A 56,316-nucleotide genomic window follows, 5' to 3' on the forward strand; every position below is an offset into this window, starting at 1 on the left:
CCCACGACGGTCACCGGTGGCAGGCCAAGTGGTGGACGACCGGCGAGGAGCCCGGCACCACCGGTGAGTGGGGCGTCTGGCAGGACCTCGGCGCCTGCTGAACCGATCGGCACGAGTGAACCCATCGGCGCGCCCTGAGCCCATCGGCGCCTGCTGAACCGATCGGCCCGACCGGGCCGAGCGGCGCGTGCCCGGCAGCGTTCCTCCGCGCGCTGCCGGGCACGCCACCGGTGCCCGTTCACGTGAGGGACCGGGCTGGTGTGCCGGTGCGCACCGCGGGCCACAGGGCGAGCACCGCCGCGGCGAACAGCCCTGCGGCGAGCAGGGCCGGTGTGTTCAGGCCCCAGGCCGTGGCGAAGGCACCGCCGAGCAGCGCACCCAACGGGGCTCCGGAGATCGCGACGGTGCGGAAGGCGGAGCTGACGCGGCCGAGCAGCCGCGCGGGACTGCGCTGCTGCATCAGCGTCGCCTGGTTGATGTTCCACACCATGCCCATCAGGCCGAAGACGGCCAGGCCCGCGGTCAGCACGACGAGGCTGCGCACGGTGCCGATGGCGGCCAGGGCGGCGGTCTGGGCGATCCCCGCGACGCAGACGCTCCGCATCCGGCCCAGCCGGGCGGCCAGGCGGGAGGCCAGCGCTCCGCCCACGAGGGATCCGACCGCATAGGCGGTCATGGCCGTGACGTACTGGGTGTCGTCCGCGCCCAGCCAGCCGGTGGCGAGCAGGACCAGGGTCGCAATCACGGCACCCATGCCGACGTTGCACAGGGCTGTCGCCGTGCACAGGCCGCGCAGGGGGCGGTCCTGCCACAGGGCGCGCAGGCCTTCGGCGATGTCGGCACGCAGGGTGCGGCCGGGCGGGCGCGGGGACCCCTCGGGCGGCGGGGTGCGCAGCGAGGCGACGAGCGCGGCGGCGGCGAGGAAGGTCAGCGCGTCCACCGCGTACGGGGTGGCGGCGCCGGCGGCGAGCAGCAGTGGCACCAGGGGCAGGGCGAGCAGGCCGCCCGCGATGCGCTGGCCGGTCATCAGGCGGCCGTTCGCCGGGCCCAGGGCCTCGTGGGGGACCACCCGGGGCAGCAGGGCGGTGGAGGCGTTGTCGAAGAGCGTCTGAAGGGTGGTGAGCGCGAAGGCCAGCACGATCAGCAGCCCGATCCCACCGCGGCCGAGCGCCACGGCCAAGGCGAAGGCCGCCACCATCAGCCCTCTGCCCACGTCCACCGACCACATCGCGCGCCGCTGGTCGACCCGGTCGGCGAGTGCCCCGCCCCACAGGCCGAAGATGATCCACGGCAGGTAGCCGCAGGCCGTGACGGCCGCGACGAGCAGCGGCCGGTCGGTGAGCGAGGCGGCGAGCAGCGGCAGCGCGGACGTGCGCAACGCGTCTCCGAACCGGGACAGCACGGCCGCCGCCCACAACCTCCCGAACCCTCCGCGCCACGTGGGCGCCACCGTCCTCGCGGACGCCTCGGCAGCCGTCACGGCTTCCCCCTCCGGTAAGGTGCACGGGCCCGTGCCCGTGTCGCACCACTGGAACGAACCGTAGAAGCCGCCACTGACAATCGGCCCGTGGAGCACGGCCAGGGGACCACCGTGCGCCCCCGGCGAGCACCGCATGACCCCGAACGAACCCGCGCCCCGAACCGTCCCCCGAGGCGCCCCGGCCGAGCGCGGTCGCCGTGCGTGCCGCGCAACGCAGAAGGTCCGGTGGGGCGGCTGCCCCACCGGACCTCAGGTGCTAGATCTCGCCGCGGAGTTTGGCGAGGGCCTCCGCGAGGATGGCCTCGCCGTCGGCGTCACTGCGCCGCTCCCGCACATAGGCGAGATGTGTCTTGTACGGCTCGGTGCGCGGCGGGTCCGGCGGGTTCTCCCGGTCCTGCCCGGCCGGAAAGCCGCAGCGTGGACAGTCCCAGGTCTCCGGAACCTGCGCGTCGCTGGCGAAACTCGGCTGGGTCTCGTGCCCGTTCGAGCACCAGAAGGAGATGCGCAGCCGTGGCGCGGACTCGCCGCGCTCGGCCTCGCCCATCGGCCCCGCCCCGACCCGGCTTCCACGGATCGCGTTGCCACTTGCCACGGTCGTAACTCCCTGCGTAATGGTGCCGCGGAGCGAGTCGACGGTCCGCTCCACTGCGGGGCCTTAAGTCTACGTAAGGCCCAACGCGCGTCCAGTGAGAGGAGTTACCCCGTCCCGAACGCAAGCCCCATGATAGGCCGCCCTGCCGGCGCGTACCCGGCACGCAGGCGCGGGCGGGGCATGCGCGCGAGCCGCCCTTGCCGCGACTACATCAGGATGCCGAGCACCACGATGCAGGCGGTCCACAGCAGACCGATCACCACGGTGATGCGGTCGAGGTTGCGCTCGGCGACCGACGAACCACCGACGGACGACTGCATGCCACCACCGAACATGTCGGAGAGGCCGCCGCCCTTCCCCTTGTGCATCAGCACCAGCAGCATCAACAGCAGGCTGAAGATGATCAGGGCGATCGAGAACCCCAGAACCACGGCTGGACCAACTTCCTCGGATACGGATGGACGACACGGGGGCCGGATCCGGCAGTGCCGCTCGTGCCCACTGCCTGCTCGGCCCCCGCAAGAGTACGACGGATCGCTGTCAGCGCATACTCACCGCCGGCTGCTGCCTGCGATGGTACCGATCACGGACGGTTCCTACTGGTCACGGAAGCGGACGATCTTGACGAACTCCTCCGCGTCCAGCGACGCACCGCCGACCAGGGCGCCGTCCACATCAGGCTGGGACATGATCGCGGCGACGTTGCCCGACTTCACGGAGCCGCCGTACTGGATGCGGATCTGATCGGCCACGTCCTGTGAGTACAGCTCCGCCAGCCGGCCCCGGATCGCACCGCAGACCTCCTGGGCGTCCTCGGGGGTTGCCACCTCGCCGGTGCCGATCGCCCAGACCGGCTCGTAGGCGATCACGAGGGACTCGGCCTGCTCCGCGGGGAGGTCCTTGAGGGCGGCGTCGAGCTGGTTCAGCGTGAACGGCACCTGCTGGCCGGCCTTGCGCACGTCCAGCGCCTCGCCGATGCACAGGATCGGGACGAGGCCGTGCCGGAAGGCGGCCTTCACCTTGGCGTTGCAGGACTCGTCGGACTCTCCGTGGTACTGGCGGCGCTCGGAGTGACCGACGGTCACGTAGGAGCACTTCAGCTTGGCCAGCATCGCACCGGAGATCTCGCCGGTGTAGGCGCCGGAGTCGTGCGCGCAGAGGTCCTGGGCGCCGTACTTGATCTTGAGCTTGTCGCCGTCGACCAGCGTCTGCACCGAGCGCAGGTCGGTAAAGGGCGGCAGGACGGCGACCTCCACGGCCTCGTAGTCCTTGTCGGCCAGGGCGAAGGCGAGCTTCTGGACGTGTGCGATGGCCTCGAGGTGGTTGAGGTTCATCTTCCAGTTGCCCGCCATGAAGGGCGTGCGGGTGGTCTTGTTCGTCATGTGCGGTGTCAGTTCTCCAGTGCGGCGAGGCCGGGAAGCGTCTTGCCCTCAAGGTATTCGAGGGATGCGCCACCACCGGTCGAAATATGGCCGAATGCGTTCTCGTCGAAGCCCAGCGTGCGGACGGCCGCGGCGGAGTCCCCGCCGCCGACCACCGTGAAGGCCGGGGACTCGACGAGGGCCTGGGCGACCGCCTTGGTGCCCTCGGCGTAGTCGGGGTGCTCGAAGACGCCCATCGGGCCGTTCCAGAAGACGGTGGCGGCGTCGGCCAGCTTCGAGGCGTAGAGCTTGCCGGTCTCCGGGCCGATGTCCAGGCCCATCCGGTCGGAGGGGATGGCGTCGGCGGCGAAGGTACCGGGGTCCTCCTGGGCCTTGGCCTTCAGGTCGGGGAACCGGTCCGCGGCCAGGACGTCGACCGGCAGCACGAACTCCACACCGCGCTCCTCGGCGCGCCGCAGATACTCCTGGACGGCCGGAATCTGGTCCTCCTGGAGCAGCGAGGCGCCGATCTCGTAGCCCTTGGCCTTGAGGAAGGTGTATGCCATTCCGCCGCCGACGAGGATGCGGTCGGCCTTCTCCAGGAGGTGGTCGATCACCCCGAGCTTGTCGGAGACCTTGGCACCGCCCAGCACGACCGCGTACGGGCGCTTGACGTCATCGGTGAGCCTTCTCAGGACGCCGACCTCGGAGGCGATGAGGTGGCCGGCGTAGTGCGGCAGGCGCGCCGGCAGGTCGAAGACGGAGGCGTGCTTGCGGTGCACGGCGCCGAAGCCGTCGCCCACGTAGACGTCGGCGAGGGCCGCGAGCCGGTCGGCGAACTCCCCGCGCTCGGTGTCGTCCTTGCTGGTCTCTCCGGAGTTGAAGCGGAGGTTCTCGATCACCGCGACCTGGCCCGGCTGCAGGCCGTCCACCGCCTCGTGGGCGGCGGGACCGACGGTGTCCTGGGCGAACGCGACGGGCGCGCCCAGCAGTTCACCGAGCCGTTCGGCGGCGGGCAGCAGCGAGAACGCCGGGTCCGGCGCGCCCTTGGGGCGGCCGAGATGGGAGGCGACGACCACCTTGGCGCCGGCGTCGGCGAGCGCCTTGACGGTGGGCAGGACGGCCCGGATGCGACCGTCGTCGGTGATGGTGCCGTCGGCGAGCGGGACGTTGAGGTCGGCGCGGACGAGGACCCGCTTGCCGTCGACCCCCTCGGCGAGAAGTTCGTCGATCGTCTTCATGAGTGGACTCCTAGGAAGGCTCTGGGCTGGCGCTGCGCATCCGAAGCTGCACATGTGACAGGGCCCGGACGGCGCTGTAGCGGCGCGCGCCCGGACCCTGCCCTACACGTCGAGGTGCCTGCCGTACCGGATACGGGTCAGAGCTGGCCGCCGACGTAGACCGTGAGGTCCACGAGGCGGTTGGAGTAGCCCCACTCGTTGTCGTACCAGCCGATGACCTTGACCTGGGTGCCCTCGGCCATGGTGAGCAGCGAGTCGAAGGTGCAGGAGGCCGGGGAGGAGACGATGTCCGAGGAGACGATCGGGTCGGAGGTGTACTCCAGGAGGCCCTTGAGCTCGCCCTCGGCGGCCTTCTGGTACGCGGCGTTGACCTCGTCCTTGGTGACCTCGCGCTCCAGGGTGACGACCAGGTCGGTGACCGAACCGGTCGGGACCGGGACGCGCATCGCGAGGCCGTCCAGCTTGCCCTTGAGCTGCGGGAGGACCAGGGCGGTGGCCTTGGCGGCGCCGGTGGTCGTCGGGATGATGTTCTCGGCGGCGGCCCGGGCGCGGCGCAGGTCCTTGTGCGGGAAGTCCAGGATGCGCTGGTCGTTCGTGTACGCGTGCACCGTCGTCATCAGGCCCTTGACGATGCCGAAGTTCTCGTCGAGGACCTTGGCCAGCGGCGCCACGCAGTTGGTGGTGCAGGAGGCGTTGGAGATGACGTGGTGCTTCGCCGGGTCGTACTGGTCCTGGTTGACGCCCATGACGACGGTGAGGTCCTCGTCCTTGGCCGGAGCCGAGATGAGGACCTTCTTGGCGCCGCCCGCGAGGTGCTTGGCGGCGTCGTCACGCTTGGTGAAGATGCCGGTGGACTCGACGACGACGTCGACGCCCAGCTCGCCCCACGGGATGTCGGCGGGGTCGCGCTGGGACAGCACCTTGATCGTCTTGCCGTCGACGGTGATGGTGTCGGCGGTGTTCGACACGTCGGCCTTGAGACGGCCGAGGATGGTGTCGTACTTCAGCAGGTGAGCGGTGGTCGCGGTGTCACCCAGGTCGTTGACAGCCACGATCTCGATGTCTGCACCCTGCTCCAGCAGCGCGCGGAAGTAGTTACGACCGATGCGGCCAAAGCCGTTGATGCCTACGCGGATCGTCACGAACCGATCTCCTCGTTGGTACGCCGGTTTCGACGCCGGCGAGTTGTATGGGATGTCCCCGACCGCATACGACCCTACCTCCCCGGGGGCTCCGGAGTGACATCGAACAGGGCCCTCGTCCGGGCGTCAGGCGCCTTACCGGCCGGTAGGGCGGCGCGTCGGGGACACGGGGACGGGCCCCGGGTCCCGCAGGGCGGCCGTGGGGTTCCCCACCTTCTCGAACCGGCCTTCGGGGGTCCGCCGCAGCCGCTCGGACACGGTCCGTGAGCGCTCGGCGCAGTGCGGCGGCGTTCGCTCGTCCGCTTCGGCGCCGACGCGTTCGCGGCGGCGTCCGCACGGCGGCGCCAAGGGGGCGCTCAGCCCGCCAGGTTCTCCGCCATCTCCTCCGTGAGGCTGGACTCCGTGCCGGGGATGCCGATGTCCTGGGCGCGCTTGTCGGCCATGGCGAGCAGGCGGCGGATACGGCCCGCGACGGCGTCCTTGGTCAGCGGCGGGTCGGCGAGGGCGCCCAGTTCCTCCAGGGATGCCTGCTTGTGCTCCATGCGCAGGCGCCCGGCCGCCGCGAGGTGCTCGGGGACCTCGTCGCCGAGGATCTCCAGGGCGCGCTGGACGCGGGCGCCGGCGGCGACGGCGGCACGGGCGGAGCGGCGCAGGTTGGCGTCGTCGAAGTTGGCCAGGCGGTTGGCGGTGGCGCGCACCTCGCGGCGCATCCGGCGCTCCTCCCAGGCCAGCACGGACTCGTGGGCGCCCAGGCGGGTGAGCAGGGCGCCGATGGCGTCACCGTCGCGGACGACGACGCGGTCCACGCCGCGCACCTCGCGGGCCTTGGCGGCGATCTGCAGCCGCCGCGCCGCTCCGACCAGCGCGAGGGCCGCCTCGGGCCCCGGGCAGGTCACCTCCAGCGAGGAGGAACGGCCCGGCTCGGTGAGCGAGCCGTGCGCGAGGAACGCGCCGCGCCAGGCGGCCTCGGCGTCGCAGGTGGCCCCCGAGACCACCTGCGGCGGCAGGCCGCGGATGGGGCGGCCCCGGCCGTCCACCAGGCCGGTCTGGCGGGCTAGCTGGTCGCCGCCCGCGACCACCCGCACGACATAGCGCGAGCCGCGGCGCAGGCCGCCGGGCGCCATCACGATCAGCTCCGAGGTGTGCCCGAAGATCTCCAGGATGTCTCTCTTGAGCCGGCGCGCCGCCATCGCGGTGTCCAGTTCGGCCTCGATCACGATGCGCCCGCTGACCAGGTGCAGCCCGCCCGCGAACCGCAGGATCGACGAGACCTCCGCCTTCCTGCAGCAGGTCCGGGTGACGGGGAGCCGGGAGATCTCGTCCTTCACCGCTGCCGTCATCGCCATGGGCCGATCCTTCCATGCATCCGGAAAATACGGTCGTACGCGGCGGCCAGCAGCTCAGGATCATGCCTGGGGCTGCCGTCGGGCCGGGCCACGGGCGCCAGCTCGACCGCGGCCCCGAACCCGCGCGCCGCCTCGGTGAGGGAGTCGGCGTCGGGCACGGCGGCCTTGTCGGCCAGCACCACGTCCAGGGCGAGTTTAGGGGCGTGTCGTCCCAAAACCTCCAAATGACGCTGCGGGGAGAAGCCCTCTGTTTCTCCGGGTTGCGGAGCGAGGTTGAGGGAGAGCACCCGGCGCGCCTTCGTCCTGGCCAGCGCCTCCAGCAGATCCGGCACCAGAAGGTGCGGGATCACGGAGGTGAACCAGGAGCCCGGGCCGAGGACCACCCAGTCGGCGTCCAGGACGGCCGCGACGGCCTCGGGGACGGCGGGCGGGTCGTGCGGCTCCAGGTGGACCGTCTGCACCTCGCCGGGGGTGAGCGCGACCGTCGCCTGACCGCGGACCGTGCCGACCTCGTCGGGGCGGTCCGGGTCGTGGCCCCGCACCAGGGCGCGCAGCTCCAGCGGGACGGCCGACATCGGCAGCACCCGGCCGTGCGCGCCGAGCAGCTTGCCGACCAGGTCGAGGGCCTGGACGTGGTCCCCGAGCTGTTCCCAGAGGGCGACGATGAGGAGGTTGCCGACCGCGTGGCCGTGCATCTCGCCGCTGGACTGGAAGCGGTGCTGGATGACCCGGGCCCAGGTCTGGCCCCAGTCGTCGTCACCGCAGAGCGCGGCCAGCGCCTTGCGCAGGTCGCCCGGCGGCAGTACGCCCATCTCGTCGCGGAGCCGGCCGCTGGAGCCGCCGTCGTCGGCGACGGTGACGACGGCGGTGAGGTCGCCGGTGATCCTGCGCAGCGCGGCCAGCGACGCGGACAGCCCCATGCCGCCGCCGAGCGCGACGACCTTGGGCTGGGTGCCGCGCCGCCCGCGGATGCCGCGGCCGATCCGCACGACCGGTCGGCCCATTCCGCCCTGCGCGGGCAGCACGCTCTGGCGGAGCCTGCCGGGCCGTGGTGAGCGCTTGGTCATTCGCGGCCCATGTCCCGGTGCACGATGACGGTCTCCACGCCCTCGGCGGCGAGACGGGACGCGAGCCGCTCCGACATGGCGACGGAGCGGTGCTTGCCGCCCGTGCATCCCACCGCGATCGTCACGTAGCGCTTGCCCTCGCGGCGGTAGCCGGCGGCGATCAACTGGAGGAGTTCCGCGTAGCGGTCGAGGAACTCCTTGGCGCCGGGCTGGTTGAAGACGTACGCCGCGACCTCCTCGTTGAGGCCGGTGTAGGGGCGCAGCTCCGGGACCCAGTGCGGGTTCGGCAGGAAGCGCATGTCGACCACCAGGTCGGCGTCGACCGGCAGGCCGTACTTGAAGCCGAACGACATCACGGTGGCCCGCAGCTCCGGCTCCTCGTCGCCGGCGAACTGGGCGTCCATCTTGGCGCGCAGCTCGTGCACGTTCAGGCTGGAGGTGTCGATGACCAGGTCGGCGTCGCCGCGCAGCTCGCGCAGGAGCTCGCGCTCGGCGGCGATGCCGTCGGTGATCCGGCCGTCGCCCTGGAGCGGGTGCGGGCGGCGCACCGACTCGAACCGGCGCACCAGGGCGTCGTCCGAGGACTCCAGGAAGACGATGCGCCGGGTGACGTGCCTGGCCTCCAGGTCGGCGAGGGACTCGCGGAGGTTGTCGAAGAACCGGCGGCCGCGGACGTCGACCACGACCGCGATCCTGGCGACGTTGCCCTGCGAGCGGGCGCCGAGCTCCACCATGGTGGGGATCAGCGCGGGCGGCAGGTTGTCGACGACGAACCAGCCGAGGTCCTCCAGGCACTTCGCGGCGGTGGACCGCCCGGCGCCGGACATCCCTGAGATGATCACCAGCTCGGGGATCGCCGCCTCGCCGGGCGCCTCGGTGCCCGCCGGGGCGGCGGTGAGCTGGGCACCGTGCTCGTGCTGCGCGGTGCGGGAGCCGCGTTCGTCGCGGCCGTCGCGGGTGTGCGGGTCCTCGTCGGTGCCGGGGCCCTCGGGTGTGTGCTCCTGCGGCCGGGCGGGACGGGTCTCCCCGTGCTCGGCGTGTTCGTCGTGGTCGCTCATTCCTCTTGCCCCCGTCGGTCGTCCGTGGTGCCCGTGGAGACGGGCTCATCGTCTTCAATGATCTCTCCGGTCGCCGTGTTCACGGCGGGGGCGGCGGGAGCCGCCTGCGCGAAGGCCGCGACGATCACCTCGGCGGTCTTGCGGCCCACGCCCGGAACCTCGCAGATCTGGTCGATTGTCGCGGATCGCAGCCGCTTCACGGAGCCGAAATGCTTGATAAGGGCCTGTTTGCGCGTCTCGCCCAGGCCGGGCACCTCGTCGAGCGGCCCGGATTTGAAGCGTTTGGCCCGCCTGGTGCGCTGGTAGGTGATCGCGAAGCGGTGGGCCTCGTCGCGCACCCGCTGCAGCAGGTAGAGGCCCTCGCTGCTGCGCGGCAGCACCACCGGGTCGTCCTCGGCGGGCACCCACACCTCCTCAAGCCGCTTGGCCAGGCCGCAGACGGCGATGTCGTCGATACCCAGCCCGTCCAGTGCACGCTGGGCGGCGGCCACCTGCGGCCGACCGCCGTCGACCACGACGAGCTGCGGCGGGTAGGCGAACCGCTTGGGGCGGCCGTCCTCGTCGGTGAGGGCGCCGGGGCCGCCCTCGCAGAGGTCTCCGGTCCCGTTCGCCGACGGGACCGGTGCCGGGGCGGCGGCGGGGCTCTCCGCGGCGCCCTCGCCTGCCCACTCGCCCGTACGCTCCTTCTCCGCGAGGTAGCGCCTGAAGCGGCGGGTGATCACCTCGTGCATGGAGCGGACGTCGTCCTGCCCGGCGAAGCCCCTGATCTGGAAGCGGCGGTACTCGCTCTTGCGGGCGAGTCCGTCCTCGAAGACGACCATGGACGCCACGACGTCGTCACCCTGCAGGTGGGAGATGTCGTAGCACTCGATGCGCAGGGGGGCGCTGTCCAGGTCAAGGGCGGCGGCGATCTCCTCCAGCGCGCGTGAGCGGGTGGTGAGGTCGGAGGCGCGCTTGGTCTTGTGCAGGACGAGGGCCTGCTGGGCGTTGCGCTGCACCGTCTCCATCAGGGCGCGCTTGTCGCCGCGCTGCGGCACCCGCAGCGACACCTGCGCGCCGCGACGGCCCGCGAGCCACTCCTGCACCGGCTCCGCGGGCTCCGGCAGCGCGGGGACCAGCACCTCCTTGGGCACCGCGTCACCGCTCTCCTCGGCGTAGAGCTGCTGGACGGCGGACTCGACCAGGTCGCCGGTGGTGACCTCCTCGACCTTGTCGGTGACCCAGCCGCGCTGACCGCGCACCCGGCCGCCGCGTACGTGGAAGATCTGCACGGCGGCCTCCAGCTCGTCCTCGGCGAGGGCGATGAGGTCGGCGTCGGTGGCGTCGGCGAGGACGACCGCGTTCTTCTCCATGGCCTTGCGGAGGGCTTCTATGTCGTCACGCAGCCGGGCGGCGCGCTCGTACTCCATGGCCTCGGACGCCTCGGCCATCTGCCGCTCCAGGCGGCGCACGTAGGTGCCGGTGCGGCCGGCCATGAAGTCGCAGAACTCCTCGGCGAGTTCCCGGTGGCCCTGCGGGGAGATGCGCTCCACGCACGGTGCGGAGCACTTGTCGATGTAGCCGAGCAGGCAGGGGCGGCCGGTGCGGGCCGCGTTCTTGAAGACGCCGGCGGAGCAGGTACGCACGGGGAAGACGCGCAGCAGGAGGTCGACGGTGTCCCTGATGGCCCAGGCGTGGCCGTACGGGCCGAAGTAGCGCACGCCCTTGCGCTTGCGGCCGCGCATCACCTGGACGCGCGGGAACTGCTCGTTCATCGTCACCGCGAGGTACGGATAGCTCTTGTCGTCGCGGTACTTGACGTTGAACCTGGGGTCGAACTCCTTGATCCAGGAGTACTCGAGCTGCAGTGCCTCGACCTCGGTGCCGACGACGGTCCACTCCACGGAGGCGGCCGTGGTGACCATGGTGCGGGTGCGCGGGTGCAGGTTGGCCAGGTCCTGGAAGTAGCTCGCCAGGCGCTGGCGCAGGCTCTTCGCCTTGCCGACGTAGATCACCCGGCGGTGTTCGTCGCGGAATCTGTAGACCCCCGGCGAGTCGGGGATCTGTCCCGGCTTGGGGCGGTAGCTGGAGGGGTCTGCCATGTCTCACACCCTAACGGCGGCCACCGACAACACGACGCCGCTCCGGCCCGTGCCGCGCGCACGGCGGCGTCCCCATGCGGAGGGTGACGGGGCGACGGAGGGTTTTGGGACGCCGTGGCCAGGTTTCGAGGCATTGTCGGGTCCAGATCAACACGATTGAATGCGGGGTGACCGGGGGCCGTAACAGAGGGCGTACGGACGCGACACCTCCCGCGCCTCGACGGGCCGGGCCCCTTCCGCGCCTCGACGGGCCAGGGCCTTCCGGCCGGGGTCCGCCGGCGGGGTCCGGCCGGGCCGGGCGGCGCCACCAGCACAGAGAGGCCCCTGCATGCGGCACGGCACCCACTTCGCGGACACCGCCGCGACGGAGCTGGAGGCGGCCCTTGCCTCCGGCCCCTTCCACGTGGCCCTGCGGGCGGCGATCAGAGCCCGGGGCCTGTCGTTGCAGCGCGTGCAGCACCATCTCGCACGGCACGGCGTCAATGTGGGGGTGACGAGCCTGAGTTACTGGCAGCAGGGCGCCCGGCGCCCGCAGCGGGACGAGTCGCTGCGGGCGGTGCGGGCCCTTGAGGAGATCCTCCAGTTGCCCGACGAGTCCCTGATCCGGCTGCTGACCTCCCAGGACCCGGCTTCCGGCGCCCAGCGCGCCGCCGCGCGCTCCTACCGCTCACGGCTTGCCGCGTCCGGAGCGCTGGAACTGCTGCTCGCCGAGCTGGGGTCCCCCCGGGAGGGCGGGCTGCAGACCATGGGCCACCACGAACGGGTACGCATCGGCACGCGGCGTGAACTCCTGTGCTGCGACTCCCAGCTCGTGGTGCGCGCCCATGCGGGCGGCGGGGACCGCTATGTGGCCGTCCACCACGGCGACCCGGGCTGCGATCCGGGGCGCATGTCGGTGCACGCGGTGGAGAACTGCCGCACCGGCCGCGTGCTGTGGAGCCGCGAGACGGGTGTCCTGGCCGCCGAGTTGCTCTTCGACACCCGCCTGCGGCCGGGCGACACCCATGTGTTCCGCTACGCCTTCGAGGACGGCACCGCGGACGCCTGCCACGAGTACGTCCGGGGTTTCGGCCTGGCGGGCGGCCAGTACGTCCTCCAGGTGCGCTTCGCGCCACAGGCGCTGCCGGTGCGCTGCCACCGGTTCACCCAGCACTCCGCCGCCGCGGCCCGCAGCGGCCGCCAGGAGCTTCCCCTGAGCGGCGCCCACCACTGCGTGCACCTGGTGGAACCGCAGGTGCGGGCGGGTTTGCTGGGGATCGGGTGGGACTGGGAATAGGCGCGGGGGCCGGGGGGACGGAGAGCGGGCACCGGGAGGCGGCCCCTGAGCGGCTCCCCTTCCACCGCCGGTCACGCTTCACCGCCTGTCACGCTTCACCGCGGTCCTCTTCGCCGCCGGTCCTGCCCACCACCGGTCACGCTTCACCAGCCGGTCCTCTTCACCTTCACCGCTGCTCGCAGACGGCCTCGGCGACCTGGGCCATGAAGGCACGCGCCGCCGGGGACGAACCGGCCCTGGCATCGACGGCGACCGCCAGGGAACGGGGCGTCCGCGGCTCCAGCGGGCGCGTGACCACGGCACCGAGGTCCGAGGGAAGACCGAGCGTGGGCAGGATGCTGACCCCGAGGCCCGCCCTCACCATCTCCAGCACCGCGGACAGCTCCCTGGCCTCGAAGGCCACGTCGAAGTGGACGGCGACGGTGCGCGCGACGGCCATGAACACCTGTGCGCAGCCGCCCGTCGGGCAGACGAAGGGCTCGCCTGCGAGCTCCTGGTAGGTGACCGCCGGGCGGGCGGCCAGCCGGTGGGAGGCGGGCAGCACCGCGACCATCTCGTGGGTGTCGAGCAGGACCGTGTGCAGGTTCGGCGCCGGCAGCGTGACCACGCCGACGTCCACGGCGCCCTGGCCCAGCCAGTCACGGACCTCCTGATCACTGCCTTCGAGCAGTCGCACCTGCACCTGGGGGTTGTTCCTCGCGAACGCGCGCAGGGGGGACGAGACGAGCGCTCCGGTGGCGCTGGGCACACTGGCCAGCCGCAGCGTCCCCGTGACCCGGCCGGAGACGGCGGCGACCTCGGCGTGCAGCAGGTCGAAGTGCCGGACCGACTCGCGGGCGTGCGCGACGGCACGCGCGCCGGCTTCGGTGAGGGTGACGCCTTCGCGGTGCCGGACCAGGAGCGCGACGCCCAGTTCCGCCTCCAGCGTGGAGACGGACCGGCTGACCGACGGCTGCGACATCCCCATCCTTTTCGCCGCACTGGTGAACCCGCCGTGCTCGGCGACCGCCAGCAGCACTCTCAGTTGAAGCAAGGTCATCGCTGCCCTCTCGCATCCGATCGCCCACCGCGCGGCCATAACGGCAACCCGAGGACCCATACCGTGGAGGTTATTTTACGAACAGCATCCAAAACAGTAACGTCATGATCCCGGCGCTTCACCCCGCGGCAGACCCGTCCGGCTCGCAGCAGACCCGTCCGTGCTCGCGGGGGCCGTCCGCGGGGGCCCGTCCGGCTCACGGGAAGGCCCGTCCGGCGGCGCGGAGGCGCCGAGGTGCGCGCTCGGCCGCACAGCGCCGGGACCCGTACTGAGGAGAGTGAGCGATGGACAGCAGAAGAGTGCTGATAACCGGGGCCTCGAAAGGCATCGGGAGAGCCGTGGCCGAGCAGCTCGCCGCGGCCGGGCACCGGCCCGTCGGTCTGGCGCGCTCCCGTCCCGACGACTTCCCCGGCGAGTTCCACGCCGTGGACCTCGCGGACCGCACGGCCACCGCGGCCGTGCTCGACGGCGTGCTGAGCGGCGGCACCGTCGATGCGGTGGTCAACAACGTGGGACTCGTCCGGCTCGCCGAACTGGGCTCCATCGACCTCGACGACCTCGCCCCGGTCTACGACCTCAACGTGCGCGTCGCCGTGCAGACCGCCCAGGCCGCGCTCCCCGGCATGAAGGCGCAGGGCTGGGGACGGATCGTGAACGTCTCCAGCATGGTCACCCTCGGCACCCCGGGGCGGACCGCCTACGGCGCGTCCAAGGCCGCCCTGGACGCCTGCACCCGCATCTGGGCCGGTGAGCTGGGCACGACCGGGATCACCGTGAACTCGGTGGCCCCGGGCCCGACGGAGACGGAACTCTTCCGCGACAAGACCCCGGTCGGCTCCCCCGGCGAAGCCCGCTACCTCAGCGGCATCCCCCTGAAGCGCTTCGGCCGGCCCCGCGAACTCGCCGCGGGCATCTGCTTCCTGCTCTCGGAGGACGCCGGCTTCATCACCGGCCAGACGCTGCGCATCGACGGCGGCGGCAGCCTCGCGGCCGCATGAGCCGCTCTCCCCGAGCGGCCACTCGTCCCTCCGATCGCCCACTCGCCCCCTGAGCGCCCGCTCGACCCTTCGGTCGGCAGCTCGTCCCCCGGTCGGGCGGCTGAGCCGAACGGCACCGCCACCTCGCACGGCCCTGGTGACGGATGGCCCGGGCGGAGGGCAGCCCACCAGGTCCGGCGGCCGCGTAAACGCTTGCGCAAGCGTTTACGCGGCCGTCCGCCGTGCGGTACCTTCGGCGAACCGGGCGCCAGAAGATCCGGATGCCGCAGACGTCCGGAGACCGTGAGACCCCGGCCCGGGATCCCGTGGCCCAGGGCAGGGGCCGAATCCGGGTGCCGAAATCCGGGTGCCGGATGGCGGATGCCGGTGGCGGGTGCCGGTGGTGGAAGGGGTGGAGCGCGGTGGCGACGATGGCCGACGTGGCACGCCTGGCGAACGTCTCCGTGGCGACGGTGTCCCATGTGCTGAACGGGACCAGAGCGGTGCGCCCGACCACCCGCAGGGCCGTGCAGGACGCCATCGAGGAGCTGGGATACACCCACAACGCCCTGGCCCGCTCCCTGGTCACCGCACGGACCCGGTCCATCGGCCTGGCGGTATCCACCATCGGCAACCCGTACTTCACGGAGATCCTCCAAGGCGTGGAGTCGAGCGCCCTGGAGCACGGTTACGGTCTGCTCATCGCCGACCCGCACGACGACCCCGTGCACGAGCGCACGGTCGCGCAACTGCTCCACGAGCGCCGGGTGGACGGTCTGATCGTGGCGCCGTCACCGCGGCCGTCCGCGCTCGTCGCGTACGTGGCGCGCCATGGTGTGCCGACCGTCTTCCTGGACCGACTCGTCGACCTCCCGGACGGCTCCGGTGACCGCTTCGACCAGGTGTGTGCGCGGGGCGCTGAGCCCATGGCGCGGCTCACCTGCCATCTTGCTGACCTCGGCCACCGCAGGATCGGCCTGGTCGCGGGCCTGTCGGGGTTGAGCACCAGTGCCGAGCGGATCGCCGGCTACCGCACCGGCCTGGACCGTGCGGGACTGGACGCTGATCCGGAACTGCTCGCGAGCGGCCATTCGGAGGCGGCGGGCGCCGAGCGTGCGACGCATGCGCTTCTGTCCGCGTCGGCGCCACCCAGTGCACTCGTCACCGCGAACAACGCCATGACCATCGGTGCGCTGCGGGCCCTGCGCGCCCGTCGGCTGCGGGTCCCCGATGACATCGCCCTGGCCTGCTTCGACGACTTCTCCTGGGCCGAGCTGTTCACTCCCCGGCTCACCGCCGTCTCCCAGCCCGGCCGGGAGATCGGCGCGCGGGCGGTCCGGCTGCTGCTGGACCGGCTCGACGGCCCAAAGCGGCGGCCGCGCACCGTCCGGCTGCCCTGCACCATCGTGCACCGCACCTCCTGCGGTTGCCCGGAGGATGCCTCGCCCGCGGCCCTGTCCGCTGAGTGCGCGGGCACGGCGGCTCATCCCCCGGTGTCCGCGACGCCCCCGCCCGGCCACGCGACCACGCAACCCTGGTGACCCACGTGACCAACGCGATCCCCGTTTCCCACGTAACCCCCATAGCCCATATGACCCACGCGACCCGCGCGACCCCGTGAAAGGACCGTATCGTGATCGTCGTTGCAGGTGAGGCCCTGATCGACCTGGTACAGGACGCGGCGGGTCCGCTCGCTCCGCTGGCGCCCCGGCTCGGCGGTGGCCCCTACAACACAGCGGTGGCGCTGGGGCGCCTCGGCTCTCCCGCCGCATTCTGCTCACGGGTGTCGTCCGACGTCTTCGGTCAGGCTCTGCTCGACGGGCTGCGGACGGCCGGCGTGGACGTGTCGTACGTACAGCGGGGCGCGGAGCCCACGACGCTCGCCGTGGCCTCGGTCGGCGAGGACGGGTCGGCCGGGTACTCCTTCTACGTGGAGGGGACGGCGGACCGGCTCTTCTCGGCGCCCGAATCGCTCCCGGTGGGCACCCGTGCGGTGTCCTTCGGCACCTGTTCGCTGGTCCTTGAGCCGGGTGCCAGCGCCTATGAACGGCTGCTGCGCGCAGCGGCGGAGCAGGGCGTCTTCACCGCGCTGGATCCGAACATCCGCGCCGTCCTGATTCCCGACGCGGACGCCTACCGTGCCCGCTTCCGCTCCTGGCTGCCCTGCACGGGCCTGCTGAAGCTGTCGCAGGAGGACGCCGACTGGCTGGGGGGCACCCCGAAGGAGTGGCTGGCGGCCGGGCCGGCGGCGGTGGTGGTGACGCACGGCGCCGACGGCCTGACGGTGCTGACCCGCGGCGGGGAGTTCGCGGTGCCGGGAGAGCGGGTGGAGGTCGTCGACACGATCGGCGCCGGCGACACGGTGAACGCGGCGCTGCTGCACCGGCTGGCCGCGCTCGACGCCCTCTCGGTCGACGCGGCGGCCGCGCTGGACGAGACCGCCTGGCGGGACGTCCTGACCTACGCGGCCCGCGCGGCCGCCCTCACCTGCTCCCGTCCCGGCGCCCAGCCGCCCTACGCCCGCGAGCTGGAGGAGTACGCCGGACGCCGGTGAGCGGCGCCGTCCGGCTCCTCGGGCCCCGGTGCCTCGCGGCCCCGGACCGGAAGCTCCCTCTCCGCGCGGCGCGAACCCGCGGGGCACGGCTCACTCGATCCGGTGCGGCCCGGGGACCCCGCGCCCCGGTCCACGCCTCCCCCGTCCTCCGCAGCCACCGGCCACCGGCCACCGGCCACCGGCCACCGGCCACCGGCCACCGGCCACCGGCCACCGGCCACCGGCCACCGGCCAGGATGCCTGACGCCTCGGACGCGTGTGGGGCCCGCCTCACGCGGATCGCTTGGCCGTCGCCCGCTTCCGTGTGCCGCTCCTCTTGACGGTCGTCTTCTTCACCCGCGCCGTCGCATCGCTGATCTGTTCCGGATCGAGGATGTCCCGGAGGAACTTGCCGGTGTGGCTGGCGGGGATGCCCGCGACCTCCTCCGGAGTGCCCTCGGCGATGACCAGTCCGCCGCCGCTGCCGCCTTCGGGGCCCATGTCGACGACCCAGTCGGCGGTCTTGATGACGTCGAGGTTGTGCTCGATGACGATGACGGTGTTGCCCTTTTCCACCAGCCCCGAAAGGACGGTGATCAGCTTGCTGATGTCCTCGAAGTGCAGGCCGGTCGTCGGTTCGTCGAGCACGTAGACCGTGCGGCCGGTGGAGCGCTTCTGCAGTTCGCTGGCGAGCTTCACCCGCTGCGCCTCACCGCCGGAGAGCGTCGGCGCGGGCTGGCCGAGGCGCACATAGCCGAGGCCGACGTCGTTGAGCGTGCTGAGGTGGCGGGAGATAGCGGGCACCGCCTCGAAGAATGCGAGCGCCTCCTCGATCGGCATGTCGAGCACCTCGGAGATCGACTTGCCCTTGTAGTGCACCTCCAGCGTCTCCCGGTTGTAGCGCGCACCGTGGCAGACCTCGCAGGGCACGTACACGTCGGGGAGGAAGTTCATCTCGATCTTGATGGTGCCGTCACCGGAGCAGTTCTCGCAGCGGCCGCCCTTCACGTTGAACGAGAACCGGCCCGGCTGGTAGCCGCGCACCTTCGCCTCGGTGGTCTCCGCGAAGAGCCGCCGTACGTGGTCGAAGACGCCCGTGTACGTCGCCGGGTTGGAGCGGGGAGTGCGGCCGATGGGCGACTGGTCGACGTGCACCACCTTGTCGACCAGGTCGTCGCCGTCGACGCGGGTGTGCCGGCCCGGCACGTTGCGCGCGCCGTTCAGCTCGCGGGCCAGGTGGGTGTAGAGGATGTCGTTGACCAGCGTGGACTTTCCGGAGCCGGACACTCCGGTGACCGCGGTGAGCACGCCGAGCGGAAAGGCGACGTCGATGTCCTGGAGGTTGTTCTCCCGGGCGCCGCGCACGACGAGCCGGCGCCCCGGGTCGACGGGCCTGCGGGTGGCGGGCATCGCGATCGACCGCTGCCCGGAGAGGTAGGCACCGGTGATCGACTCCCGGTTGCCCAGCAGCTCCTTCAGGGGACCGCTGTGCACGACCTTGCCGCCGTGCTCGCCGGCGCCCGGGCCGATGTCGACGACCCAGTCAGCCACCTTGATGGTGTCCTCGTCGTGCTCGACGACGATGAGGGTGTTGCCCATGTCGCGGAGCCGGACCAGCGTCTCGATCAGGCGGTGGTTGTCGCGCTGGTGCAGTCCGATCGACGGCTCGTCCAGCACGTAGAGCACGCCCACCAGGCCGGAGCCGATCTGGGTGGCCAGCCGGATGCGCTGTGCCTCACCGCCGGAGAGCGTGCCCGCCGCGCGGTTCAGGGAGAGGTAGTCGAGGCCGACGTCGACGAGGAAGCGCAGCCGCTCGTTGACCTCCTTGAGGACACGCTCCGCGATCTTCTTGTCACGGGCGCTGAGGGTCAGCTCACCGAGGAACTCGGCGCAGTCGCTGATCGACATCGCGGAGACGTCCGCGATGGACTTCCCCATGACCGTGACGGCCAGGACGATGGGCTTGAGGCGGGTCCCCGCGCAGGTGGGGCAGGGCACCTCGCGCATGTAGCCCTCGAAGCGCTCGCGGCTGGCGTCGCTCTCCGCCTCGCTGTGCCGCCGCTTCACGAAGGGCACGGCGCCCTCGAACGGGGTGGTGTAGACGCGCTCGCGGCCGTAGCGGTTGCGGTAGCGGACCTCTATCTGCGTCTTGTGGCCGTACAGGAGGGCCTTCTTCGCCCGCTGCGGGAGGCCGGCGAAGGGGATGTCGGTACGGAAGCCGAGTGCGTCGGCGAGGGCCCCCACGAGGCGGCCGAAGTAATCCTTGGTGTGGCCGTGCGACCACGGGTGGATGGCGCCCTCGTCCAGGGACTTCTCCTCGTCCGGGACGATCAGCTCGGCGTCGACCTCCATGCGCGTGCCGATGCCGGTGCAGTCGGGGCAGGCACCGAACGGGGAGTTGAAGGAGAAGGAGCGGGGTTCCAGCTCCTCGAAGGAGAGGTCGTCGTACGGGCAGTAGAGGTGCTCCGAGTACATCCGCTCGCGCTCGGGGTCGTCCTCGGGGAGGTCGACGAAGTCGAGCACCACCATGCCGCCGGAGAGGCCGAGCGCGGTCTCCACCGAGTCCGTCAGCCGGCGCTTGGCGCCGTCCTTGACGGTGAGGCGGTCGACGACCACCTCGATGGTGTGCTTCTCCTGCTTCTTCAGCTTGGGCGGTTCGGTGAGCTGGATGGTCTTACCGTCGACCCTGGCTCGGCTGTACCCCTTGGTCTGCAGGTCGGAGAAGAGGTCGACGAATTCGCCCTTGCGCTCGCGCACCAGGGGGGACAGCACCTGGAAGCGGCTGCCCTCGGGCAGTTCGAGCACCTTGTCGACGATCGCCTGCGGCGACTGCCGGGCGATCGGGCGACCGCACTCCGGGCAGTGCGGCTTGCCGATGCGCGCGAACAGCAGGCGGAGGTAGTCGTAGACCTCGGTGATGGTGCCGACCGTGGAGCGCGGGTTGCGCGAGGTCGACTTCTGGTCGATGGAGACCGCGGGTGACAGGCCCTCGATGAAGTCGACGTCCGGCTTGTCCATCTGGCCGAGGAACTGCCGGGCGTAGGAGGACAGTGACTCGACGTAGCGCCGCTGGCCCTCGGCGAAGATCGTGTCGAACGCGAGCGAGGACTTGCCGGAGCCCGACAGACCCGTGAAGACGATGAGCGAGTCACGCGGGAGGTCGAGCGAGACGTTCTTGAGATTGTGCTCGCGCGCGCCACGGACGATGAGACGGTCGGCCACGCCGGTCCGCACCTTTCTTGAGAGGACGACAAGGGGCGGTGCCCCCGTCTCCTGAAGACTATGGGGGGCCGCAGTCGGCGAGGGGCGGGGTTGCCTGGTCGGTGGGAGCACCTCGTCTCCCGGAGCGCCACACTGATGCGGTCCCGGACTACCAAGCATGCCCGATGCCTCGCCCGAGCCTATAGCACGTGCATTCGATTTGACGGGGTGGGCGGCCCGCTTCACCCGAACGTGTGGCGGGGCTATCGTCGACGCCATGATCGATCATGTGCGCGACCTCGCGTCTGTACGTGACGCGACGGACCGGCTGCTCAGCGCAGTCTCCCTGCTCGGCCCCGCTGCCGTGGCCGAGCCGTCCCTGCTGCCCGCCTGGAGCCGGGGGCACATCCTCGCCCACCTGGCCCGCAACGCCGACGCCCTGGTGAACGTACTCGCCGGGCGCCCCATGTACGCGAGCGGCACGGAGCGTGAGACCGACCTGGAGCGGGACGCGCCGCGCGCCCTCGACATCCAGGTCGCCGACATCAGGGCGAGCACGGGCCGCTTCCTGGAGGCGGCCGCGGCGCCCGCGGACTGGACGCGCACGGTGGTACTGCGCAACGGCGTCACCGACGCCGCGGCCCGCGTGCCCTTCCGCCGACTGGTCGAGGTGGAGTTGCACCACACGGACCTCGGCATCGGCTACACGCTGGAGGCGCTGCCCGGGGAGTTCGCCGACCGGGCGATCGGCTACCTGGCCGAGCGGTTCACCGGCCACCAGGACGTGCCCGCGACCACCCTGGCCACCGACGACGGCCGGACCTGGCGGACCGGTGGCGGGACGGCGGCCGGCCCGGTCCGTGTCAGCGGCTCTCCCGCGGGCCTGCTCGGCTGGCTCAGCGGCCGCCGCGACGGCTCGGGCCTGAAGGTCTCGGGCGGGCCCCTTCCCGTGCTGCCCGCGCTGTAGGCCGCCGCGCGCCGGTGGCGGTCCGGTGGCTGCGCCGGGCGGCCGGGCGGGCGCCCGCCGCGCTTTTGCGGGGGGCACCGCGGCTGCGGCGTACCGGTACGCCCGCCCTGTCTCCCCGGGTGGCGCCGCCTGCGTAGGCTGCGTGCCATGACATACACCGGAGAGGTGCGGGTCGGCGGGCCCGCGGATGTGCATGAGCTGCAGGAACTGATGATCTCCAAGGTGGCCGTCGGCCCCCTGGACAACAACGCCTACCTGCTGCGCTGCCGGGCCACGGACGAACAACTGCTGATCGACGCGGCCGACGACGCCTCGACGCTGCTGACGCTGATCGGTGACGACGGCATCGCCTCCGTCGTCACCACCCACCGCCATGGCGACCACTGGCAGGCGCTCGACGAGGTCGTCAGGGCCACGGGTGCGCGGACCTTCGCGGGGCGGTACGACGCCGACGGCATTCCGGTGCCGACGGATGTGCTCGTCGAGGACGGGGACACCGTGCGGGTCGGCAGGGTCGCCCTCACCGCCCGCCACCTCGTGGGCCACACGCCGGGCTCGATCGCGCTCGTCTACGACGACCCGCACGGCCACCCGCACGTCTTCACGGGCGACTGCCTCTTCCCCGGCGGCGTCGGCAACACCCGCAAGGACGCCGAGGCCTTCGCGCGCCTGATCGGCGACGTCGAGGCCAAGATCTTCGACCGGCTGCCCGACGAGACCTGGGTCTATCCCGGTCACGGCAACGACACCACGCTCGGAGCCGAGCGCCCGCACCTGCCCGAGTGGCGCGAGCGGGGCTGGTGAGAGCCGGCGGCAGGACACCCGCGGCCGCCGGGACACACAGCCGCGCAGCCACGCCGCGCGCAACCCGCGCGCGGCGGGCCGCGCCGTCAGGCGCCACGACCGCGGAACGCTCAGCAGAAAGCCCATGCGCAGATCGTGGCACCCACCACTGACAATCGTCCCCTCCCGCCCCTACACCCGGGCCGCGGCCGGCGCGAGCAGGGCCGCGACGCGCTCCACCGCGAACGCGTAGCCCTGGACGCCGCAGCCCGCGATCACTCCGTCGGCCCGGCGCGAGACGTAGGAGTGGTGCCGGAACTCCTCGCGCCGGTGGATGTTGGAGATGTGGACCTCGATCACGGGCAGGTCGTCGCAGGCGTGCAGTGCGTCGAGGATCGCCACGGAGGTGTGGGAGTAGGCGCCGGGGTTGATCACGATGCCCGCGTGGCGCTCGCGGGCCTCCTGGATCCAGTCGACGAGCTCGCCCTCGTGGTTGGACTGCCGGGCGTCCACCGTCCCGCCGTGCGCCGCCGCGGTCCTGGTGCACAGGGCCTCCACGTCGGCCAGCGTCTCGAAGCCGTAGATCTCGGGCTGGCGCTTGCCCAGGAGGTTCAGGTTGGGGCCGTTGAGAACCATGATCGGGGCGGTGGCGAGGGTGCGGGGCACGGGAACCTCCGGGCTTTTCGGCAGCTTTCCCGAGACGGTCTATCACGGTGCGTGCGGCCGGCCGGCACGAGCGCCGCACCGCCCGCTTCCCACGGCGGTGCACAGCTCCCCGGGCGCGCGGGCCCCGTGAGTAGGCCGCGTACGCTGCGTGCGCCGGGTGCGCTGCGTGCGCCGGGTGCGCCGCCCCAGATGCGCAGGGCGCACCGTCTCCCGGATCAGCGAGCCAGTGCACCGCAGGCCCACTAGGACTTCCGGCGCTGGCGGGGGCCCCCGCCCTCCGAGTCCTCCACGTTCTCCGCGTCCTCCACGCTCTCTGCTCCCTCCGCTCCCTCCGCGCCCTCGCGGCGCTCCTCAGGGTGCTCCGTGTCGCGGGCCTGTCGCGAGGAGGCCATCAGGCTGGTGATCGTCGTGATGACCAGCACCCCGCAGATGACGCCCAGCGAGACGGGGACGGAGATCTCGGGGACGGGGACACCGGACTCGTGCAGGGCGTGCAGGACCAGCTTGACGCCGATGAAGCCGAGGACGACCGACAGCCCGTAGCTCAGGTGCACCAGCCGTCTGAGCAGCCCGCCCAGCAGGAAGTAAAGCTGCCTCAGCCCCATCAGCGCGAAGGCGTTGGCGGTGAAGACGATGTACGGGTCCTGGGTGAGGCCGAAGATCGCGGGGATCGAGTCGAGCGCGAAGAGCACATCGGTGGTGCCGATGGCCAGCATGACGACCAGCATCGGCGTCATGACGCGTGCACCGTTCCTGCGGATGAAGAGTTTGGTGCCGTGGTAGCGGTCGGCCACGCCGAAGCGCCGCTCCAGGGACCTCAGCAGCCGGTTCTCCTCGAACTCCTCCTCGTGCCCGCCCTTGCGGGCGTCCTGGACCAGCTTCCATGCGGTCCAGATGAGGAAGGCGCCGAAGATGTAGAACACCCAGGCGAAGCTGGCGATGATCGCGGCGCCCGCGGCGATGAAGCCGGCCCTGAGCACCAGCGCCATCAGCACGCCCAGAAGCAGCACCCGCTGCTGGTAGCGGGACGGCACCGAGAACTTCGCCATGATCAGGACGAAGACGAAGAGGTTGTCGACGCTGAGCGACTTCTCGGTGATGTACCCGGCGACGAACTCGCCGGCGGGCCGACCGCCCGCGAACACCATCAGCCCGACCGCGAACAGCCCCGCGAGGACCACCCAGACGGCGGTCCACGTGCCGGCCTCCCGGATGGACACCTCGTGCGGGGTGCGGCCGATGAAGAAGTCCGCTGCGATCAGGACAGCCAGGCCCGCGATCGTCAGGACCCACAGCGTCAGGGAAACGTCCACTGCGCCTCCGGCGTCGGCACGTCAAGAATCTCGGCGTTGTCGCTGCCGGAGGTATCCCACGCTCAGAGCCCCCGCCAGTAAAGGAATGCTACAGGTATTGCCAAGTAATAGTAAAGCGACAGGTCATGAACCACCCGGGGGACCTGACAGGCACCGACTCACGGACGTTCAGCGGTTCCAGGGATGGCGTGCCGCCGCCACCTGCGCCAGCACCTGCTGGAGCACCTGGCTGCCCGGCGGCACGCGTGGTGGCTCGTAGATCCACGCATGGCCTACCCAGGGGTCGGCGAGGTGGTCGTCGGGTACCGGCGTGAGCCGCAGCAGAGAGCGCCACAGTGGTTCGAGCAACGGCCCGTACTCCGCCGCGTCCTCACGGGCGCCGACCACCAGCAGGTGGACACCGACCGCGGGGCCCTCGTCGGCCAGGTAGCGCAACTGGTTCACGGCACGGTCGTCGAAACCGTGCGGGAAGTCGTGGACGACCAGCAGGTGTTCGGCGGTGTCCACATCGGCCGGCAGGGCCTCCGGGGCACCGCCGCGGGCCGCCATCTGGACGAGGTCCACGCGCCTGGTCAGCCGGGCGAGCATGGCCGACACGCCGGCGGCCCCCGAGGCCGGGGGTTCGCTCAGCACTCCGGAGCGCAGCAGGGGACCGAGCGGGCCCGAGGCGGTGCCGGCGGGGTCGACGATGTGCACGGCGAACGCGCCCGCCGGATGGACGGCGAGCAGCCGGGCCGCCAGGGCGGCGGCGGTCTCGGTGGCGAGCCTGCGCAGTTCCTCGGGGCTGACGAGGATCGCGGACTCCAGACCGGTCGGGCCGCAGTCGATCCACAGTCCACGCTCCAGCGGCAGCCGCACCAGCATGGGGATGCGCAGCCCGGCGCTCTCCGGCAGGTGCAGATCGCCGAGGCGCAGTGCCATCGGCGCCTCGGCGGGGACCTGGTAGCCCTGCCAGACGGGGTTGTCCCAGCGGGCGTAGGCGGCCGGCAGGGCGGGTTCGACCACCTCCGCCTCGGCGACGAGCTGCGCGAGGTCGCGGTCCAGCGCCTGCCGGGCCTGGTCGACCAGCCGCCCGTGGCGCTCGTCCGCGGCCGTACGCGCGCCCTCGCCCGCGCCGCCGAGGCGGTGGCGCGGGTCGGAGAGCGCCTTGTCGAGCTCCTGCTCCCGGCGTGCGTCGGCGAAGTCGACGGCGCTGCGGTAGGCCGCCGTACTGCGGGCCAGGTCCTCGAACATCCCCCAGACCTGGTTGTACAGCCGCTCGTCCATGGTCCAACCCGTGGCATCACCCGCGACGGGAGGCACGGGAGAGTCCGGCGGGGCGGACGGAGGTGGCGGAGTGGCGCTTCCCCGCGCGGGGTGGGTGTAGTCGACGGGGCCCACGCCGGGCGCTTGCCTGGCATCGCGCGCCCCCGGCCCGCCCTCTGCTGCCTCCTGGGAGGCGGCGACCGGTGGGCCGGCGGACCGGCCGGGTGGTGACGCCGCCTCCCCGGGCGCGACGGCGCCGGTCGCGATGGCCGGCCCGGCTCCCTGGGTGACCGTCCGCGGCCCGGACCCGTACGGCGGACGGGGCGGGGCGGCGACCGAGCGGGCCCGGCCCTCGGCCACGGCGTCCTGGACGGCCGCCGCGATACCGGCCGCCCCCGCGAGCCCCTGGTCGGCGAGGAGGGCGGTCAGGCCCCCTGCGTACCCCTGGCCCACGGCGCGTACCTTCCAGGTGTCCTGCCTGCGGTAGAGCTCCAGGGCGACGACCGCGGACTCGGTGTCCAGGCCGGTGAGGGTGTAGCTGGCGATCTCGGTGCCGTCGAGTCCGGTCACCGCGACGAAGGGGGACGCCACCGCGCCGAACCTCGCCGGACCTCCGGCCCCGCCGGGCAGCGCGAGCAGGACGCTGACCCGGTGCACGGCGTCCTCCATGGCGTCCAGGTCCACCGCGAGGCGGTGGGCGGCGGCCGCCTGCTGGGGCACCTCCAAGCCCGGCAGGGCCGGCGAGCCGGGGTGCACCAGTTGGTCGGGACCGAGCAGCCTGCCCCGGTCGTCGCCGAGCGTGGCGGCGGCCACGACCGGGCTGCCGGCGGACACCCGGATTTCCAGACGGGTCCGGGAAAGGGGCAGGTTCTGCCCCCTGACCAGCTCGGCCGTCATCGCTGTCGCCCCCTTGTCCGGGGCGCGCCCGCGGCGCACCCCGCCCCCTCGGCCCCGTCCGGCGTGGGCCGTCCTGGCTGCTCCGGCCGTGCCCGGCCGGTCTTGCGTCCGTGCCGTACGCGCCGGGGCGCGGGGCACTCGCCGCGGCCTACGCGCGGGCGCAGTCCCGCTGGCCGGCGCTGCGGGCCACCCCCTGTGGCACGGCCGGCTGCTACGGGTCCCTACAGGTGCGGCAGGATCGCGGGCATCAGGTCCTGGAAGGTACGGCCGTTCGCCGGAGCGCCGAGGGCCGTCATCTGCCAGCCCTGGCCGGCGCGGTGCACCTTGGCCATGATCTGTGCGGTGTACGCGCCGCCGCCGTCGAGCGTGTAGCGGGCCAGCTCCTGGCCGTTGGTCTCGTCGACCAGGCGGCAGAAGGCGTTCTGCACTTCCTGGAACGTCTGGCCGGTGAAGGAGTTCACCGTGAAGACGATCTGGTCGATGTGGACCGGGACGCGCTGGAGGTCCACGAGGATCGACTCGTCGTCACCGCCCGCTCCGACGCCGCCGACCAGGTTGTCGCCGGTGTGCCGCACGGAGCCGTCGTCGCTGACGAGGTGGCGGAAGAAGACGACGTCCACCGGCTGCTTCTCGGCGAACAGCACGGCCGACGCATCGAGGTCGATGTCCCGGGTGCGGGAGCCGAAGAGCCCGCGCCGCGGGGCCGCCTTCCAGCCGAGGCCCATCCGCACCGCGGCCAGGGTGCCCCCGTCGTTCTTCTGCAGACTGATGCCCTGTCCCTTGGACAAGTTGACCGACACGCGCTTCTTCCCCTCTCGGACCGTCCCCCTGTGCCGCGTTCTGCGCGGTTGTGCATGCACCCTACGCAGGAGCGGTGACGGTGCCGCACCGCGAGCGGGACTTTGTGTCGCTCTTGCAACACACCGGAGCCGCCCGGGTGCCAGGGGCTCGCTGCGGAGCCGCCGGGCCGTCAGGACAGCCCCGCCTCCCTCATCTGCCGCAGCTCCTTCTTCATCTCCGAGACCTCGTCACGCAGCCGCGCCGCGATCTCGAACTGCAGATCGGCGGCGGCGGCACGCATCCGGTCGGTCATCTCCTGGATCTGCTCGGCCAGCTCGGCCGCCGGCCGGTCGGTGGGCACGGTCTCCTTGCCCCTGGCCGCCTTGCCGGCCTTGGCGCCCTTCGCGGCCCTGCCTCCCGCGCCGCTGGCACCGCCGAGGGACGGCACCGCCGCCTTGGCGCCCCTGCCGTCCTTGCCGGGCTTGCGGTAGCCGGTGCCGAGCAGTTGCTCGGTGTCGACGTCCTCGCGCGCGATGGTGGCGACGATGTCGTTGATCCGCTTGCGGAGCGGCTGCGGGTCGACGCCCCGCTCCTTGTTGTACGCGAGCTGCTTCTCGCGGCGGCGGTTGGTCTCCTCGATGGCCTTCTGCATCGCCGGCGTGACCTTGTCGGCGTACATGTGGACCTGGCCGGAGACATTGCGCGCGGCACGGCCGATCGTCTGGATCAGGGAGGTGCCCGAGCGCAGGAAGCCCTCCTTGTCGGCGTCGAGGATGGACACCAGGGACACCTCGGGGAGGTCCAGCCCCTCACGCAGGAGGTTGATGCCGACCAGGACGTCGAACTCACCGGAGCGCAGCTCGCGCAGCAGCTCGACGCGGCGCAGGGTGTCGACGTCGCTGTGCAGGTAGCGGACCCGGATGCCGAGCTCCACGAAGTAGTCGGTCAGGTCCTCGGCCATCTTCTTGGTGAGGGTGGTGACCAGGACGCGCTCGTCCTTCTCGCTCCGGATGCGGATCTCGTGCACCAGGTCGTCGATCTGTCCCTCGGTGGACTTGACCACGACCTCCGGGTCGATGAGGCCCGTGGGGCGGATGATCTGCTCCACATGGCCGCTGGCGCGGGAGAGCTCGTACTGCCCCGGGGTGGCCGAGAGGTAGACCGTCTGCCCGATGCGCTCCTGGAACTCCTCCCACTTCAAGGGGCGGTTGTCCAGCGCGGACGGGAGGCGGAAGCCGTGGTCGACGAGGGTGCGCTTGCGGGAGGCGTCGCCCTCGTACATGGCGCCGATCTGGGGCACGGTGACGTGCGACTCGTCGATGACGAGCAGGAAGTCCTCCGGGAAGTAGTCGAGGAGGGTGTGCGGCGGGGTGCCCGGCTTGCGGCCGTCGAAGTGCATCGAGTAGTTCTCCACGCCGGAGCAGGAGCCGATCTGGCGGAGCATCTCCAGGTCGTACGTGGTGCGCATGCGCAGCCGCTGCGCCTCAAGGAGCTTGCCCTGCTTCTCCAGCTCCGCGAGCCGCTGGCCGAGCTCGGTCTCGATGTCGTTGACCGCGCGCTCCATGCGCTCGGGACCGGCCACGTAGTGCGACGCGGGGAAGATGTGCAGCCGCTGGTCGTCGCTGATGACCTCGCCCGTGAGGGGGTGCAGGGTGGAGAGCGCCTCGATCTCGTCGCCGAACATCTCGATCCGGACGGCCAGCTCCTCGTAGACCGGGAAGATCTCGATGGTGTCGCCCCGCACCCGGAAGGTGCCCCGGGTGAACGCCAGGTCGTTGCGCGTGTACTGGATGTCGACGAAACGGCGCAGCAACTGGTCGCGGTCGATCTCGTCGCCGATCTTCAGGGAGACCATCCGGTCGACGTACTCCTGGGGGGTGCCCAGGCCGTAGATGCAGGAGACCGAGGCGACCACGATGACATCGCGGCGGGTGAGCAGCGAGTTGGTCGCCGAGTGGCGCAGCCGCTCCACTTCCTCGTTGATCGAGGAGTCCTTCTCGATGTAGGTGTCGGACTGCGGGACGTACGCCTCGGGCTGGTAGTAGTCGTAGTACGAGACGAAGTACTCGACCGCGTTGTTCGGCAGGAGCTCGCGGAACTCGTTCGCCAACTGGGCGGCCAGGGTCTTGTTCGGTGCCATGACGAGGGTCGGCCGCTGGAGCTTCTCGATCATCCACGCCGTGGTGGCCGACTTGCCGGTGCCGGTGGCGCCGAGCAGGACCACGTCCTTCTCGCCCGAGCGGATGCGCTTGTCGAGCTCGGCGATGGCCGTCGGCTGATCACCACTGGGCTGGTAGGGGCTGACGACCTCGAAGGGCGCTGCCCCGTCCTGGCGGAGCGCCTCGATGCTCTCCGGGCGGAGCTGTTCGATCTTGGATACGGGGGGCATGCATCCCACCGTACGACTCCGCACTGACAACCGGTTCTGATCAGCGGTTCTGCGGGGTGCGGGGCCGGCTGCGGGACAGGTCGTGAGCGCGCGAGCGCTGGGTCGGCAGGACGGCGAGCCGGCCCGTGGAGCGGGCCCGGGGGGCCGGGCCCGTCGCTCTCGCCGGGGCGAGCAGCAGGACCGCGGCGATCAGCAGCAGGAAGACGGCGGGACCGATCATCATCGTCAGGAGCGGTGTGGCGGGGGTGTCGCCGGAGGGGTCCGCCGCGGCGCCGTGCAGATGGACCCGCACGGCGCTCATGCCGACGTAGTGCATGCCGAGCACGGCCAGGCCCATCACCATGCTGGCGGCCGCGTTCCACCGCGGTCCCCTGCCCTGGCCGGCCGCCCAGAGGGCGCCGGTGGCGGCCACGACGGCGATCAGGACGGAGGCCGCGACGGTGAGGGTGTTGTACTCCAGCCGCCCGCCGAGCCGGACCCCGGCCATGCCCATGTAGTGCGTCGAGGCGATGCCCAGGCCGGTGACGGTGCCGCCGGTGAACAGGGCCGGTCCCGTGATGCCGCGGAAGCCGACTATGAAGATCCCGGTGCCCACCATGACGATGCCCACGCCCAGCCCCGCGAAGGTCGTCAGCGGGTCGTAGCCGAAGGGCGTGTGCACGACGCTGAAGCCGGTCATCGCCACGAAGTGGGTGAGCCAGACGCCGGTGCCGAAGGCGGCCGAGCTCAGCGCGAGCCAGCCGGCCCGCCCGGGCTGGACGGTGGTCAGGGACCTGGTGAGGCAGCGGAGGCCGATCGCGCCTCCGAGACAGGCCACCACATACGCCACCAGCGGTGTCACAAGACCGTAGCTCAAGCCGTCGACCTTGGCGTACATGCTGGGCAGCCCTCCATCCTGTCGTGCCCGCGACGCGCGTCAGGGCATGTGACACGCGCCCGGCCCGCTCCCGCGTGCCGGTGGACCCCTGCCATGAGCCCTGACGTCCCGCGTCACCGGCCGGCGAAGACCACGGGTGAGGCGAGAGTACGGCTCCCCCAGGAACACATGAACGATTTTCCGGCAAAGAATCCCGACTGATCGTGCGTGCCCGATGTGATGATCCTTTACAGACGGCCCCGCCGTCCCGGTAGCCATCCTTTCACTCTCCGGACACCTCTCGCCTGTGTTCCACCGCCGGTGTGCTGTCACGCTCGTACAGAACGTGATCGCTCGATGGAAGGAGTGCCCGTGTACGCTCGCGCCGCCGCAGCCACGACCGCCGCCCTGGTGGGAACCTGCGCACTGCTCCTGCCCGCCCAGCCCGCCCCCGCGGCCGCCCCGGGCCCCGTCGTCGTGGCGCACCGCGGGGCGTCCGGCTATGCCCCCGAGAACACCCTGGAGGCCGTGGACCAGGCCGCTCAGTTGGGCGCCGACTGGGTCGAGAACGATGTGCAGCGCACCAGGGACGGCGAGCTGGTGGTGATCCACGACACCGACCTGAAGCGGACCACCGACGCCGAGGCCGTCTTCCCTGACCGGGCGCCCTGGCGGGTCGGCGACTTCACCGCGGCCGAGATAGCACGGCTCGACGCGGGCTCCTGGAAGGACGAGCGGTACGCGGGAGCCCGGATCCCGACCCTGGAGCAGTACCTGCGCCGTGTCGAGCACAACGGCCAGAAGCTGCTGATGGAGATCAAGGCGCCCGAGCTCTATCCGGGCATCGAGAACGACATCCTGAAGGTGCTCGGCGCGCAGAGCTGGCTGGACCCGCGCCACGTCGGTGCCCGGCTGGTCATCCAGAGCTTCGGCGCGGACAGCGTACGGACCGTGCACGCCCTGCGGCCCGATGTCAAGACCGGCTTCCTCGGCGCACCGCCCGTCGCCGAACTCCCCGGGTACGCGGCCTTCACCGACCAGATCAACCCCGACCAGACGACCCTCACGGCCGACTACGTCAGGGCCGTGCACGCGCTGCGCGGTGCCCACGGCCGGCGCCTGGAGGCCTACACCTGGACGGTGAACGACACGGCCACGGTGCAGCGGGTCGCCGACCAGGGCGTGGACGGCATCATCACCAACTACCCGGACACCGTCGCGGGCGCCCTGGACAACCGCGCGGCGCTCTGCCCGTCCTGACCCGGCCGGACCGGCACCGGTGGCGGCCCGGGTGCCGCGGCTGCCACCGCTGCCGGAGCGCCGCCCGCTCCGGAGCGGCGGCCGCCCTTGGCGGCGCCCACCCTGGGCGGTGGTCCGACGCCGTGCGGCGGACCCGTGCGCGGCCGCCGCACGACCCGTTGTCGGTGCCGGCCCCTACGGTGGCGGTATGAACGACTACCGGGACGACCGCCGGGCAGACGACCAGACCGACCGCGACGGCCGGGGCGCCCGCGACGACCGGACGCAGCAGTGGTCCTCCCGGGCGGAGGGCGCACAGGACGGGGCGCCGCGGGAGGCGGCCGCAGGGCGGCTCGCGTGGGCCGTGATCGCCACCGACATCGGCCCCCTGCTGCTCGCGGCCACCGGGAAGGGCCTGGTCCAGGTGGTCTTCCACGCCTCGGACGCGGTGCGGGACAAGGCGCTCGGCCGGCTCGCCGCACGGCTCGGCGCCGAGCCGTGCGAGGCCCCCGGCTCCCCGCTGCTCGCCGAACCCGTACACCAGGTGAAGGCCTATTTCGCCGGTCGGCGCCGGGACTTCGAGCTGCCGCTCGACTGGTCGCTGATCACCGGCTTCAACCGCCAGGTCCTGCACGAGCTGGCCTCCGGCGTGCCCTACGGCACCGTCGTGGGCTACGGCGATCTGGCGCGCCGGGTGGGCCAGCCGGGCGCCGCGCAGGCCGTGGGCGCCGCCATGGGCGCGAACCCGCTGCCGGTCGTGGTGCCCTGCCACCGTGTGGTGGAGAGCGACGGCGGCATAGGGGGCTTCGGCGGTGGCCTGGAGACCAAGCGGAAGCTGCTCGCGCTGGAGGGCGTACTGCCGCAGCCCCTGTTCTGAGCAGAGCAGCCCCGTTCCGGGCAGGTCGCAGCCCGCGTTCCCGGGCCGGTTCCGAGATCCCTGGGGTCGACCGGCGCGCACCGGACTGGAAAGGCCATCGCTGGGAAGTCGGTCGGAGGAACGGCCCTGGCGCGGGGCGCACGGAAGACCGATCGGTTTTCCTCCCGCCCGGCGGTGGGCCGCCGCCCGAGGAACACAGCGCCGTAAGCCGCGGGGCGCTGCCCTGCGCTGGCCCAGCAGGAATCCGGATCACGGAAGCCGAAGGGACGGCGATCTCATGAACAACCGGGCAGTCAGCTACATCAGGCCGGGGACGGTCGAGGTCCACGACATCGACTATCCGACGCTGGAGCTCAAGGACGGGCCGGGCGTGGCGCCTGCGAACGTCGGCCGCAAGTGCCGGCACGGAGCCATCCTCAAGGTGCTCGCCACCAACATCTGCGGCAGCGACCAGCACATGGTGCGTGGCCGCACCACCGCGCCCGAGGGCCTCGTCCTCGGCCACGAGATCACCGGCGAGGTGGTGGAACGCGGTCCGGACGTGGAGTTCGTCCAGGTCGGGGACATCGTCTCCGTGCCGTTCAACATCGCCTGCGGCCGCTGCCGCAACTGCAAGGAGCGCCAGACCGGGATCTGCCTCAACGTGAACCCGGGGCGTCCGGGCGGCGCCTACGGCTACGTCGACATGGGCGGCTGGGTCGGCGGTCAGGCCGAGTACGTCATGGTCCCCTACGCGGACTTCAACGTGCTGCCCTTCCCGGACCGGGACCAGGCGCGCGAGAAGCTGCTGGACCTGACGATGCTGTCCGACATCTTCCCGACCGGCTACCACGGCGTGGTGAGCTCGGGTGCGGGCGTGGGCTCCTCGGTGTACATCGCGGGCGCGGGACCGGTCGGCCTCGCCGCCGCTGCCGCTGCGCAGCTTCTGGGCGCGGGCTCGGTCATCGTGGGCGACCTCAACACCGACCGCCTGGCCCAGGCCCGCAGTTTCGGCTGCGAGACGGTCGACCTGACCCAGGGCACCCTGGAGGACCAGATCGCCGAGATCCTGGGCGTGCCGGAGGTCGACGCGGCGGTCGACGCGGTCGGCTTCGAGGCGAGGGCGCACACCAGGGAGGGCGAGGAGGCCCCGGCCACGGTCCTCAACTCCCTGATGACCGTCACGCGCGCGGGAGGCGCGCTGGGTATACCCGGACTGTACGTCACCGAGGACCCGGGCAGTTCGGACGACGAGGCCCGGGTGGGCACCCTGAAGGTGCGCCTCGGGCTCGGCTGGGCCAAGAGCCACCGGTTCACCACCGGCCAGTGCCCGGTGATGAAGTACCACCGCGGCCTGATGCAGGCGATCCTGCACGACCGGGTGCAGATCGCGAAGGCCGTCAACGCCACGGTCCTCAGCCTGGAGGACGCGCCGCGGGGCTACGCGGAGTTCGACAAGGGCGCGAGCCACAAGTACGTCCTCGACCCGCACGGCGCCCTTGAGGGGGTGAAGCCCCTCTGAGTTCGGCGGCCGACACGCGCGCGTGGGCACACCGGGGGGTCAACGTGCACCACGCGCGCGTATGCATCCTGCCCGCCCGTGCCCCCGGCCAGACGCGCCGGGCGGGGCGGGCGGCGGTGGCCGCGGGCGGACACGGCGTTCGAAGGGTGCCTCGAAAAGCGAAGGGCGCGGAGGTGGGCGCCCGGCGGCTACTCGTGCGCCGGTGACGGGTCGTAGTGCCGTGCCACGAGCACGTTCTCGTCCGGGTCGGGAGAGTTGCCGTCCGGGTCGGGGAGGCAGAAGCTGCGACGGGGCCTCACCACGGGCTCCGAAGGCGTTCCCGGATCTCCGAGACGGGCACGCCGTGCTCTGGAGCCGCGCCCCGGGGGCGCAGTCGGACGCGGCGGACGGCAGGGCGACGCAGACGTGGTTGGCGGGGTGGCCGGCGCTGCGCGCGGCGTCGGGGACCGTCGTCATACGGGGCGCCGTCTCCAGCGGCATCAGGTCGAAGAGGTCTCCTCCATCGGGGCGGACCGAGGGGAAGGGCACCGAGCCCTCGGAGAACGCGCCCGACCGCAGTGCGGGCGGGCCGGGCACCTTCGCGCAGGACTCCGCGGACACCACCGGGTCATGCGCCCGCCAGCACGACGTGGTCGAGCCGGGCCCCGCCGGCCCGTCCGCCCACGGCGCCCCGTTCGCCGGCGCCCTCCGCCGCGGCGCCAGGACCTGCGGTACCGCGGGGAGCGCCCGGTGCGGACGAACCGCCTGTGTGACCTGTCATGCGCCAGGGCTCGCGCCGGGCGTGCGCGGCGGCAGGTTTGGCGCGGTGGGTCGCCCGCCGAAGATGTCAGAAGGCGCTTCGCGGCGCCCCTGGGACACGTTCTGGAGGCGGGAGAGACTCGTGCTGGTGGTGTCGGAAGAGGTTCGGCAGGCGCTCGCGACCGGGCGCCCGGTCGTCGCCCTGGAGTCCACGATCATCGCGCACGGGCTGCCGCGCCCCCGCAATCTCCAGGTCGCCCTGGAGCTGGAGGAGGCGGTGCGGGACGAGGGAGCCGTACCGGCGACGACGGCGGTGCTGGACGGGCGGCCCCATGTCGGTCTCAGGCCCGCGCAGTTGGAGCGGATCGCGGGCGAGGACGGCATACGCAAGCTGGGGCACCGCGACCTGCCGCTGGCGGTGGCGGCCGGGGCGAGCGGCGCGACCACCGTGTCGGCGACGGCGCTGCTCGCCGCCCGCGCGGGGGTGCGGGTGTTCGCGACGGGCGGGCTCGGCGGGGTCCACAGGGAGTGGACGGTGACGCAGGACGAGTCGGCCGACCTCGGACTGCTGGCCCGCACCCGGATCACGGTGGTGTGCGCGGGCGTGAAGTCGATCCTGGACGTGCCGGCGACCTTGCAGCGGCTGGAGACGCTGGGCGTGGCGGTGGCCGGGTACGGCACCTCGCGCTTCCCGGGGTTCTACCTGGCCGACTCGGGCCATCCGGTGGACTGGACGCTGCGCACGCCGGACGAGGTGGCGGCGGTCATGCGGGCCCAGGACATGCTCGCGGGCCCGAACTCGGCGCTGATCGTCGCCCATCCGGTGCCCGAGTCGGAGCAGCTCGATCCCGTGCTCCACGCGCGTGTGCTGGCCGACGCGCTGCGGGAGTGCGACGAGCGGGGCGTGACCGGACAGGCCGTCACGCCCTTCCTCCTCGACTACCTGGTCCGCCACACGGACGGCGCCTCCCTGGCAGCCAACCTGGCCGCGGTGCGCGGCAACGTGCGCCTGGCGGGACGCATCGCCGCGGCCTGGTCGAGGATGTGAGCGCCGGCCCGGGCGGCCCCGGAGGGCTGCTGGTGGTCGGGGACGTGGTCACCGACGTCGTGGCGCGCCACCACGGCCCGCTGAAGCACGGCACGGACACCTCGGCCACCGTGCGGGTGCTGCCGGGTGGAGCGGGGGCCAACGTCGCCTGCTGGGCGGCTCACTGGGGGTGCTCCGCGGTTCGGCTGCTCGGCTGCGTGGGGGCCGAGTCCGCCGACTGGCACCGGCGGGCGCTGGTGGCGGCGGGCGTCGTTCCCCAGCTCGTCGTCCACCCGGAGGCGCCGACGGGCACGGTGGTCTGCCTGGTGGACGGGGCGGCAGCCGCGGAACGCACCTTCCTGTCCGACAGCGGAGCGTCCGTGCGGCTCTCCCCCGCCGACTGGTCGGCCGCCGTGCTGGACGGCATCGCTCATGTGCACCTGTCGGGCTACCTCCTCTTCTCACCGTCGGGGCGCGACCTGGTGGTGACGGCGGTGGCATCGGCCCGCGCGCGTGGAGTACGGGTGAGCTGTGATCCCGCGTCGGCGGGGTTCCTGCGGGAACTGGGCGTCGGGCGCTTCCTGTCGCTGCTCGACGGGGTGGACGTCCTGCTGCCCAGCGAGGACGAGACGCGGCTGCTGACCGGTCTCACCGATGCGGTGGCCGCCGCGGCCAAGCTGAGCACGCTGTTTCCACTGGTGGTGGCGAAGCGGGGCGCGGACGGCGCACTCGTGGCGCGGGACGGTGCCGTACGGGCCCGGGTGCCGTCCTTCCCGGTCGTGCCGAAGGACTCCACGGGCGCCGGGGACGCCTTCACGGGGGCGTTCCTCGCAGCACTGCTCGCGGGCACGCCGGCCGAGGGGGCAGCGGTCGAGGGGTGCCGCGCGGGGGCGCGCGCCGTCGCCGCGCTCGGTGGGAGGCCGCCGGCCGGGCGCCGGGAGCGATGACGGTGGACGGCCGGCGGGGCAGGGCCACGGGTGCGGGCCGCGACGCAGGTGACGGTCGGGTCGCGGGGCGGGCAGCGTGGCGGAGGCATGCCGTCCGGTATTGGGGGCGCATGGGGCGTCGCGGGCGCCGTGGGGTTGTCCACAGGGCGCAACGCGTTTGGGCGGGTGCTGGCAGACTGGCCCGCCGAAAGCACAGTCCAGGGCAAGGAGCCGTACATGTCGATGGCCGGCAATCTCCGAAGGGTCCGGGACCTTCGCGGTGTGGGCGGCCTGCGGAAGGTGGCGCGTCTGACGCGCGGCCGTACCCGCACCGTCGACCTGAGCCACCACGCACGCTCACCCCTCGGCTCCACGGTGGTGAACTGCGTCACGTACCACGGCGGTGTCCGCCAGCCGGGCGGGCACGGACTCGTCGACGCGGTCGAGCGGGTCCGCGCGGCGGGCGAGGGCTTCGTCTGGCTGGGGCTGCACGAGCCCTCCCAGGAGGAGTTCAAGGACGTCGCCGAGCTGTTCGGCCTGCACCCGCTCGCCGTGGAGGACGCGGTGGACGCCCACCAGCGCCCGAAGGTGGAGCAGTACGGCGACTTCCTCTTCGCCGTGTTCAAGACGGTCTGCTACGTGGAGCACGCCGAGCTCACCGCCACGAGCGAGGTGGTGGACAGCGGCGAGATCATGGTCTTCGTCGGCCCCGACTTCGTCATCACCGTCCGGCACGGACGGCATGGCTCGCTGGGGCCGGTGCGCGAGGGTCTGGAGGCCGACCCCGAGCAGCTCGCCAAGGGCCCGGCCGCGGTCCTGCACGCGATAGCGGACCACGTCGTGGACGAGTACGTGGCCGTCACCGACGCGGTGCAGGACGACATCGACCAGGTGGAGACCGACGTCTTCGCCGAGGACGGCGCCCGCACCGATCCGGGCCGCATCTACCAGCTCAAGCGTGAGCTGCTGGAACTCAAGCGCGCGGTGCTGCCCCTCGCCCGCCCGCTGGAGGTGCTCGCGACCGAGCGGATACGGCTGATCGCCCCGGATATACGCGCCTACTTCCGCGACGTGGGCGACCACCTGGCCAGGGCCGTCGAGCAGGCCGCCGCCTTCGACGACCTGCTGAACTCCATCCTGCAGGCGCACCTGGCCCAGGTGACCGTCAAGCAGAACGAGGACATGCGGAAGATCACCGCCTATGCCGCCGTGATCGCCGTTCCGACGATGGTCTGCGGCATCTACGGCATGAACTTCGACCACATGCCCGAACTCCACTGGAGGTTCGGATACGGGCTGGTGTGGGTCGTGATCGTGACGGCCTGCCTCCTGCTGTACCGGGGGTTCCGGCGCGCCGGTTGGCTCTGACCCGGTGCCGCGCGGTGAAGCCGCCGCCGCGTCGGCGCACGCAGGGGCACGCCCGCTCAGCTCAGGACCGCCCAGGGCCGCTCAGGGCATCGCGTAGACGTCCTCGGCCCACCGTGCGAGCTGGCCCTCCGGCAGGTGGCCGGCGAGATCCGCCTCGCTGATCATGCCGACGAGCCTCTTGTTCTCGTCGATCACGGGCAGGCGGCGGATCTGGTGGCCCTGCATCTGCTGGAGCGCGTCGCTCACATCGGAGTCGGTGGTCACCCAGCGCGGGGTGCCCTGGGCCATGTCGCCCGCGGTCGTCCTCGACGGGTCGTGCCCCGCGGCGATGCAGCCCACCACGATGTCGCGGTCCGTGAGCATGCCGCACATCCGCTCGTTGGAGTCGCTGATGGGCAGTGCGCCCACGTCCATTTCGCGCATCATCTGCGCGGCCCTGTCCAGGGTCTCCGTTGCGGGGATCCACTGGGCGCCGCGGTGCATGATGTCTCCGGCGGTGGTCATAAACACCTCCACATACCGGACCGCCGGCGCGGCGCGCGTGACGGCACCGAGCCCGGCGCTCGTTCGCGCCGCACCGTGCGGTTCGTTTGCCAGTCTGCCTTGCGCTGCTTGCCGACTCTCCCTGACACGCGAGCGCAAACCCGGTCGGGGACGGGTTCTGCACCGGGCCGGGTACCCGCGGACCGGCTCACCCCGGCGGCCGCGCGGCGGCAGTCGGCGGCACGCGACGGCGATCGGCGGCAGTCGGCGGCACGAGGGCAAGCGGCGGCAGGACGGCGTCCGGCCGCCACCGGCGCTGTGCCCTCGGCACCCGGCCCCAGCGCCCCTCCCCGGGGGCTTTCGCCCATCAGCCCGGACCCCGCTCCCGCCTCCACCGGCGGGCTGCGCCGCCCCGCACCGGCTGGGTCAGTCCGCTTCGCTGCCGTGTGCGCTCCCGCCCCGTCCGCTCCCGGCCTCGCAGCCGACCCGTTCGGTGCTCAGGGCGATGTCGTCCAGGCGGAGGTCGTAGCCGTCCGGTACGGGGTCGGCCTGGTAGAGCTGCCAGCCGAGCTCGACGGTGCGGAAGCTCGGGAAGACGAAGTCGACCGGGTTGCCGCCGTGGTGCGTGGTGTCGACGGTGAGGTCCGGCTGTGACCGGCCGTTGATCCAGACGGCGATCCGGTTGTCGGCGGCGTCCATCTGCCACTCCAGGCACTGCCACACGCCCGCCCGGGCCGGGGCGGACTCCCGCCAGGCCGTCCAGTCGCCGGTCGGCCCGCCGTCGGAGCCCACGCCCCACAGATCGCCGCCCACGTCGGGCACGTACTGGCCGCCCAGCGGCCGGATGAGGCCGGGGCCTTCACCGGCGGCCTCGACGAGTGTCCAGTGCGCCCAGTCGGGAGCGGTGGGGAAGGCGTCGACGCGCACGCGCAGGCGGCCCCAGAAGCTGTTTCCGGGCGGTGCGAAACCGTTCACGCGGAGAAAGGCACTGCCATTGCCCCGGGTGCTGACGTGCAGGTTCCGTCCGCCGGTTCCGGCCGCCTCGACGGTGAGCGTGCCGCCCGTTGCGACGGTGTCCCAGTTCGGGCTCTCGGCGTGACCTGGCGCCAGCGCGTCGAAGTTCTCGCAGAACAGCACCGGCGGAGCGCACGCGATCCGGTGGGCGGGGGCGGCCGGGGCACCGGCGGGGTGCGGGGTGCCTGCGGCGCCCAGGGCCGCGGGGGCGGCTGCGAGCAGCAGCGCCGCGAAGGCCGCGAGGGACACGAGGAGCGGGCGTTTTCCCATGGCAGACGGACTCCTGGTCGTCGGGCCCGCCCCGCACGAGGAAGTTTGACGTGTACGCGGCATCCTACCGGCGGGAGAGCCGCGGCACACCGCAGGACCTACGGGAGGCATCATGGGCCGGGTGCGATTGGAAGCGATCACCTGGGAGAGGCTCGGCGAGGCGCTCGCCGAGCGGCTGGCCGACCTGAAGCCCGAGGACGGCGGCGCCTGGCCGAGGATCGCGTTCGACGGCGCTCCCGCCGCCCGGCCCGGAGAGCTGGCCGACCGGGTCGCCGAGGTGCTGCGGCTGCTCGGCAGGCCCTCGCTCGTGGTCGGCGTGGAGGGGTTCCTGCGGCCCGCCTCGCTGCGCCTGGAGCACGGGCGCGAGGACGTGGAGACCTACTACGACGCCTGGTTCGACACGGGGGCGCTGTGGCGGGAGGTGTTCGGACCGCTGCAGGCGGACGGTGACGGCCGGGTACTGCCCGACCTCTGGGATCCGGTCACCGACCGCGCCACGCGCAGCCCGCGCGTGGCCCTGCCGCCCGGCGGGCTGCTCCTGCTGCACGGGCCGCTGCTGCTGCACCACTGGTTCCCCTTCGACCGCACCGTGCACGTACAGCTCTCCCCGGGCGCCCTGCGGCGGCGCACTCCCCCGCAGACGCAGTGGACGTTGCCCGCCTTCGAACGGTACGAGCACGAGGTGGACCCGGCGGGGGCGGCCGATGTGCTGGTACGCGCGGACGACCCGCGACGGCCGGCCTGGACGGGGTGAGGCCCCGCGCACGCCCGAGCGCGCCCGGGTGGGCACGCGCACGCGACCGCGCCCGTACCGGCCGGCAGGACGGACGCCCCGGCGCACCGGCGCAGGCACACCGCACACCGCACACCGCACACCGCACACCGCACACCGCACACACGGAGGCGGTCCCACGACTACAGGTACACGCCGAACCGCAGAACCGCCGATGCGGCGAAACGGCGAAACGGCGAAGCGCGGAACGACAGCGGCACTCCGCGCCACGCGACCCGCGTAATCCCGGGCATCATGGGAAAAAGCACGACAGGACAGACGCACGACAGGACAGACTTACGAGACGATGCTGCCCCGGCCGCGCCGGTGCGCCGATCTGCGGCCGTGGGCCAGGAGGCGGCCATGGCCGACCCCGAGGGCTTTATGCACACCCCGCGCCGGGAGTGGCCGCGCCGGCCCGTCGAGGAGCGGGTGCGGGACTGGGACGAGGTCGCCGTTCCCGGCGCGCTGCTGCCGATCGTCGGCGAGCAGGCCGGACGCTGCATGGACTGCGGGATCCCGTTCTGTCACGAGGCGTGCCCGCTCGGCAACCTCGTTCCGGAGTGGAACATCCTGGTCGCCCGCGACGACTGGCAGGCCGCGGCGGAGCGGTTGCACGCAACCGACAACTTCCCCGAGTTCACCGGTCTGCTCTGCCCCGCACCGTGCGAGTCGGGCTGTGTGCTGGCCATCAACCAACCCGCCGTGACCATCAGGAACGTCGAGGCGGCCATCGCCGACCGCGCCTGGGCCGAGGGCTACGCACCGCCCAAGCCGCCGCGCCGCCTGACCGGCAGGACGGTCGCCGTGGTCGGTTCGGGGCCCGCCGGGCTCGCCGCCGCACAGCAACTGACCCGGGCCGGGCACACGGTCGCCGTGTACGAGCGCGACGACCGGCCGGGCGGGCTGCTGCGGTACGGCATCCCCTCGTTCAAGATGGAGAAGTACCGGCTCGACCGGCGCATCGAGCAGATGCGCGAGGAGGGCACCAGGTTCCGTACCGGCACCGACGTCGGACGCGACCTCGGAGCCCGCGAACTCCGCGGGCGCTATGACGCCGTGCTCCTCGCCATGGGCGCCACGGCCTGGCGGGAGCTGCCCGTACCGGGCCGGGGTCTGGCCGGCATCCACCAGGCGATGGAGTACCTGCCGCTGGCCAACCGCGTGCAGCAGGGCGACATCACCGCCTCGCCGATGTCCGCCGCGGGCCGGGACGTCGTCATCGTCGGCGGCGGCGACACCGGGGCGGACTGCCTGGGCACCGCGGTCCGGGACGGTGCCCGGTCGGTGACCCAACTGGACATCTATCCGCAACCGGGAAAGGAGCGGGACGAGGCCGCCGAGCCCTGGCCCACGCATCCCAGGATCTACCGGATGTCCGCCGCGCACGAGGAGGCCCGCGATCTCGGCACGGCACCCGCGGCCGACGCGGACGCACGGCTGTTCGCCGCGTCCACCCTCAAGTTCTCCGGCGACGGCCGGGGGCGGGTGCGGGCCGTGCGGCTGGTCGAGGTGGACGACGAGCGGCAGCCGAGGACGGGCACGGAGCGCGAACTCGCCGCCGACCTGGTACTGCTCGCCCTCGGCTTCTCGGGTCCGGGCCGCGGTGACGGGATCCTCGACCAGCTCGGCCTCGAACTGGACGGGCGCGGCACACTGGAACGCGACCGGGGCTTCGCCACCCCTGTACCGGGCGTCTTCGCGGCGGGCGACGCGGCGCGCGGCCCGTCGCTGATCGTCTGGGCGATCGCGGAGGGCCGGGCGGCGGCGTCGGCGGTGGACCGCCATCTGACGGGAACGACCAGGCTCCCGTCGCCGATCGGGCCCTTCGACCGGCCGATGTCGGTGTGAGACGGCACGGCCCCGAAACGTACGGGAAGGCGGCCCGGCCCCGCGAGGACCCGGCCGCCTTCCGCCGTCTCACACCCGTGGAGCGTTACGGCTTGCGCCCCACCGCCGCGTACCCGGGGATGGGGCCGTCGTCCTGGCCGGGCACCGGATCGCCGAGTTCCGGATGCCACTGGGGGACGACCACCACTCCCGGGTCGACGAGGTCGAGGCCGTCGAAGAACCGCGTGATCTGCTCGCCGGTGCGCAGGGACAGCGCGACGTCGCGGGACTGGTAGAGCTCGGTGGCCTCCTTGGCGGTGTCCGGCGTGAAGTCCGCCGAAGCATGGGACAGCATCAGGAAGCTTCCGGAGGGGAGAGCGGACACCAGACGGTCCACCAGGTCGCCCGCCCCGTCCTCGTCCCGGATGAAGTGCAGCAGGGCGACGAGGGAGAGCGCGACGGGCCGGTCGAAGTCCAGGAACTCTCCGGCCCGCCGCAGGATGGTGTCCGTGTCGCGCACATCGGCCTGCACGTACGCGGTGACGCCCTCCGGCGCGCTGCGCAGCAGCGCCTCGGCGTGGGCCAGCACGATCGGGTCGTTGTCGCAGTAGACGACGCGCGCCGCGGGAGCGACCTGCTGGGCGACCTGGTGCAGGTTCGGCTCGGTCGGGATGCCGGTGCCGATGTCCAGGAACTGCCGTACGCCGTTGCCGGCCAGCCAGCGGGTGGCACGGTGCATGAAGGCTCTGTTGACACGTGCCATGACCGGCAGACGCGGCTCCAGCGCGACGAGTTGCCTGCCCATTTCCTCGTCGACCGGGTAGTTGTCCTTGCCGCCGAGGAACCAGTCGTACATGCGGGCCGGATGCGGCTTGCTGGTGTCTATGTGCGACGGATCCCGCGGTACGGCGGTGTCGTGCACGGGCATGATGAGGGCTCCAGAAACTCTGTGTGGGGGGTGCCTGCGCAGTGCAGTGCCCCGGTCAGGACAGCAGGAAATCCGCTTCCCCGGCCTTGGCACCCAGGATGAACGCACTGATTTCGCCAAGGGTGTAGATCAGGGCGGGCCCGTCGGGGTCGGCGGACTGCCGAACGGCCACCCTGCCGTCCGCGAGCTTCATGGCCTCCACGCAGTTGCCGCCGTTGCCGCCGCTCCACGGTTTGTGCCAGCCCTCCGTGCCCAGGTCGCTGGAGGGCATTCCGTTGTATATGGGGGGTTGTTGCATTCACAGCTCCTTGCGGAGATCCCGGAGGATCTCCTTCGTGCGATGTGCTGTGGCGGCGTGCGCCGCCATGCGGTCCATGACCTCCAGGTGGGTCGCCACCTCGGCACGCGCGTCCAGGTAGACGGCGCCGGTCAGGTACTCGCTGTAGACCATGTCGGGGAGTTCCGGCATGGCGAATCGGAACAGCACGAAGGGCCCGTAGGTGCCGGGATGCGGTCCGGACGCGAACTGCGCGATCTGCAGCGTCACATGGGGCAGCTTCGACGCCTTCAGCAGACGGTCGATCTGCCCGCGCATGACGTCCGTGTCACCGACGGGCCTGCGCAGCGCGGTCTCGTCCATGACCACCCACAGGCGCGGGGCGTTCTCGCGGGTGAGCAGTTGCTGCCGCTGCATGCGCAGCGCCACGTGCCGCTCGATGTCCTCGGGCCTGGTCTGGCCGATGGCGCCGGAGTGCAGCACCGCGCGCGCGTAGTCCTCGGTCTGCAACAGGCCGGGCACGAAGTGGGGCTCATACGATCGGATGAGACTTGCCGCGCCTTCCAGGCTGACGTACATCGAGAACCAGCCGGGAAGGATGTCGTGGAAGCGCTGCCACCAGCCGGGCCTGTTGGCCTCCTCGGCGAGTGCGACGAAGTCCGCCGCTTCCTCGTCGCCGATGCCGTAGGACCTCAGCAGGAGCTGGAGGTACGGGATCTTGAGGGCGACCTCGGCCATCTCCATGCGGCGGACCGTGGCGGGCGCCACCCGCAGCACTCGCGCGGCCTCCTCGCGCTTGAGACCCGCACGTTCACGCAGGTCCTGGAGGCGCCGGCCGAGGACGACCTGGCCGACCGTCGGTGCAGACCGCGGTTCACTCACGTCCCACCTCCACCTGGTCAGCGTTGCACACGTCCGGTCCCCGTCATCTGCGGGCCACGCGGTTCAGCCCGGTGCGGTCGAGGTCTCCGGGCGGCCTGCGCAGGCCGGAACCGGCCGCGCGGCGAGCCACTGCGAGCAGTGTGCCACGGGCCCTCACTCGCACACAGTGCACTCTGCACTTTCCAGAGTGCCACTTGCCAAGTGTTCACGGCAGGGAGATAGTGGCAAGCGTGACTCCGTCCGTGCCGTTAAGAACGACGGCCATCGAAACCGGTACGGGTAGCGATACCGCGGCGGCGGTGCTCCCGCTGGAGGCCGTTGTGCGTCATCTCCGCTTCGAGCTGGCAGCTCATCCGGGCTCCGCTGCGCAGGCCCGGAGAATGACGCGTGCCTGGTTGACGGCCTGGGCGGTCTGCGAGGACACGTGCGACTCTGCCGCGCTGATCGTGTCCGAGCTGGTCACGAACGCCATCGTGCACACCTCCTCCCGGCAGATCGTGTGCGAGTTGCGCGACGAGGACGGCAAGGTGCGCATAGCGGTGGGCGACGAGGGTCGGTCGCCGGGTGACCCCAGTCCTTCGGTCTGCCGGGACGAAGAGGAGCACGGGAGGGGATTGCTCCTCGTCGCGGCCGTCTGCAGTGCCTGGGGTGCACTCGAGACCGGCCCCGGCCTGCAGGTGTGGGCGGAACTGCCCCATGAGGCGGCGGACCGCCGCACGGGGCCGGCAGCGGACAGCGTCCGCGGAACGGGGGCCGAATGGGTGTCATGACACCAGCTCTGCTGAGCCTCGACACGCTGGTCGGTTTCACCCGCAGAAGGGAGCCGCGTCCGGCGCCCTGCGCGCGCCTTGCGGTGCCCTCCGGGATGACGGCACCGCTCGGCTGCGACACGGTCGCCGTACCGGCCGCCTACGGCCGTCGGGTGCTCGACCGGCTGCCGCGTGTGGGGTGCGTGTACGGCGACGGGGAGCACTGGTGGTGGATCGTGCCGTCGGACTCGGACGTGGCCCTCGAGTGGCCGGCGCCGGCGCGCTACACCGCCGGGGCCCTCGTACCGGACGCGCTCCGTCCGCCCTGTCTGATCCACCGGCCGGACGGAAGTGTTCCCTACACTCCGCCGATCCCGCTCTATCTGGCACTGTGCGGGATCACGGGGACCGCTCCCGCGTGGTCGAGCGCGTACTCCACGTGAGGGCGGGCCGGTCCCCGGCCGGCCGCCGCCCGGCCTGACCGCCTCCGGCGCGCACGAGGGCTCCTGTCGGCACCGCCTCCCGGGCGAGCAGCGCCCCGCGGGACCACGGTGCCGCCCGGGGAGCACGGTGCCGCCCGGGGAGCACGGTTCGCGAAGAGGAGTCGGCTACCCCCGGGGAAGCACGGTCGACAGCACGTGGGGCAGCGGGTACCAGTCCGACGACACGATGCTGGCGTTGTCCTTGGCGAGCAGGGCGACGCGGTCCAGGGCCTGCTGCTCTGTCGGGTTGGTGCCGTCGATGGCCGGAGGCACGTTCTGGGCGTCGGTCATGATGACGAGGTAGCCGTGGGAGGCGTACCACGAGGTGTCGATGCCGCCGCCCGCGTACGCGGACGCGTCGCCGTCGAACACGACGAACCAGGGGCGCAGCGAGGCGTCGTAGCGGCTGGTGCGCGGGTCGCCGGCCTCGGCCCCGTGGACGGCGGGGAAGGCGGCGGCGTCCTGGAGGCGTCCGACGGCGGCCAGGTCCCGCAGGTGTGCGGCGTACTCCTCGTCGGTCCACAGCGAGTCGAGCGGGTTCTGCTCCTCCACCGTGCCCGGTATCAGCTCCACGATGAACTTGCCGGCGAGCGCGGCACGGGACGGCCAGCCGCCCGCCTGGACGGCCTCGTCGAGCGTGGCGTGGCCGGCGGCGAGGTCGGCGGGCCTGAAGAGGGCGTCGCCGAGCCTGCCGGAGAGCAGGGAGTCCAGCTCGGCGGGCCCGCGCCCCCTGTTCGCCGCGAAGCCGTCCTTCATCTCCACCTTGAGCAGGACGGGGCGGTGGCCGGGGTGCGCGTCGTGCCACGTCCTGATGTCGGCGAGGCAGCCGCCGAGATCCTGGTTGGTGGCCTTGCTGCGCAGGTCGCCCGGGGTGGTGGCGTTCTCGCAGTTGTTGTCGTTGCCGAGCGGGTTGTCGTGCGAGACGCGCCAGGAGCTGCCGAACTGGTTGGTCCACACGTCCAGTTCCAGCAGGCCGGCTCCGGAGTCCAGCGCGTCGGCGAAGTACGGGTACTTCGCCTTGTCGTAGGAGTTGTGCACGCCCACGGCGGTGGTGGCCGAGTACGGCGACTGCCCGGGGTCCGCGGCGAGCGTGGGGCCCGCGCCGAGTACGAGCGAGCCCGCCGCGGCCATGGTCACGACCGCACCAGTGACACGTCTCTTCATTTCCTTCGCCCTCCTCGCGACGGCCATCAACGTGTCCGAAAGGTAAGGGAGTTGTGTGACGGGAGGGAAGACGGCGGCCGACCGCGAACCGACGGCCGCACCGACGGCCGCCGGGCCCCCCGGGCTCCGGCCCCTGGCCCCCGCACCCGTCCCCGCACCCGCCCCCGGCGCCTGCGCCGCGCGGGCCGCTCCTCGCACCCGCCCCCCGCCGCCCGTCTCCCCGGACCCCAGCGCCGACACCGCCGACACCGCACCGGACTTGTGAGCCGACACCCCCGAACCGCTGCCCCCTGTTGTCCAAATGCGCCCGTGCATCGAGAATGCGCATGACAACAGCGGTCACAGCACCGCATCGAGGACCGAAACCGAAGAGGAACCCCCCACATGAGAAAACCTCTTGTCGGCGCGTTCTGCGCCCTGCTGCTGCTCGGCGCAGGGGCAACCCCGGCGATGGCCACGACCCTGCCCGCGGGCACGGCGGAGGCGGCCACGAGCACGCACCACACCGGCCACCCGCATGTCCGGGCGGTCGACTTCGCGGGCACGGTCGCGCTCAGCAACTGCTCGGGCTCGCTGGTGCGGATGCCGGACTCCAAGCCGAGCGACCCCGGCCTCGTGCTCTCCAACGGGCACTGCCTGGAGACCGGCTTCCCGGCGGCCGGCGAGGTCATCGTCGACCAGCCCTCCAGCCGCACCTTCGACCTGCTGGACGCGGACGCCGACTCCGTCGGCACGCTGCGGGCGGACAAGGTCGCGTACGCGACGATGACCGACACGGACATCTCGCTGTACGAGCTCGACAGCACCTACGAGGAGATCGAGAGCGACTACGGCATCAAGCCGCTCGACCTCTCCGACCAGCACCCCACCGCGGGCAAGGCGATCACCGTCGTCTCCGGCTACTGGCAGCAGACCTACAGTTGCAACATCGACGGCTTCGTCTACCGGCTGAAGGAGGGCGACTGGACCTGGAAGGACTCCGTCCGCTACACCCCGGAGTGCGAGACGATCGGCGGCACCTCCGGTTCACCGGTCGTCGACGACGCGAGCGGCCAGGTCGTCGCGGTCAACAACACGGGTAACGAAGACGGCCAGCGGTGCACCGTCAACAACCCGTGCGAGGTCGACGAGGACGGCAACGTGACGGTCCACCAGGGCACCAACTACGCCGAGGAGACCTACATCATCCCGGCCTGCGTCGGAACCGGCAACAAGATCGATCTGACCGCGCAGGGATGCACGCTGCCCAAGCCCTCGGGCGAGTAGCCGGCGTCCACGGCTGCCATGTCGGCGAGCGGCCCCCGAGCGCACGATGCGGTCGGGGGCCGCTCCTCGCGGGCGTCACGGCCCCCCGCGCGTGCCCGCCGCGCCGCGGCCCCCCGCCCGTGCCCCGCGGAGCTGCCGTGACCTGGTGCTGCCCGTCGGCACCGACCGAGGCCCGCCGTGCCGGACGCCTCCCACCGCAACGGAGTTCGGCCCGCCGTAGGGGCGGCGACCCGCTGTGACGGAGTTCGGCCCACCGCGACGCCTACGGCCTGCCGTGCCGTTGCGCGGCTACTCGGTGGAGGCCGCCGCGGTGCGCAAGAGCGCCTCGGCCTCGCCGATCGCCCGCGCGAGCGCGTCGGGCCCGCCGGTCAGGGAGGCGATGACGGCGTCGACCTCCCGCAGCCCGGCCCGTTCCAGCAACGTCTTCTCGTTGGTCACCCACTGGCCGCGGGCGGCGAGGACCGCGTGGGCGGACTGGGCTGCGGCGGTGGCGACGGCGCCCGCCACCTCGGTGAGCTGGCCGCGGGGAGCGTTGTTGTGGCGGGCGTAGTGGAGCGTGGCGGCCGCCCTGCCGTGCCACATCCCGGGAGCGGTGCGGCGCAGCGGCTCGGGGTAGGCGCCGGGGCGCGGTGCCCTGCCGCGCAGGACGCGGTTGACGGCGAGTTCTGCGACGACCAGGTAGCTGGGGATGCCGGCCAGGTGGAACATCAGCGGCTCCCAGTGGCAACGGCCCGCGCGCGCCTCGGCGAGTTCGTGCTCGACGACGTCGAGGTCGCGGTAGTGCACATCGACGCGGCGGTCGTCGACGGTGAGCCAGGCACCGCCGTTGAAGATCCCACCGCCCCAGCCGCCCACCTCGGAGATCTCGCCCGGCCAGCCGAGGGCGCGCAGTCCGGCCGGGTCGAAGGAGCCGCGGTAGTAGACGGCGAGGTCCCAGTCGCTGCCTGGCCCATGGGTGCCCTGCGCGCGCGAACCGCCGAGGGCGACCGCCTCGACGGCGGGCAGGGCGGCGAGGCGGTCCCCGACGTGGTCGAGGAAGGCGTCGTCGTCCATCGTGCCGTCCTGCCGGGTCATCGGTCCCTCAGGGGTGTTGGTGCGGCGGCTGCGGGGTGATGTGCGGCGACCCGACGGTGCGCGCCTGCACCACGATCCCGTGCGCACCCCCGATGACGGTGTTGTAGGTGTCGCCCCCGGCGTCGGCCGGGGCCTGCGGGCCCAAACCGTCGAGCAGGCCGCGGAGTTCCTCCGCGAACCGCGGGTCGGCGTGCAGTGCACGCCGCAGGCGGCTGCGCCACTCCGCCTCGACGTCCGCCTCGACGTCCTGGTCACCCGCCTCGCGCGCGGCGACGAGGTCCTCACGCGAGGCTTCCAGCTCCTCCCGGACGGCGCGTACGGCCTCCGCCCCGGCCCCGGCCTCGTCTCCCGGTCCGGGACGCCCCCGTGAGAAGGCCCGCGCCAGCCGCTCCCGCACCTGCGCCCACCCGTCGTTCACCATCTGCTGCACCAACGCGGTCGCCCCCGACGCGGCCAGCGCGGTCAACTCCGGGTCCATGTGCTCCCCCTTGGTCATGGTTTCGACCGACGGACCGTCCACACTAGCCGTTGCGGCTCCGCTCGGTTCAGGATTTCCCGTCCCGCCCCTTCGTCAGCCCGGCGTCCGGATGCGCGTCGACCCGCGCGTCGGTCCCGAACCCGCCGTCCTCGGCTACGAGCTACGCGGACTGTGCGACCCCACCGTCGCCGTACGCCGGCCTGGTCCGACCCCCTGACCGAACCGCCTGACCCGACCCCCTGACCGAACCGCCTGACCCGACCGCCTGACCCGACCGACCGCGAGTCCAACAGAGTTCGCGCCGACCGGCCGGCGCCGACCGGAGCGATGTGCAAGGGACCTGGCGTCCCCCCGGCCCGACGTCACGAAGCCTGACGACCGCGGGGCCTGAGGCGTGCGGGCATGCGGGACCCACGAGGGGCCGCGGCGGGGTCCGCGGTGAGGTCCGCGACGCCGGGTGCCTCCGGGGTGGCGGCTCCCCGCCTCACGGCGCAGGAGACTGGGGGCGGTCGAGGCCCGCCGCCCGCGCTCCGTCCCTCAGCACCTCTCGGAGCATCGGCGGGGTCAGACGGCCCGTGAACGTGTTGCGCTGGCTGACGTGGAAGCAGCCGAAGACGTCGAGCGGGGGGCCGCCGTCGGCCGCGACGAGACTCACCCGGGCACCATGGGCGAAGGCGGGGCGGGGGCGCGGCACCGTCCATCCTGCCGCGGCGAGTGCGGGGAGCGTCGCCTGCCAGCCGAAGGCGCCCAGCACGATCAGGGCGCGCAGGGTCGGGCGCATCGTGCGCAGCTCGGTCTCCAGCCAGGGCCGGCAGGTGTCCCGCTCGTGCGGGGTGGGTTTGTTGGCGGGCGGCGCGCAGTGCACGGGCGAGGTGATGCGGACGCCGTACAGCCTCAGGCCGTCGTCGGCGCGCACGGCGGTGGGGCTGGAGGCGAGTCCCACCGCGTGCAGGGCCGCGAAGAGCACGTCGCCGGAGCTGTCGCCCGTGAACATCCGGCCCGTGCGGTTCGCGCCGTGCGCGGCTGGGGCCAGGCCGACGATCATCAGGGAGGCGTCCGCGGGGCCGAAGCCGGGGACGGGACGGCCCCAGTACGTCCAGTCCGCGAACGCCGCGCGCTTGGTGCGGGCGACCTCCTCGCGCCACTCGACCAGCCGGGGGCACGCGCGGCACTCGGTGATGCGCCGGTCCAGGACTTCCAGGGCCTTCTCGGCGCCCGGCCCGTCCGCAGTAGCCGCGGTAGCGGCGCCTTCGACCGTGCGGGTGTGGGTTCCGGTGCCGTCCGGGGCTGCGGTGGTGTCCCGGACGCCGCCGGTGTCCGCGGTGCGGGAGGCGTACGGAGCGCCTGAAGTGCCTACGCTGTCCATCCTTCCACGGTACGGGCGTGACTCCCCTTCGCCGGTACGGGCAGCGGCCGACCCGCGACATCCGGAAACCGCCGAAAAGCGTTCCGCCCCCGCCGCCCTGGGCGACTAAGGTCAAGGCATGGCCACAGAAGCTTCGAGCGGTACGGCGCCGTCGTCGCCCGTGAAGGACGACAGGGCGCTGCCGGAGGCGCCCGGTGCCGTGCGGGTGGATAGCTGGATCTGGTCCGTACGGCTGGTGAAGTCGCGCTCCATGGCGGCCACCGCCTGCCGGGGCGGGCACGTACGGGTCAATGGTGAGCGCGTGAAGCCCGCGTACGCGGTGCGGGCGGGTGACGAGGTACGGCTGAGGCATGCGGGCCGTGAGCGGGTCGTCGTGGTGAAGCGGGTCATCCGCAAGCGGGTCGGCGCCCCACTGGCCGTGGAGTGCTATGTCGACAACAGCCCGCCTCCCCCGCCCCGCGAGGCCGTGGCACCCGCGGGAGTGCGCGATCGTGGCGCCGGGCGCCCGACGAAGCGGGACCGCCGCGACATGGAGCGCCTGCGCGGCCTCAGCCGCGGTATGAGCGGCCCGGGCGCCGGCCCCGGCCCCTCCCCTGACGTTCCGTAGCCAGTCTGGCACGGACCGTTCCTCGCCACGCGGTGAGGGGAGGACCGGGCGGGCAGCGCCCGACGTGTCGGAGCCGCGGGCGGTGCAGCGTCAGAGCCGTGGCACCGCCCGCGCCCAGGTCCGGTCGGCCGTCAGATACCGGTCGATCCTCAGCCCCGCCTCCGCCACCGCGGCCTCGAACGCCTCATTGGTGAGCGGGCGCGCGAGGAAGGTCTGGGTCCAGGTGGCATCGGGGAACACGTACTCCGCGCGAACGGAGTTCACCCCGTCGCCCACCGGCTCGGCGGAGGCTATGCGCACCGTGTAGCCGCCGGGGTCGATCCGCTCGCGCGGAACTCCGGTGTGGTAGTTCTCGCCTTCGCGCTGGATGAGGACGCAGCCGTCGTCGGCGACATGGCGGCGGCAGCTCGCGAGGAGGCCGCGGCGCACCTCGATGTCACCGGCGTGCACCAGGAACGAGGCGAGGACGACCGCATCGAACGTCTCGCCGAGGTCGAGGGCCTCGATGGACGAGCGCACGGTGCGCGCGCCACGGACGCGGGCCAGCATCTCGGCGGACTCGTCCACCGCGGTGACCGTGAAGCCGCGGTCGAGCAGCGGGTGTGTCACCCGGCCGACGCCGCTGCCGAGTTCCAGGATGTGTGCCCCGGGTGGGAGGGCCGCCGCGATGATGTCCGGCTCGTCACCGACGGACAGGCGGCTGTAGAGATCGACCGCGCAGCCGTCCGGCGTGATCGCGCCGGGTCCCGTGCCCGTGCACCCCTGCCGCGTCCCGCCGCTCATGTCCCTGCCCCCCGGTGCCCCGCCTGCCCGGCGCATCCACGCCGGCCCTCTCCTTCCCCAACGACCCGTCGCGCTGCGTGGTTCCTGCGACCACCATCCGTGTTTGAGCCCGGTTTGTCCCCCGGGGACGGACGCCGCACACTGACAGCGGAGCACCACGCTCCTCGGCCGGGTCCGAGGAAGGAGGGTGGTCGTATGCGTACGGGCAGTGAGCCCATGACCGCGCGCAGTCCGCTGAGGATGCGCTTCTGGCTGAGCATCTGGGGCCTGATCTGGACGACCGGCGGCACCGTCGCCTTCGCGATCGCGGAGCGCCCGGGTTGGACCGTCGCCTTCGCCATCCTGTGGCTGATCGTGGTCGTCGACCTGGTGATCGTCGTGCGGCACATCCGGCAGGGTCCGCACTTCCAGCCGGGCCGCGACGTGCCGCCGTACCAGCCGCCGTCACACCGCTGAACGGGGCGGAGTGCCGCCCGGTCGGCCGCCCCGCCCACCGGGGCCGGCGGCCGCGCGCCGGGCCGCCCTGCCTGCGCGCCTGCTCAGGAGTCGAAGCGTGCCGCCGCCACGTACTGCGGCCGTGGGTCGAGGGCGGCGGCGAGTCTGAAATGCCGCAGTGCCTGTTCGGGGCGGCCACCGCGCTCATAGGTGCGGGCGAGCGCGAAGTGCGCGAACGCGTTGTCGGGCTCGCGCTCCAGCACGACACCGAACTCCAACTCGGCGGAGCGCAGTTGCGCGGCGGCGAAGAAGGCACGCGCGCGCAGCAGGCGCGCCGCCGTGTTCTCCGGGTGGGCCGCGATGACGGGGTCGAGGAGCTTCACGGCGCCCCGCGGGTCGCGCGCCGAAAGAAGCTGCTCCGCGGCACGGAAGTCGATGACGTTCGTCTCGGGAGTACGTCCGATGGATCCGCTGCTCTCGGGCACGGCTGACTCCTTCCCTGGCTGGCTCGTTCAACACCGGCGTGCACGGACGCTATTCCACGGCAGCTTCCCGGCCGTGCCACGACAGGTCCACGCCGGATCGAGGTGCGTCCGCACACCTGCCCCGGTCCAAGGCGCCCACCGCGGCGGCGCCCTCACCCGCGACCGCCCCGTGCCGCCGACCGCGTTGCGGGGTCCGGCCGCCACTCCCGGGCCGGCTGCCACTGCGGCGGCCGACCGCCGCTCCGGCCGGTCACTCCGCTCCGTCGCCGGAGGCACCGGATGTGCCGGACCGCGCCCTGCGCGTCAACTGGTCCCATACCTCGCGGACCCGCTCGTGCAGCGCGTCAAGGCTGACTTCGTTGTCGATCACGAGGTCCGCGAGGGCCAGGCGCCTTTCGCGGGTCGCCTGCGCGGCCATCCGGGCCCGGGCGTCCTCCTCCGTCATGCCGCGCAGCCGTACCAGACGGTCGAGCTGGGTCCGCGGAGAGGCGTCGACGACGATCACCAGGTCGTAGAGCGGCGCAAGGTCGTTCTCGACCAGGAGGGGCACGTCGTGGACGACGACGGCGTCGGGCGGCGCGGCCGCCTCCAGTTCCGCGGAGCGCTCACGCACCAGCGGGTGCACGATCGCGTTGAGCTCGGCCAGCCTCTCGGCGTCGGCGAAGACGATCGAGCCCAGCCTGGGCCGGTCCAGAGAACCGTCCGCGGTCAGCACGTCCTCGCCGAAGGCCGCCACGACGGCCGCCAGCCCGCGGCTGCCGGGCTCGACGACCTCCCTGGCGATGCGGTCCGAATCCACCAGCACCGCGCCGTGCTCCACGAGCAGCCGTGCCACCTCGCTCTTGCCGGCGCCGATCCCACCGGTCAGGCCCACTCTCAGCATGACCCGAAGCTTAGAGAACGCCTCGGGCGAGCCGCCGCGGGGAGCCCGGTCAGCCGTCGCCCTCGCGCTCCGCCAGGAAGCGTTCGAACTCCTGGCCGATCTCGTCGGCGGACGGGATGTCCGCCGGCTCGGCGAGCATGTTGCCGCGACTCTCGGCACCTGCCGCGGCGTCGTACTGGTGCTCAAGCCCCTGGACCAGCGCGACGAGTTCGTCGTCGCCCTCCTGGATCTGCCGGTCGATCTCGGTCTGCGTGCGGTGCGCCTCGGTGCGCAGGGCGTGTGCGATGCCCGGCAGCACCAGACCGGTGGCCGCGGTGATCGACTCCAGGACGGTGAGCGCGGCGTCGGGGTAGGCGGAACGGGCGATGTAGTGCGGCACGTGGGCGGCGACACCGAGGACGTCATGGCCGGCCTGGTCGAGCCGGTACTCCACGAGGGCCTCGGCGCTGCCCGGGACCTGCGCCTCGTCGAAGGGGCTGCGGTGGCCGGGCACCAGCTCCGTGCGGTTGCCGTGCGGGGTGAGGCCGACGGGGCGGGTGTGGGGCACACCCATGGGGATGCCGTGGAAGTTCACCGCGAGGCGGACGCCGAGGCGCTCCACGATCTGCTCCACCGCGGCCGCGAAGCGCTCCCACTCGACGTCCGGCTCGGGGCCGGACAGCAGCAGGAACGGGGCGCCCGTGGCGTCCTGGACGAGCCGTACGTCAAGTGTCGGCTCCTCGTAGGACGTCCAGCGGTCCCGACGGAACGTCAGCAGGGGGCGCCTGGCGCGGTAGTCCACCAGGCGGTCGTGGTCGAAGCGGGCGACGACCTGGTGGGGCAGGGAGTCGAGAAGGCGCTCGACGATCTGACCGCCCGTCTCCCCCGCATCGATGTAGCCGTCGAAGTGGTAGAGCATGACCAGTCCGGCCGATTCCTGGGCCAGGGCCATGTCGACGACGCCCAGACCCTTCGGCTCCCACGCGTACAAACCCTGCGGATCAAGCACGATGACTGCTCCTCTTCGTATCTGCCCTTCCGAACGCACCGCACGGCCGGCTCATTCCCCGGAGACAGGCGGAGTCGACCGGATCTGGTCCAGACCTTGACGCGGACATACGGCACCCTTACCGTCACGACCATCACGCGTTCACACACGCGCCTGGTGTTCACGTATACAAACGTATGCGTGAACAAGCGGACCGGTCCCGGGAGGTCCGTGGGACCGTGCGCCGCCCCCCGCTCCCTCACGAGAACGCAGACGGGAAGGTCCTCATGCGCACCCGAAAGCTGCTCCTCCCACTGGTCGCCGCCCTCGCCGCCGCAGCCGCGGGTGCCTCCACGGCGCTCGCCGCTCCGGACCGGCAGGCGGTCACCATCGAGGTCTCCACGGCCGACGAGCTGGAGGCGGCGCTCGGCGACGCCGCGCCCGGCGACACGATCCACCTGGCGGACGGCACGTACACCGGGAACTTCGAGACCACCACGGCGGCCACGTCGGGCGCGCCGATCACCCTCACGGGCTCCGCCGACGCGGTGCTCACCGCCCGCGGCGGCTACGGCCTCCACCTGGACGGCGCCTCGCACTGGACGGTCAAGGGGATCACCGTCACGGGCGGCCAGAAGGGCATCGTGATCGACTCGGCCGACGGGGTGACCATCGACTCGGTGACCGTCCACGATCTCGACATGGAGGGCGTCCACTTCCGCAATTCGAGCAGTGACGGCGTCATCAGGAACTCGACCGTCCACGACACCGGCAAGGACGGCCGCGGCATGGGCGAGGGCGTCTACGTCGGCACGGCCAACACGCTGGACGACAAGAGCGACGGCGTACAGATCCTGGACAACACCATCGGCCCCGGGGTCGGCGGCGAGAACGTGGACATCAAGGAGGGCACGACCGGCACGGTGGTGTCGGGCAACACCTTCGACGGCAGCGGCTTGACCGGCGCGAACTACGACGACTCCTGGATCGACGTCAAGGGCAACGACGTCGTCGTGGAGAACAACAAGGGCACCCGCACCACGAACGACGGCTACGAGACCCACAGCCAGAGGGACGGCTGGGGGTGCGGCACGGTCTTCCGCGGCAACACGTCCGACCTGACGGGCGCCTCCGGCGCGAACCAGCTCGCGATCA

General features: G+C 72.3%; 53 protein-coding genes (2 of these 53 only partly in view). 21 read left to right on the plus strand and 32 right to left on the minus strand.

Features of this window, described 5'->3' with window-relative positions; all coding sequences use genetic code 11:
- On the plus strand, positions 1–101 hold the 3' end of the coding sequence (locus tag IE313_RS06555) for a chitinase (protein ID WP_189929983.1). It extends 1,429 nt beyond the left edge of the window; the window shows 101 of its 1,530 coding nt (coding positions 1,430–1,530); its start codon lies beyond the left edge, outside the window; its stop codon occupies positions 99–101.
- 137 nt (positions 102–238) lie between these two features.
- Here the strand turns inward: IE313_RS06555 and IE313_RS06560 are convergent, their stop codons facing one another.
- The 10 genes from IE313_RS06560 to uvrC form a co-directional block, all read right to left on the minus strand.
- On the minus strand, positions 239–1,480 hold the full coding sequence (locus tag IE313_RS06560) for an MFS transporter (RefSeq protein WP_229924429.1): 1,242 nt from the start codon (positions 1,478–1,480) through the stop codon (positions 239–241).
- 256 nt (positions 1,481–1,736) lie between these two features.
- Complete coding sequence (locus IE313_RS06565; protein ID WP_078856302.1) at positions 1,737–2,072, minus strand: RNA polymerase-binding protein RbpA; 336 nt, start codon at positions 2,070–2,072, stop codon at positions 1,737–1,739.
- A 206-nt stretch (positions 2,073–2,278) separates the two neighbouring features.
- A complete protein-coding gene (secG, locus tag IE313_RS06570) occupies positions 2,279–2,503 on the minus strand; it encodes a preprotein translocase subunit SecG (protein ID WP_189929985.1) in 225 nt (74 codons plus the stop codon).
- 165 nt (positions 2,504–2,668) lie between these two features.
- Positions 2,669–3,454, minus strand: coding sequence for a triose-phosphate isomerase (gene tpiA / locus IE313_RS06575; protein WP_189929986.1), 786 nt, complete (start codon positions 3,452–3,454; stop codon positions 2,669–2,671).
- 8 nt (positions 3,455–3,462) lie between these two features.
- Complete coding sequence (locus IE313_RS06580; protein ID WP_189929987.1) at positions 3,463–4,674, minus strand: phosphoglycerate kinase; 1,212 nt, start codon at positions 4,672–4,674, stop codon at positions 3,463–3,465.
- A gap of 137 nt (positions 4,675–4,811) precedes the next feature.
- The gene (gap, locus tag IE313_RS06585) at positions 4,812–5,816 is read right to left on the minus strand and encodes a type I glyceraldehyde-3-phosphate dehydrogenase (protein WP_189929988.1); all 1,005 of its coding nucleotides are present in this window, start codon (positions 5,814–5,816) and stop codon (positions 4,812–4,814) included.
- Between the two features lie 356 nt (positions 5,817–6,172).
- Positions 6,173–7,162, minus strand: coding sequence for a DNA-binding protein WhiA (whiA, locus tag IE313_RS06590; protein WP_189929989.1), 990 nt, complete (start codon positions 7,160–7,162; stop codon positions 6,173–6,175).
- A complete protein-coding gene (locus IE313_RS06595; protein WP_189929990.1) occupies positions 7,153–8,229 on the minus strand; it encodes a gluconeogenesis factor YvcK family protein in 1,077 nt (358 codons plus the stop codon). Before IE313_RS06595 ends, whiA begins: the two co-directional genes overlap by 10 nt.
- Positions 8,226–9,287, minus strand: coding sequence for an RNase adapter RapZ (gene rapZ / locus IE313_RS06600; RefSeq protein WP_189929991.1), 1,062 nt, complete (start codon positions 9,285–9,287; stop codon positions 8,226–8,228). The genes IE313_RS06595 and rapZ overlap by 4 nt, the downstream gene beginning before the upstream one ends.
- Positions 9,284–11,368 carry an excinuclease ABC subunit UvrC gene (uvrC, locus tag IE313_RS06605; RefSeq protein ID WP_189929992.1) on the minus strand — a complete coding sequence of 695 codons (2,085 nt, stop codon included), beginning with the start codon at positions 11,366–11,368 and terminating at the stop codon, positions 9,284–9,286. The genes rapZ and uvrC overlap by 4 nt, the downstream gene beginning before the upstream one ends.
- A gap of 328 nt (positions 11,369–11,696) precedes the next feature.
- Between uvrC and IE313_RS06610 the strand changes: the two genes are divergently transcribed.
- Positions 11,697–12,644, plus strand: coding sequence for a helix-turn-helix domain-containing protein (locus IE313_RS06610; protein ID WP_189929993.1), 948 nt, complete (start codon positions 11,697–11,699; stop codon positions 12,642–12,644).
- 166 nt (positions 12,645–12,810) lie between these two features.
- On the opposite strand, the gene IE313_RS06615 is transcribed toward IE313_RS06610, so the two are convergent.
- Entirely contained in the window at positions 12,811–13,683 is an 873-nt protein-coding gene (locus IE313_RS06615) for a LysR family transcriptional regulator (protein WP_189929994.1), read from the minus strand.
- A 284-nt stretch (positions 13,684–13,967) separates the two neighbouring features.
- On the opposite strand from IE313_RS06615, the gene IE313_RS06620 reads away from it, so the two are divergent.
- From IE313_RS06620 to IE313_RS06630, 3 genes are all read left to right on the plus strand, one after another.
- Positions 13,968–14,681 carry an SDR family oxidoreductase gene (locus tag IE313_RS06620; protein ID WP_189929995.1) on the plus strand — a complete coding sequence of 238 codons (714 nt, stop codon included), beginning with the start codon at positions 13,968–13,970 and terminating at the stop codon, positions 14,679–14,681.
- A 401-nt stretch (positions 14,682–15,082) separates the two neighbouring features.
- Entirely contained in the window at positions 15,083–16,201 is a 1,119-nt protein-coding gene (locus IE313_RS06625; RefSeq protein ID WP_189929996.1) for a LacI family DNA-binding transcriptional regulator, read from the plus strand.
- A gap of 92 nt (positions 16,202–16,293) precedes the next feature.
- Positions 16,294–17,214, plus strand: a complete 921-nt coding sequence (locus IE313_RS06630; protein WP_189929997.1) for a carbohydrate kinase family protein — start codon at positions 16,294–16,296, stop codon at positions 17,212–17,214.
- A gap of 270 nt (positions 17,215–17,484) precedes the next feature.
- On the opposite strand, the gene uvrA is transcribed toward IE313_RS06630, so the two are convergent.
- A complete protein-coding gene (gene uvrA, locus IE313_RS06635; protein ID WP_189929998.1) occupies positions 17,485–20,415 on the minus strand; it encodes an excinuclease ABC subunit UvrA in 2,931 nt (976 codons plus the stop codon).
- Between the two features lie 256 nt (positions 20,416–20,671).
- On the opposite strand from uvrA, the gene IE313_RS06640 reads away from it, so the two are divergent.
- Both IE313_RS06640 and IE313_RS06645 read left to right on the plus strand, forming a co-directional pair.
- On the plus strand, positions 20,672–21,361 hold the full coding sequence (locus IE313_RS06640; protein WP_189929999.1) for a maleylpyruvate isomerase family mycothiol-dependent enzyme: 690 nt from the start codon (positions 20,672–20,674) through the stop codon (positions 21,359–21,361).
- A 147-nt stretch (positions 21,362–21,508) separates the two neighbouring features.
- A complete protein-coding gene (locus IE313_RS06645; protein WP_189930000.1) occupies positions 21,509–22,165 on the plus strand; it encodes an MBL fold metallo-hydrolase in 657 nt (218 codons plus the stop codon).
- Positions 22,166–22,336: 171 nt separating this feature from the next.
- On the opposite strand, the gene aroQ is transcribed toward IE313_RS06645, so the two are convergent.
- The 6 genes from aroQ to IE313_RS06675 form a co-directional block, all read right to left on the minus strand.
- A complete protein-coding gene (aroQ, locus tag IE313_RS06650; protein ID WP_189930001.1) occupies positions 22,337–22,810 on the minus strand; it encodes a type II 3-dehydroquinate dehydratase in 474 nt (157 codons plus the stop codon).
- A 242-nt stretch (positions 22,811–23,052) separates the two neighbouring features.
- Entirely contained in the window at positions 23,053–24,123 is a 1,071-nt protein-coding gene (locus tag IE313_RS06655; RefSeq protein WP_189930002.1) for a TerC family protein, read from the minus strand.
- 168 nt (positions 24,124–24,291) lie between these two features.
- Complete coding sequence (locus tag IE313_RS06660; RefSeq protein ID WP_189930003.1) at positions 24,292–26,265, minus strand: TerD family protein; 1,974 nt, start codon at positions 26,263–26,265, stop codon at positions 24,292–24,294.
- A gap of 221 nt (positions 26,266–26,486) precedes the next feature.
- Positions 26,487–27,065 carry a TerD family protein gene (locus tag IE313_RS06665; RefSeq protein WP_189930004.1) on the minus strand — a complete coding sequence of 193 codons (579 nt, stop codon included), beginning with the start codon at positions 27,063–27,065 and terminating at the stop codon, positions 26,487–26,489.
- Between the two features lie 170 nt (positions 27,066–27,235).
- A complete protein-coding gene (gene uvrB / locus IE313_RS06670) occupies positions 27,236–29,434 on the minus strand; it encodes an excinuclease ABC subunit UvrB (RefSeq protein ID WP_229924430.1) in 2,199 nt (732 codons plus the stop codon).
- 40 nt (positions 29,435–29,474) lie between these two features.
- Positions 29,475–30,311 (minus strand): MHYT domain-containing protein, encoded by an 837-nt coding sequence (locus IE313_RS06675; protein ID WP_189930005.1) that lies wholly within the window; start codon positions 30,309–30,311, stop codon positions 29,475–29,477.
- 351 nt (positions 30,312–30,662) lie between these two features.
- Between IE313_RS06675 and IE313_RS06680 the strand changes: the two genes are divergently transcribed.
- From IE313_RS06680 to fdhA, 3 genes are all read left to right on the plus strand, one after another.
- Positions 30,663–31,550, plus strand: coding sequence for a glycerophosphodiester phosphodiesterase (locus IE313_RS06680; RefSeq protein ID WP_189930006.1), 888 nt, complete (start codon positions 30,663–30,665; stop codon positions 31,548–31,550).
- Positions 31,551–31,893: 343 nt separating this feature from the next.
- Positions 31,894–32,406: a methylated-DNA--[protein]-cysteine S-methyltransferase gene (locus IE313_RS06685; RefSeq protein ID WP_229924461.1), complete on the plus strand. Its 513-nt coding sequence runs from the start codon at positions 31,894–31,896 to the stop codon at positions 32,404–32,406.
- Positions 32,407–32,683: 277 nt separating this feature from the next.
- Positions 32,684–33,907: a formaldehyde dehydrogenase, glutathione-independent gene (gene fdhA / locus IE313_RS06690; RefSeq protein ID WP_189930008.1), complete on the plus strand. Its 1,224-nt coding sequence runs from the start codon at positions 32,684–32,686 to the stop codon at positions 33,905–33,907.
- Between the two features lie 607 nt (positions 33,908–34,514).
- Here the strand turns inward: fdhA and IE313_RS36160 are convergent.
- Positions 34,515–34,667 (minus strand): hypothetical protein, encoded by a 153-nt coding sequence (locus IE313_RS36160; RefSeq protein ID WP_308439145.1) that lies wholly within the window; start codon positions 34,665–34,667, stop codon positions 34,515–34,517.
- 63 nt (positions 34,668–34,730) lie between these two features.
- Between IE313_RS36160 and IE313_RS06700 the strand changes: the two genes are divergently transcribed.
- The 3 genes from IE313_RS06700 to corA all read left to right on the plus strand — a co-directional run bounded on the left by IE313_RS06700 (position 34,731) and on the right by corA (position 37,966).
- Positions 34,731–35,693 (plus strand): pseudouridine-5'-phosphate glycosidase, encoded by a 963-nt coding sequence (locus tag IE313_RS06700; protein ID WP_189930009.1) that lies wholly within the window; start codon positions 34,731–34,733, stop codon positions 35,691–35,693.
- The gene (locus IE313_RS06705) at positions 35,690–36,619 is read left to right on the plus strand and encodes a carbohydrate kinase family protein (RefSeq protein WP_229924431.1); all 930 of its coding nucleotides are present in this window, start codon (positions 35,690–35,692) and stop codon (positions 36,617–36,619) included. Before IE313_RS06700 ends, IE313_RS06705 begins: the two co-directional genes overlap by 4 nt.
- Positions 36,620–36,835: 216 nt before the next feature.
- Positions 36,836–37,966: a magnesium/cobalt transporter CorA gene (gene corA / locus IE313_RS06710; protein WP_189930010.1), complete on the plus strand. Its 1,131-nt coding sequence runs from the start codon at positions 36,836–36,838 to the stop codon at positions 37,964–37,966.
- Positions 37,967–38,047: 81 nt separating this feature from the next.
- Here corA and IE313_RS06715 read toward each other — a convergent pair whose 3' ends face one another.
- Entirely contained in the window at positions 38,048–38,470 is a 423-nt protein-coding gene (locus IE313_RS06715) for a CBS domain-containing protein (RefSeq protein ID WP_189930011.1), read from the minus strand.
- A 405-nt stretch (positions 38,471–38,875) separates the two neighbouring features.
- The gene (locus IE313_RS06720; RefSeq protein ID WP_189930012.1) at positions 38,876–39,733 is read right to left on the minus strand and encodes a hypothetical protein; all 858 of its coding nucleotides are present in this window, start codon (positions 39,731–39,733) and stop codon (positions 38,876–38,878) included.
- A 112-nt stretch (positions 39,734–39,845) separates the two neighbouring features.
- Between IE313_RS06720 and IE313_RS06725 the strand changes: the two genes are divergently transcribed.
- Positions 39,846–40,487, plus strand: coding sequence for a nucleoside/nucleotide kinase family protein (locus tag IE313_RS06725; RefSeq protein ID WP_189930013.1), 642 nt, complete (start codon positions 39,846–39,848; stop codon positions 40,485–40,487).
- A 381-nt stretch (positions 40,488–40,868) separates the two neighbouring features.
- Complete coding sequence (locus IE313_RS06730; protein WP_189930014.1) at positions 40,869–42,356, plus strand: glutamate synthase subunit beta; 1,488 nt, start codon at positions 40,869–40,871, stop codon at positions 42,354–42,356.
- Positions 42,357–42,441: 85 nt separating this feature from the next.
- On the opposite strand, the gene IE313_RS06735 is transcribed toward IE313_RS06730, so the two are convergent.
- Genes IE313_RS06735 through IE313_RS06745 form a run of 3 tightly spaced genes read right to left on the minus strand, consistent with a single transcriptional unit; the run spans position 42,442 to position 44,422 of the window.
- Positions 42,442–43,263, minus strand: a complete 822-nt coding sequence (locus tag IE313_RS06735; protein ID WP_189930015.1) for an SAM-dependent methyltransferase — start codon at positions 43,261–43,263, stop codon at positions 42,442–42,444.
- 55 nt (positions 43,264–43,318) lie between these two features.
- Positions 43,319–43,561: a DUF397 domain-containing protein gene (locus IE313_RS06740; RefSeq protein WP_189930016.1), complete on the minus strand. Its 243-nt coding sequence runs from the start codon at positions 43,559–43,561 to the stop codon at positions 43,319–43,321.
- Positions 43,562–44,422 (minus strand): Sco1979 family transcriptional regulator, encoded by an 861-nt coding sequence (locus tag IE313_RS06745; protein WP_189930017.1) that lies wholly within the window; start codon positions 44,420–44,422, stop codon positions 43,562–43,564.
- Positions 44,423–44,802: 380 nt separating this feature from the next.
- On the opposite strand from IE313_RS06745, the gene IE313_RS06750 reads away from it, so the two are divergent.
- Together IE313_RS06750 and IE313_RS06755 are read left to right on the plus strand one after the other, a co-directional pair.
- The gene (locus IE313_RS06750) at positions 44,803–45,192 is read left to right on the plus strand and encodes an ATP-binding protein (protein ID WP_373316928.1); all 390 of its coding nucleotides are present in this window, start codon (positions 44,803–44,805) and stop codon (positions 45,190–45,192) included.
- On the plus strand, positions 45,180–45,614 hold the full coding sequence (locus tag IE313_RS06755; RefSeq protein ID WP_189930019.1) for a hypothetical protein: 435 nt from the start codon (positions 45,180–45,182) through the stop codon (positions 45,612–45,614). The genes IE313_RS06750 and IE313_RS06755 overlap by 13 nt, the downstream gene beginning before the upstream one ends.
- Positions 45,615–45,779: 165 nt before the next feature.
- Here the strand turns inward: IE313_RS06755 and IE313_RS06760 are convergent, their stop codons facing one another.
- A complete protein-coding gene (locus tag IE313_RS06760) occupies positions 45,780–46,817 on the minus strand; it encodes a phosphatidylinositol-specific phospholipase C domain-containing protein (protein WP_189930020.1) in 1,038 nt (345 codons plus the stop codon).
- A gap of 384 nt (positions 46,818–47,201) precedes the next feature.
- On the opposite strand from IE313_RS06760, the gene IE313_RS06765 reads away from it, so the two are divergent.
- Complete coding sequence (locus IE313_RS06765) at positions 47,202–48,083, plus strand: S1 family peptidase (RefSeq protein WP_189930021.1); 882 nt, start codon at positions 47,202–47,204, stop codon at positions 48,081–48,083.
- A gap of 288 nt (positions 48,084–48,371) precedes the next feature.
- Here IE313_RS06765 and IE313_RS06770 read toward each other — a convergent pair whose 3' ends face one another.
- The 3 genes from IE313_RS06770 to IE313_RS06780 all read right to left on the minus strand — a co-directional run bounded on the left by IE313_RS06770 (position 48,372) and on the right by IE313_RS06780 (position 51,001).
- Positions 48,372–49,157 carry a nucleotidyltransferase domain-containing protein gene (locus IE313_RS06770; RefSeq protein WP_229924432.1) on the minus strand — a complete coding sequence of 262 codons (786 nt, stop codon included), beginning with the start codon at positions 49,155–49,157 and terminating at the stop codon, positions 48,372–48,374.
- Positions 49,158–49,164: 7 nt separating this feature from the next.
- Positions 49,165–49,653 carry a hypothetical protein gene (locus IE313_RS06775; RefSeq protein ID WP_229924433.1) on the minus strand — a complete coding sequence of 163 codons (489 nt, stop codon included), beginning with the start codon at positions 49,651–49,653 and terminating at the stop codon, positions 49,165–49,167.
- A 466-nt stretch (positions 49,654–50,119) separates the two neighbouring features.
- Positions 50,120–51,001, minus strand: coding sequence for a uracil-DNA glycosylase (locus tag IE313_RS06780; protein ID WP_189930022.1), 882 nt, complete (start codon positions 50,999–51,001; stop codon positions 50,120–50,122).
- Positions 51,002–51,119: 118 nt separating this feature from the next.
- Here IE313_RS06780 and IE313_RS06785 point away from each other — a divergent pair, with 118 nt between their 5' ends.
- Positions 51,120–51,608, plus strand: coding sequence for an RNA-binding S4 domain-containing protein (locus tag IE313_RS06785; RefSeq protein WP_189930023.1), 489 nt, complete (start codon positions 51,120–51,122; stop codon positions 51,606–51,608).
- A 90-nt stretch (positions 51,609–51,698) separates the two neighbouring features.
- On the opposite strand, the gene IE313_RS06790 is transcribed toward IE313_RS06785, so the two are convergent.
- On the minus strand, positions 51,699–52,391 hold the full coding sequence (locus IE313_RS06790) for a class I SAM-dependent methyltransferase (RefSeq protein ID WP_189930024.1): 693 nt from the start codon (positions 52,389–52,391) through the stop codon (positions 51,699–51,701).
- A 195-nt stretch (positions 52,392–52,586) separates the two neighbouring features.
- Here IE313_RS06790 and IE313_RS06795 point away from each other — a divergent pair, with 195 nt between their 5' ends.
- Positions 52,587–52,847 carry a DUF6343 family protein gene (locus IE313_RS06795; RefSeq protein ID WP_189930025.1) on the plus strand — a complete coding sequence of 87 codons (261 nt, stop codon included), beginning with the start codon at positions 52,587–52,589 and terminating at the stop codon, positions 52,845–52,847.
- A gap of 83 nt (positions 52,848–52,930) precedes the next feature.
- On the opposite strand, the gene IE313_RS06800 is transcribed toward IE313_RS06795, so the two are convergent.
- The 3 genes from IE313_RS06800 to IE313_RS06810 form a co-directional block, all read right to left on the minus strand.
- Positions 52,931–53,311, minus strand: a complete 381-nt coding sequence (locus IE313_RS06800; protein WP_189930026.1) for a tetratricopeptide repeat protein — start codon at positions 53,309–53,311, stop codon at positions 52,931–52,933.
- A gap of 250 nt (positions 53,312–53,561) precedes the next feature.
- Entirely contained in the window at positions 53,562–54,194 is a 633-nt protein-coding gene (coaE, locus tag IE313_RS06805) for a dephospho-CoA kinase (protein WP_189930027.1), read from the minus strand.
- A gap of 49 nt (positions 54,195–54,243) precedes the next feature.
- Complete coding sequence (locus tag IE313_RS06810; protein ID WP_189930028.1) at positions 54,244–55,182, minus strand: PAC2 family protein; 939 nt, start codon at positions 55,180–55,182, stop codon at positions 54,244–54,246.
- Between the two features lie 266 nt (positions 55,183–55,448).
- On the opposite strand from IE313_RS06810, the gene IE313_RS06815 reads away from it, so the two are divergent.
- Positions 55,449–56,316 carry the 5' portion of a right-handed parallel beta-helix repeat-containing protein gene (locus IE313_RS06815; protein WP_189930029.1) on the plus strand. 98 nt of this gene lie beyond the right edge of the window, so only the first 868 of its 966 coding nucleotides appear in the window; the start codon lies at positions 55,449–55,451; its stop codon lies off the right edge, out of view.

Origin of the sequence: Streptomyces sulfonofaciens (assembly GCF_014656295.1) — a bacterium.
Classification (GTDB): Bacteria; Actinomycetota; Actinomycetes; order Streptomycetales; family Streptomycetaceae; genus Streptomyces; species Streptomyces sulfonofaciens.

Coding starts and splice junctions, on each gene's coding strand:
- tpiA (WP_189929986.1), bottom strand. CDS start 3,454: ATGACGAACAAGACCACCCGCACGCCCTTCATGGCGGGCAACTGGAAG.
- IE313_RS06580 (WP_189929987.1), bottom strand. CDS start 4,674: ATGAAGACGATCGACGAACTTCTCGCCGAGGGGGTCGACGGCAAGCGG.
- whiA (WP_189929989.1), bottom strand. CDS start 7,162: ATGGCGATGACGGCAGCGGTGAAGGACGAGATCTCCCGGCTCCCCGTC.
- IE313_RS06595 (WP_189929990.1), bottom strand. CDS start 8,229: ATGACCAAGCGCTCACCACGGCCCGGCAGGCTCCGCCAGAGCGTGCTG.
- rapZ (WP_189929991.1), bottom strand. CDS start 9,287: ATGAGCGACCACGACGAACACGCCGAGCACGGGGAGACCCGTCCCGCC.
- uvrC (WP_189929992.1), bottom strand. CDS start 11,368: ATGGCAGACCCCTCCAGCTACCGCCCCAAGCCGGGACAGATCCCCGAC.
- IE313_RS06610 (WP_189929993.1), top strand. CDS start 11,697: ATGCGGCACGGCACCCACTTCGCGGACACCGCCGCGACGGAGCTGGAG.
- IE313_RS06615 (WP_189929994.1), bottom strand. CDS start 13,683: ATGACCTTGCTTCAACTGAGAGTGCTGCTGGCGGTCGCCGAGCACGGC.
- IE313_RS06620 (WP_189929995.1), top strand. CDS start 13,968: ATGGACAGCAGAAGAGTGCTGATAACCGGGGCCTCGAAAGGCATCGGG.
- IE313_RS06640 (WP_189929999.1), top strand. CDS start 20,672: ATGATCGATCATGTGCGCGACCTCGCGTCTGTACGTGACGCGACGGAC.
- IE313_RS06645 (WP_189930000.1), top strand. CDS start 21,509: ATGACATACACCGGAGAGGTGCGGGTCGGCGGGCCCGCGGATGTGCAT.
- IE313_RS06660 (WP_189930003.1), bottom strand. CDS start 26,265: ATGACGGCCGAGCTGGTCAGGGGGCAGAACCTGCCCCTTTCCCGGACC.
- uvrB (WP_229924430.1), bottom strand. CDS start 29,434: ATGCCCCCCGTATCCAAGATCGAACAGCTCCGCCCGGAGAGCATCGAG.
- IE313_RS06675 (WP_189930005.1), bottom strand. CDS start 30,311: ATGTACGCCAAGGTCGACGGCTTGAGCTACGGTCTTGTGACACCGCTG.
- fdhA (WP_189930008.1), top strand. CDS start 32,684: ATGAACAACCGGGCAGTCAGCTACATCAGGCCGGGGACGGTCGAGGTC.
- IE313_RS36160 (WP_308439145.1), bottom strand. CDS start 34,667: ATGACAGGTCACACAGGCGGTTCGTCCGCACCGGGCGCTCCCCGCGGT.
- IE313_RS06700 (WP_189930009.1), top strand. CDS start 34,731: ATGTCAGAAGGCGCTTCGCGGCGCCCCTGGGACACGTTCTGGAGGCGG.
- corA (WP_189930010.1), top strand. CDS start 36,836: ATGTCGATGGCCGGCAATCTCCGAAGGGTCCGGGACCTTCGCGGTGTG.
- IE313_RS06715 (WP_189930011.1), bottom strand. CDS start 38,470: ATGACCACCGCCGGAGACATCATGCACCGCGGCGCCCAGTGGATCCCC.
- IE313_RS06720 (WP_189930012.1), bottom strand. CDS start 39,733: ATGGGAAAACGCCCGCTCCTCGTGTCCCTCGCGGCCTTCGCGGCGCTG.
- IE313_RS06725 (WP_189930013.1), top strand. CDS start 39,846: ATGGGCCGGGTGCGATTGGAAGCGATCACCTGGGAGAGGCTCGGCGAG.
- IE313_RS06730 (WP_189930014.1), top strand. CDS start 40,869: ATGGCCGACCCCGAGGGCTTTATGCACACCCCGCGCCGGGAGTGGCCG.
- IE313_RS06735 (WP_189930015.1), bottom strand. CDS start 43,263: ATGCCCGTGCACGACACCGCCGTACCGCGGGATCCGTCGCACATAGAC.
- IE313_RS06740 (WP_189930016.1), bottom strand. CDS start 43,561: ATGCAACAACCCCCCATATACAACGGAATGCCCTCCAGCGACCTGGGC.
- IE313_RS06750 (WP_373316928.1), top strand. CDS start 44,803: ATGACGCGTGCCTGGTTGACGGCCTGGGCGGTCTGCGAGGACACGTGC.
- IE313_RS06755 (WP_189930019.1), top strand. CDS start 45,180: ATGGGTGTCATGACACCAGCTCTGCTGAGCCTCGACACGCTGGTCGGT.
- IE313_RS06760 (WP_189930020.1), bottom strand. CDS start 46,817: ATGAAGAGACGTGTCACTGGTGCGGTCGTGACCATGGCCGCGGCGGGC.
- IE313_RS06765 (WP_189930021.1), top strand. CDS start 47,202: ATGAGAAAACCTCTTGTCGGCGCGTTCTGCGCCCTGCTGCTGCTCGGC.
- IE313_RS06770 (WP_229924432.1), bottom strand. CDS start 49,157: ATGACCCGGCAGGACGGCACGATGGACGACGACGCCTTCCTCGACCAC.
- IE313_RS06775 (WP_229924433.1), bottom strand. CDS start 49,653: ATGACCAAGGGGGAGCACATGGACCCGGAGTTGACCGCGCTGGCCGCG.
- IE313_RS06780 (WP_189930022.1), bottom strand. CDS start 51,001: ATGGACAGCGTAGGCACTTCAGGCGCTCCGTACGCCTCCCGCACCGCG.
- IE313_RS06785 (WP_189930023.1), top strand. CDS start 51,120: ATGGCCACAGAAGCTTCGAGCGGTACGGCGCCGTCGTCGCCCGTGAAG.
- IE313_RS06790 (WP_189930024.1), bottom strand. CDS start 52,391: ATGAGCGGCGGGACGCGGCAGGGGTGCACGGGCACGGGACCCGGCGCG.
- IE313_RS06795 (WP_189930025.1), top strand. CDS start 52,587: ATGCGTACGGGCAGTGAGCCCATGACCGCGCGCAGTCCGCTGAGGATG.
- coaE (WP_189930027.1), bottom strand. CDS start 54,194: ATGCTGAGAGTGGGCCTGACCGGTGGGATCGGCGCCGGCAAGAGCGAG.